Origin of the sequence: Sporosarcina sp. BI001-red (assembly GCF_003384035.1) — a bacterium.
Classification (GTDB): domain Bacteria; phylum Bacillota; class Bacilli; order Bacillales_A; family Planococcaceae; genus Sporosarcina.
Genome location: NZ_QQAK01000014.1, coordinates 1 through 57,671 on the forward strand (window position 1 = coordinate 1; position 57,671 = coordinate 57,671).

The 57,671-nt window shown below is 46.2% G+C and carries 56 protein-coding genes and 1 riboswitch; of the genes, 2 read left to right on the forward strand and 54 right to left on the reverse strand.

The features are described 5' to 3' along the window. Positions 1 to 465: 465 nt before the first annotated feature. From DVB69_RS13140 to DVB69_RS13300, 33 genes are all read right to left on the reverse strand, one after another. Entirely contained in the window at positions 466 to 1,125 is a 660-nt protein-coding gene (locus DVB69_RS13140; protein WP_116019569.1) for a M23 family metallopeptidase, read from the reverse strand. Positions 1,126 to 1,157: 32 nt separating this feature from the next. Then, the gene (spoIID, locus tag DVB69_RS13145; protein ID WP_116019570.1) at positions 1,158 to 2,105 is read right to left on the reverse strand and encodes a stage II sporulation protein D; all 948 of its coding nucleotides are present in this window, start codon (positions 2,103 to 2,105) and stop codon (positions 1,158 to 1,160) included. Between the two features lie 166 nt (positions 2,106 to 2,271). Continuing rightward, positions 2,272 to 3,573, reverse strand: a complete 1,302-nt coding sequence (gene murA, locus DVB69_RS13150) for a UDP-N-acetylglucosamine 1-carboxyvinyltransferase (RefSeq protein WP_116019571.1) — start codon at positions 3,571 to 3,573, stop codon at positions 2,272 to 2,274. A gap of 365 nt (positions 3,574 to 3,938) precedes the next feature. Then, positions 3,939 to 4,172 (reverse strand): DUF1146 family protein, encoded by a 234-nt coding sequence (locus DVB69_RS13155; RefSeq protein WP_370452983.1) that lies wholly within the window; start codon positions 4,170 to 4,172, stop codon positions 3,939 to 3,941. 106 nt (positions 4,173 to 4,278) lie between these two features. Continuing rightward, positions 4,279 to 4,677, reverse strand: coding sequence for a F0F1 ATP synthase subunit epsilon (locus tag DVB69_RS13160; RefSeq protein WP_116019573.1), 399 nt, complete (start codon positions 4,675 to 4,677; stop codon positions 4,279 to 4,281). A 21-nt stretch (positions 4,678 to 4,698) separates the two neighbouring features. Beyond that, entirely contained in the window at positions 4,699 to 6,114 is a 1,416-nt protein-coding gene (gene atpD / locus DVB69_RS13165; RefSeq protein WP_116019574.1) for a F0F1 ATP synthase subunit beta, read from the reverse strand. A 43-nt stretch (positions 6,115 to 6,157) separates the two neighbouring features. After that, entirely contained in the window at positions 6,158 to 7,015 is an 858-nt protein-coding gene (gene atpG / locus DVB69_RS13170; RefSeq protein ID WP_116019575.1) for an ATP synthase F1 subunit gamma, read from the reverse strand. 48 nt (positions 7,016 to 7,063) lie between these two features. Beyond that, the gene (gene atpA, locus DVB69_RS13175; protein ID WP_116019576.1) at positions 7,064 to 8,575 is read right to left on the reverse strand and encodes a F0F1 ATP synthase subunit alpha; all 1,512 of its coding nucleotides are present in this window, start codon (positions 8,573 to 8,575) and stop codon (positions 7,064 to 7,066) included. A 27-nt stretch (positions 8,576 to 8,602) separates the two neighbouring features. Further along, positions 8,603 to 9,139 (reverse strand): F0F1 ATP synthase subunit delta, encoded by a 537-nt coding sequence (locus tag DVB69_RS13180; protein WP_116019577.1) that lies wholly within the window; start codon positions 9,137 to 9,139, stop codon positions 8,603 to 8,605. Beyond that, complete coding sequence (gene atpF / locus DVB69_RS13185) at positions 9,136 to 9,687, reverse strand: F0F1 ATP synthase subunit B (protein ID WP_370452984.1); 552 nt, start codon at positions 9,685 to 9,687, stop codon at positions 9,136 to 9,138. The genes DVB69_RS13180 and atpF overlap by 4 nt, the downstream gene beginning before the upstream one ends. Positions 9,688 to 9,944: 257 nt before the next feature. Next, on the reverse strand, positions 9,945 to 10,169 hold the full coding sequence (atpE, locus tag DVB69_RS13190) for a F0F1 ATP synthase subunit C (protein WP_116019578.1): 225 nt from the start codon (positions 10,167 to 10,169) through the stop codon (positions 9,945 to 9,947). A 64-nt stretch (positions 10,170 to 10,233) separates the two neighbouring features. Then, the gene (gene atpB / locus DVB69_RS13195) at positions 10,234 to 10,944 is read right to left on the reverse strand and encodes a F0F1 ATP synthase subunit A (protein ID WP_116019579.1); all 711 of its coding nucleotides are present in this window, start codon (positions 10,942 to 10,944) and stop codon (positions 10,234 to 10,236) included. A gap of 29 nt (positions 10,945 to 10,973) precedes the next feature. After that, a complete protein-coding gene (locus DVB69_RS13200) occupies positions 10,974 to 11,345 on the reverse strand; it encodes an ATP synthase subunit I (RefSeq protein ID WP_116019580.1) in 372 nt (123 codons plus the stop codon). Positions 11,346 to 12,054: 709 nt separating this feature from the next. Further along, complete coding sequence (wecB, locus tag DVB69_RS13205) at positions 12,055 to 13,155, reverse strand: non-hydrolyzing UDP-N-acetylglucosamine 2-epimerase (protein WP_370452992.1); 1,101 nt, start codon at positions 13,153 to 13,155, stop codon at positions 12,055 to 12,057. A gap of 41 nt (positions 13,156 to 13,196) precedes the next feature. Continuing rightward, positions 13,197 to 13,826, reverse strand: a complete 630-nt coding sequence (upp, locus tag DVB69_RS13210; protein WP_116019582.1) for a uracil phosphoribosyltransferase — start codon at positions 13,824 to 13,826, stop codon at positions 13,197 to 13,199. Positions 13,827 to 14,415: 589 nt separating this feature from the next. Then, entirely contained in the window at positions 14,416 to 15,669 is a 1,254-nt protein-coding gene (gene glyA / locus DVB69_RS13215; protein ID WP_116019583.1) for a serine hydroxymethyltransferase, read from the reverse strand. Between the two features lie 57 nt (positions 15,670 to 15,726). Beyond that, complete coding sequence (locus DVB69_RS13220; RefSeq protein WP_116019584.1) at positions 15,727 to 16,272, reverse strand: TIGR01440 family protein; 546 nt, start codon at positions 16,270 to 16,272, stop codon at positions 15,727 to 15,729. Positions 16,273 to 16,289: 17 nt separating this feature from the next. Then, positions 16,290 to 16,730, reverse strand: coding sequence for a ribose 5-phosphate isomerase B (rpiB, locus tag DVB69_RS13225; RefSeq protein ID WP_116019585.1), 441 nt, complete (start codon positions 16,728 to 16,730; stop codon positions 16,290 to 16,292). A gap of 172 nt (positions 16,731 to 16,902) precedes the next feature. Continuing rightward, positions 16,903 to 18,195 carry a methyl-accepting chemotaxis protein gene (locus tag DVB69_RS13230; protein WP_116019586.1) on the reverse strand — a complete coding sequence of 431 codons (1,293 nt, stop codon included), beginning with the start codon at positions 18,193 to 18,195 and terminating at the stop codon, positions 16,903 to 16,905. Then, a complete protein-coding gene (locus DVB69_RS13235; RefSeq protein WP_116019587.1) occupies positions 18,192 to 18,635 on the reverse strand; it encodes a low molecular weight protein arginine phosphatase in 444 nt (147 codons plus the stop codon). The genes DVB69_RS13230 and DVB69_RS13235 overlap by 4 nt, the downstream gene beginning before the upstream one ends. Before the next feature lie 54 nt (positions 18,636 to 18,689). Then, the gene (locus DVB69_RS13240; RefSeq protein WP_158541093.1) at positions 18,690 to 19,190 is read right to left on the reverse strand and encodes a manganese efflux pump MntP; all 501 of its coding nucleotides are present in this window, start codon (positions 19,188 to 19,190) and stop codon (positions 18,690 to 18,692) included. A 111-nt stretch (positions 19,191 to 19,301) separates the two neighbouring features. Continuing rightward, complete coding sequence (locus DVB69_RS13245) at positions 19,302 to 20,330, reverse strand: L-threonylcarbamoyladenylate synthase (protein WP_116019589.1); 1,029 nt, start codon at positions 20,328 to 20,330, stop codon at positions 19,302 to 19,304. Positions 20,331 to 20,390: 60 nt separating this feature from the next. Next, positions 20,391 to 20,975 (reverse strand): stage II sporulation protein R, encoded by a 585-nt coding sequence (locus DVB69_RS13250; protein ID WP_116019590.1) that lies wholly within the window; start codon positions 20,973 to 20,975, stop codon positions 20,391 to 20,393. 47 nt (positions 20,976 to 21,022) lie between these two features. Continuing rightward, positions 21,023 to 21,874: a peptide chain release factor N(5)-glutamine methyltransferase gene (gene prmC, locus DVB69_RS13255; RefSeq protein ID WP_116019591.1), complete on the reverse strand. Its 852-nt coding sequence runs from the start codon at positions 21,872 to 21,874 to the stop codon at positions 21,023 to 21,025. Beyond that, on the reverse strand, positions 21,867 to 22,943 hold the full coding sequence (prfA, locus tag DVB69_RS13260; RefSeq protein ID WP_116019592.1) for a peptide chain release factor 1: 1,077 nt from the start codon (positions 22,941 to 22,943) through the stop codon (positions 21,867 to 21,869). The genes prmC and prfA overlap by 8 nt, the downstream gene beginning before the upstream one ends. A 161-nt stretch (positions 22,944 to 23,104) precedes the next feature. Continuing rightward, entirely contained in the window at positions 23,105 to 23,707 is a 603-nt protein-coding gene (locus DVB69_RS13265; RefSeq protein WP_116019593.1) for a thymidine kinase, read from the reverse strand. A gap of 102 nt (positions 23,708 to 23,809) precedes the next feature. Next, complete coding sequence (rpmE, locus tag DVB69_RS13270; RefSeq protein WP_116019594.1) at positions 23,810 to 24,022, reverse strand: 50S ribosomal protein L31; 213 nt, start codon at positions 24,020 to 24,022, stop codon at positions 23,810 to 23,812. Positions 24,023 to 24,964: 942 nt separating this feature from the next. Next, positions 24,965 to 26,248: a transcription termination factor Rho gene (gene rho / locus DVB69_RS13275; protein ID WP_116019595.1), complete on the reverse strand. Its 1,284-nt coding sequence runs from the start codon at positions 26,246 to 26,248 to the stop codon at positions 24,965 to 24,967. Between the two features lie 112 nt (positions 26,249 to 26,360). After that, positions 26,361 to 27,326 (reverse strand): class II fructose-bisphosphatase, encoded by a 966-nt coding sequence (gene glpX, locus DVB69_RS13280; protein ID WP_116019596.1) that lies wholly within the window; start codon positions 27,324 to 27,326, stop codon positions 26,361 to 26,363. 98 nt (positions 27,327 to 27,424) lie between these two features. Next, positions 27,425 to 28,708, reverse strand: a complete 1,284-nt coding sequence (locus DVB69_RS13285; RefSeq protein WP_116019597.1) for a UDP-N-acetylglucosamine 1-carboxyvinyltransferase — start codon at positions 28,706 to 28,708, stop codon at positions 27,425 to 27,427. A 19-nt stretch (positions 28,709 to 28,727) separates the two neighbouring features. Continuing rightward, positions 28,728 to 29,375, reverse strand: coding sequence for a fructose-6-phosphate aldolase (gene fsa / locus DVB69_RS13290; protein WP_116019598.1), 648 nt, complete (start codon positions 29,373 to 29,375; stop codon positions 28,728 to 28,730). A gap of 106 nt (positions 29,376 to 29,481) precedes the next feature. Beyond that, positions 29,482 to 30,339 (reverse strand): class II fructose-bisphosphate aldolase, encoded by an 858-nt coding sequence (locus DVB69_RS13295; protein WP_116019599.1) that lies wholly within the window; start codon positions 30,337 to 30,339, stop codon positions 29,482 to 29,484. Between the two features lie 109 nt (positions 30,340 to 30,448). Further along, on the reverse strand, positions 30,449 to 30,811 hold the full coding sequence (locus DVB69_RS13300; RefSeq protein ID WP_116019600.1) for a response regulator: 363 nt from the start codon (positions 30,809 to 30,811) through the stop codon (positions 30,449 to 30,451). Positions 30,812 to 30,961: 150 nt separating this feature from the next. Between DVB69_RS13300 and DVB69_RS13305 the strand changes: the two genes are divergently transcribed. Next, the gene (locus tag DVB69_RS13305) at positions 30,962 to 31,477 is read left to right on the forward strand and encodes a DUF2529 family protein (protein WP_116019601.1); all 516 of its coding nucleotides are present in this window, start codon (positions 30,962 to 30,964) and stop codon (positions 31,475 to 31,477) included. A 111-nt stretch (positions 31,478 to 31,588) separates the two neighbouring features. Here DVB69_RS13305 and DVB69_RS13310 read toward each other — a convergent pair whose 3' ends face one another. The 21 genes from DVB69_RS13310 to DVB69_RS13405 form a co-directional block, all read right to left on the reverse strand. Further along, positions 31,589 to 33,190 carry a CTP synthase gene (locus DVB69_RS13310; RefSeq protein WP_116019602.1) on the reverse strand — a complete coding sequence of 534 codons (1,602 nt, stop codon included), beginning with the start codon at positions 33,188 to 33,190 and terminating at the stop codon, positions 31,589 to 31,591. A 182-nt stretch (positions 33,191 to 33,372) separates the two neighbouring features. Continuing rightward, positions 33,373 to 33,927 carry a DNA-directed RNA polymerase subunit delta gene (rpoE, locus tag DVB69_RS13315; RefSeq protein WP_116019603.1) on the reverse strand — a complete coding sequence of 185 codons (555 nt, stop codon included), beginning with the start codon at positions 33,925 to 33,927 and terminating at the stop codon, positions 33,373 to 33,375. Between the two features lie 51 nt (positions 33,928 to 33,978). Further along, complete coding sequence (locus tag DVB69_RS17595) at positions 33,979 to 34,146, reverse strand: hypothetical protein (RefSeq protein WP_158541094.1); 168 nt, start codon at positions 34,144 to 34,146, stop codon at positions 33,979 to 33,981. A 443-nt stretch (positions 34,147 to 34,589) separates the two neighbouring features. Next, positions 34,590 to 37,859 (reverse strand): fused isobutyryl-CoA mutase/GTPase IcmF, encoded by a 3,270-nt coding sequence (icmF, locus tag DVB69_RS13320; RefSeq protein ID WP_116019604.1) that lies wholly within the window; start codon positions 37,857 to 37,859, stop codon positions 34,590 to 34,592. Between the two features lie 34 nt (positions 37,860 to 37,893). Beyond that, positions 37,894 to 38,526, reverse strand: a complete 633-nt coding sequence (locus DVB69_RS13325; protein WP_116019605.1) for a TetR/AcrR family transcriptional regulator — start codon at positions 38,524 to 38,526, stop codon at positions 37,894 to 37,896. A gap of 15 nt (positions 38,527 to 38,541) precedes the next feature. Next, positions 38,542 to 39,681 (reverse strand): acyl-CoA dehydrogenase, encoded by a 1,140-nt coding sequence (locus tag DVB69_RS13330; protein WP_116019606.1) that lies wholly within the window; start codon positions 39,679 to 39,681, stop codon positions 38,542 to 38,544. 561 nt (positions 39,682 to 40,242) lie between these two features. Continuing rightward, on the reverse strand, positions 40,243 to 41,379 hold the full coding sequence (locus tag DVB69_RS13335) for an acyl-CoA dehydrogenase (protein WP_116019607.1): 1,137 nt from the start codon (positions 41,377 to 41,379) through the stop codon (positions 40,243 to 40,245). A 14-nt stretch (positions 41,380 to 41,393) separates the two neighbouring features. Next, the gene (locus DVB69_RS13340; protein WP_116019608.1) at positions 41,394 to 42,245 is read right to left on the reverse strand and encodes a 3-hydroxybutyryl-CoA dehydrogenase; all 852 of its coding nucleotides are present in this window, start codon (positions 42,243 to 42,245) and stop codon (positions 41,394 to 41,396) included. 490 nt (positions 42,246 to 42,735) lie between these two features. Continuing rightward, a complete protein-coding gene (locus DVB69_RS13345) occupies positions 42,736 to 43,929 on the reverse strand; it encodes an acetyl-CoA C-acetyltransferase (protein ID WP_116019609.1) in 1,194 nt (397 codons plus the stop codon). 190 nt (positions 43,930 to 44,119) lie between these two features. Beyond that, the gene (locus DVB69_RS13350) at positions 44,120 to 46,270 is read right to left on the reverse strand and encodes a (Fe-S)-binding protein (protein WP_116019610.1); all 2,151 of its coding nucleotides are present in this window, start codon (positions 46,268 to 46,270) and stop codon (positions 44,120 to 44,122) included. Between the two features lie 504 nt (positions 46,271 to 46,774). After that, a complete protein-coding gene (locus tag DVB69_RS13355) occupies positions 46,775 to 47,455 on the reverse strand; it encodes an alpha-ribazole-5-phosphate synthase (protein WP_116019611.1) in 681 nt (226 codons plus the stop codon). Then, a complete protein-coding gene (locus DVB69_RS13360; RefSeq protein WP_116019612.1) occupies positions 47,452 to 48,048 on the reverse strand; it encodes a cob(I)yrinic acid a,c-diamide adenosyltransferase in 597 nt (198 codons plus the stop codon). The genes DVB69_RS13355 and DVB69_RS13360 overlap by 4 nt, the downstream gene beginning before the upstream one ends. 14 nt (positions 48,049 to 48,062) lie before the next feature. Then, positions 48,063 to 48,455 (reverse strand): bifunctional adenosylcobinamide kinase/adenosylcobinamide-phosphate guanylyltransferase, encoded by a 393-nt coding sequence (locus DVB69_RS13365; protein ID WP_233505407.1) that lies wholly within the window; start codon positions 48,453 to 48,455, stop codon positions 48,063 to 48,065. Then, the gene (locus tag DVB69_RS13370) at positions 48,398 to 48,994 is read right to left on the reverse strand and encodes a histidine phosphatase family protein (protein WP_116019614.1); all 597 of its coding nucleotides are present in this window, start codon (positions 48,992 to 48,994) and stop codon (positions 48,398 to 48,400) included. The genes DVB69_RS13365 and DVB69_RS13370 overlap by 58 nt, the downstream gene beginning before the upstream one ends. Next, the gene (gene cobS, locus DVB69_RS13375; RefSeq protein ID WP_116019615.1) at positions 48,967 to 49,728 is read right to left on the reverse strand and encodes an adenosylcobinamide-GDP ribazoletransferase; all 762 of its coding nucleotides are present in this window, start codon (positions 49,726 to 49,728) and stop codon (positions 48,967 to 48,969) included. Before cobS ends, DVB69_RS13370 begins: the two co-directional genes overlap by 28 nt. Further along, complete coding sequence (locus DVB69_RS13380) at positions 49,725 to 50,555, reverse strand: cobyric acid synthase (RefSeq protein WP_116019616.1); 831 nt, start codon at positions 50,553 to 50,555, stop codon at positions 49,725 to 49,727. Before DVB69_RS13380 ends, cobS begins: the two co-directional genes overlap by 4 nt. Further along, positions 50,555 to 52,210, reverse strand: a complete 1,656-nt coding sequence (gene cobD, locus DVB69_RS13385; RefSeq protein WP_116019617.1) for a threonine-phosphate decarboxylase CobD — start codon at positions 52,208 to 52,210, stop codon at positions 50,555 to 50,557. Before cobD ends, DVB69_RS13380 begins: the two co-directional genes overlap by 1 nt. Then, the gene (gene cbiB / locus DVB69_RS13390) at positions 52,197 to 53,165 is read right to left on the reverse strand and encodes an adenosylcobinamide-phosphate synthase CbiB (protein ID WP_233505409.1); all 969 of its coding nucleotides are present in this window, start codon (positions 53,163 to 53,165) and stop codon (positions 52,197 to 52,199) included. The genes cobD and cbiB overlap by 14 nt, the downstream gene beginning before the upstream one ends. Then, complete coding sequence (locus DVB69_RS13395; protein WP_116019618.1) at positions 53,153 to 54,622, reverse strand: adenosylcobinamide amidohydrolase; 1,470 nt, start codon at positions 54,620 to 54,622, stop codon at positions 53,153 to 53,155. Before DVB69_RS13395 ends, cbiB begins: the two co-directional genes overlap by 13 nt. After that, complete coding sequence (locus DVB69_RS13400; RefSeq protein ID WP_370452993.1) at positions 54,622 to 55,602, reverse strand: FecCD family ABC transporter permease; 981 nt, start codon at positions 55,600 to 55,602, stop codon at positions 54,622 to 54,624. Before DVB69_RS13400 ends, DVB69_RS13395 begins: the two co-directional genes overlap by 1 nt. An 11-nt stretch (positions 55,603 to 55,613) precedes the next feature. Then, the gene (locus DVB69_RS13405) at positions 55,614 to 56,621 is read right to left on the reverse strand and encodes an ABC transporter substrate-binding protein (RefSeq protein WP_116019620.1); all 1,008 of its coding nucleotides are present in this window, start codon (positions 56,619 to 56,621) and stop codon (positions 55,614 to 55,616) included. A 118-nt stretch (positions 56,622 to 56,739) separates the two neighbouring features. Next, positions 56,740 to 56,924, reverse strand: a riboswitch (cobalamin riboswitch). 91 nt (positions 56,925 to 57,015) lie between these two features. Between DVB69_RS13405 and DVB69_RS17965 the strand changes: the two genes are divergently transcribed. Continuing rightward, positions 57,016 to 57,339: a hypothetical protein gene (locus DVB69_RS17965; protein ID WP_370452994.1), complete on the forward strand. Its 324-nt coding sequence runs from the start codon at positions 57,016 to 57,018 to the stop codon at positions 57,337 to 57,339. Positions 57,340 to 57,671: the final 332 nt, after the last annotated feature.

The window sequence follows — 57,671 nt, forward strand, 5'->3', positions numbered from 1 at the left end:
TATCCATGTCTAAGGTAAAATTAAGTTGGGCCATTTTCCATTCCTCCAATGTTATCGTCGCTGAAAACATTTTATCACAGGAATGGAAAGGCCTTTTCCTATTTACACAATTATATGGACTTCACCGGATTATAAGCACTTTCACAGCTTTATGAGCACTTCTCAAGATTTATGATCACTTTCACAGCTTTATGAGCACTTCTCAAGATTTATGATCACTTTCATAGCTTTATGAGCACTTCTCGAGAGTTATGATCACTTTCACAGCTTTATGAGCACTTCTCAAGATTTATGATCACTTTCACAGCTTTATGAGCACTTCCCATGGTTTATGATCACTTTCACAAGTTTATGGGCACGACCCACGTATTATGAGCACATCACAAGTTTCCCAGTCAGCTTCCCCTCTGTTTATTCGCACAAAAAAACCTGCCGGGAGGATGGCAGGTTGGCTCAAAGAGTCATTTAAAAGGCCAAGAAGGAACGGGGATTCACAGCTACATCGTCTTTTTGTACTTCGAAGTGCAAGTGGACGCCCGCTTCTGGGTTCCATTCGTTTTCTGCAGTTTGCGCTAGAGCTTCACCCTGCTGAATCTCGTCACCCTCTTTTACGAGAATGCCAGTGACGGAACGGTAGATCGTTTTCAATCCATCTTTGTGAGAGAGCACGATTTCACTACCTTTGAATGGATCCGAGACGATTTGTTCTACTTTTCCACTCATTGCTGCCATTACTTCGAACGGTTTGCCGTCGACCGCAATCGTTACGCCTTCATTTGTAACATATGTCTGTTTAAATACGAGTAGTGCGTTCTCACGACTGGATGCATCGGCTTTTGCATCATAGAAGTCCTGAATAATGGCAACTTGGTCGAGAAGTTCTTCATCAAACGGGTATTTCAATGTTTCGTTTGATGCGTTTGTTTCCAATGTGACTTCTTCTTTCGCCTTTTCTTTGTCTACGGCTGCCTGCTCACCGGTATCTGGTTTCGTCAATGCATTATATCCCCATACCATTCCAACGAACAACAGGGCAAAGCTTGCATAGATTGATGGCCAGAACCAGTTGCTTTTCGTGCTCTTGTTTTTCTGAGAAGGGGCGTTCGGTTTTTTTTCTTCTCTCATTTATGATCACCTCACTCGCTATTCTCTGCAAGTTAAGGATTTTTTAAACATTCCTCTTTCGATTTTTCAAAAGTTTTTATTTCTGTGCCGGTATAGTAGTGTTTGACAATCTGTTCTGCGGTCCATCCCTTTTTCGCGTAAGCTTCTGCGCCGTTTTGACTCATGCCGACGCCGTGACCGTATCCTTTCGTCGTAATGTGGACGATTTTGTTTGTCACATCGAACCCTACATTGAAGTCAGTGGAAGGAAGCTTAAGCTTTTCACGCACTTCGCGACCGCTTGTTTCGAATGTGCCAGATAGTACGCTTTGAACGCGCCCCGTCTCATTTCTGACGAGCTGAAGTGCACGGAAATCGTCCTCTTTCCATGATGTCCCTAGTTTTTGATTCCATTCAGTCAGGGGCATATTGACTGTACGTTCCACTTCTTCAGATACAGTTTGTTCGTCGGGGCTGTCCACACTTTGTAGATAGGGAACTGAATTGCCTGTGAAGTTCTCAGCAGTTTCCGTCTGACCGTTTGAAGTAGAGAAGAACATGGCCGTAATCATTTGTTCGTCGTGTATGATGATGGAGCCTGCTGTTTCCTCAACGGCTTGCTGAATTTTTTGTTCGTTTTCTTTGAAGCTTTTTCCCCACCGTTCTTTCCGTTCTTTTTCGTTGGAGTAGACTTGTGATTTAACGTCCCGACCGATCGGTTTTGTGCCTTCTGCCGTTTCTTTGAGTGCGTAAGTGCGTGCTGCAATCGCTTGTGCTTTCAGGGCTTCTAGTGAGTAAGCGACTGGCATTTCAGATGCGACGACTCCGATAATGTACTCTTCAAGTGGCAGTGGCTTGTCCTCTCCTTCTACTGTAATTTCGGTCTCACAAGCTATTTCCTCGGATGGCTTAGCGTCTAGTGGTCTGTTGTACTTCAAGTTTAGAAGCACAGGTATAAAAAATAGGAAAATGATGAATACTACTAATAGTCTTTTGTCCATGTTGCATGGTATGTTTTCTTACCTCCAATTATGATGATGTTTTTGACTTTCACAGAACTGGAGTCTCTCGTGACCTGTCGACACCAAACGACAACAACTTTAAAACACGTTTAAATTTAGGCAAACAAAAAACTGCCCCTCTTAAAAGGGACAGCTTTACTTCATATTATGAATGCACGACTTCTGTATCTGCTGTTTCAGATTCGCTAGAAACACGGCTGATATCTGCGCCGAGTGCCTTCAGTTTCTGATGGAAGTTTACGTAGCCACGATCTAAGTGAATGAGTTCAGTGACTCTCGTAACACCTTCTGCGACAAGTCCAGCAAGGATGAGTGCAGCTGCAGCGCGAAGATCGGTTGCTGCTACTTCAGCGCCTTGTAGGTTTGAGGGTCCGTTCATGATAACTGAACGACCTTCGATTTTAATATCAGCATTCATACGGCGGAATTCTTCCACGTGCATGAAACGGTTTTCAAATACTGTTTCTGTTAGAACACCAGTACCTTCTGCTTTCAACATAAGTGCCATCATTTGTGACTGCATGTCTGTTGGGAAACCAGGGTGTGGCATTGTTTTCAAGTCAACCGACTTCAATGGATGCTGCGCAGTAATGCGAAGACCTTCATCAAGTTCAGTAATGACAACGCCCATTTCTTGGAGCTTAGAGATTAGCGCTGCATTGTGCTCAGGCAACGCGTTTTCAATCGTCACGTCTCCGCCTGTAATTGCTGCAGCGACCATGAATGTACCTGTTTCGATACGGTCAGGAATGATGTTGTGAACCGCACCGACTAATTTTTTCACGCCTTCGATACGGATAACGTCTGTTCCAGCACCGATAACTCTACCGCCCATTTCGTTGATAAAGTTCGCGAGGTCAACAATTTCAGGCTCTTTTGCCGCATTTTCAATCAATGTCGTTCCAGTAGCGAGTGCAGCTGCAGTCATGATGTTCTCAGTTGCGCCAACACTAGGGAAGTCGAGATAGATTTTTGCACCTTCAAGACCATTCTTTGCTCGTGCTTCAACAAATCCGTGGCCAAACGAAATATCTGCGCCCATTGCTTCGAATCCTTTTAAGTGCTGGTCAATCGGACGTGATCCAATTGCACAGCCACCCGGCATTGCCACACGTGCAAAGCCATTACGCGCTAGAAGTGGACCCATTACTAGAATGGATGCGCGCATTTTGCGTACGTATTCGAATTGTGCTTCACTTGTAAGTGTCTCCGTGGAATCAATGATTAGCTCGCCAATTTCAGGTTTATATTCTGTTTTTGCATATAAGCTTTTAAGCACTTCATTAATTGTGCGAACATCCGAAAGATTCGGTACTTCTCGGATGACATTGACGCCCTCAGTAGCAAGCAACGCAGCCGCGAGTATCGGCAACACTGCGTTCTTAGCTCCTTCTACCCGCACAGTACCGTGCAGTTGTCGCCCACCATTAATAATAATTTTATCCAAAACAAGCCCCTCCGACTCAAAGTTATAATTCGTTCTTAAACGTGACAAGTTTACATATCCAAAAACCCATTAGTTATACTAGTAAAAATCATCCAAACTCAGTCCATTGTACAACGTCACGCTCCACTTCACAAGCGCCATTGTGACCCTTTCCGACAAAACATAGCTATAATCTAAATTATGTACAGTTAGGATGTCCTGTGTGGGTATTTTACAATTTCTTTATGACTGACATATTACAAAGAGGTTACATTCAACTTTGTTCCCCAGTGCTGGTACAGGTAAACCTATCTCATCAAATTCTAATGAAGTAATTCGTCTCATTGCCCCAGAGGCACCAGTTGTCTTCGCGGCGATAAGACGGATCATCCAAAGATGAAAGGAAGTCTTCCCGACCAATAGGATATGTCTAAAAGGAAATTTGATACTGAAGAACCGATGGCAATACTCAACAAAATAAATAATAATTGTGTTTGAAATACACGATTTTTACGAATAATAGCTTGTGGTAATATCGCTTGCAAAGCAAAAAACGAAACCCCTATGAAAAAAATATGTGATCCGAGTGCTAATAATGGATTAACGCCAAGTGCATCCATAGTCATCTACTCCCGATGCGTACTTCTTATGACGAAGTACGTTTTTTGTATTCCTTAAAAAAATCGGACAGAAGATACTCCTCTGTCCGATTCGCTCGTCTCCGCTTTACATGCCGGAAACTCTAATGCGGTTAATGGCCCTACGTAAATTAAGTTCAGCCATTTGATGCTCCAACTTGTTCGTTATCTGCTGGAGTTCAACTTCTGCCTTACGTTTCGCAAGTTCAGCACGTGCTAAGTCGATGCCAGAAGCAAGTTCTGCACTTTGGGCAAGCACTGTGACAACATCCGGACGGACTTCCAAGAAGCCGCCGTTTACTGCCACATGTTCTGTTGAATTGCCGTTTTTCAGACGAAGTGCGCCGATGTCAAGTGGAGCTACCATTGCGATGTGTCCTGGTAAAATACCAAGCTCACCCGTTTCGGTAACAGCTATCACCATATCTGCTTCAGTTTCGCTGATAGGGCCGTCGGGAGTGACGATATTAACTTTTATCTTCATAATTTTCCCTCCTGGTCCCTTTTATTAGACTTCTACGCCCATTGCTTTTGCTTTAGCCACAACTTCTTCGATGCGTCCAACAAGTCGGAATGCATCTTCAGGAATGTGGTCGTATTTGCCTTCAAGGATACCCTTAAAGCCTTGTACAGTTTCAGCAACCGGAACGTACGAACCTTTTTGGCCCGTGAATTGCTCGGCAACGTGGAAGTTTTGTGATAGGAAGAACTGAACACGACGCGCGCGATCAACGATCTGCTTGTCATCTTCACTCAACTCATCCATCCCTAGGATTGCGATGATGTCTTGAAGTTCACGGTAACGTTGCAACGTACGTTGTACTTGAGTTGCGATGTCATAGTGTTCTTTACCAACGATATCTGTGCTAAGTGCACGTGAACTCGAAGCAAGTGGATCCACCGCTGGGTAGATACCCATCTCAGATAATTTACGCTCAAGGTTCGTCGTTGCATCAAGGTGAGCAAACGTCGTTGCAGGAGCTGGATCTGTATAGTCATCGGCTGGTACATAGATCGCTTGGATCGATGTAACTGAACCTTTGTTAGTTGAAGTAATACGCTCTTGAAGCTGACCCATTTCAGTTGCCAATGTCGGCTGGTAACCAACCGCTGATGGCATACGACCAAGTAGGGCAGAAACTTCAGAACCAGCTTGTGTGAAACGGTAGATGTTATCGATGAAGAGCAGAACGTCAGCGCCCTGTTCGTCACGGAAGTGCTCTGCCATTGTCAAACCAGTCAAAGCAACACGCATACGTGCACCAGGTGGCTCGTTCATTTGACCGAAGACCATCGCCGTTTTCTTAATAACGCCTGAATCCGTCATTTCGTAGTACAAGTCATTTCCTTCACGAGTACGCTCTCCAACACCAGCGAATACCGAGATACCGCCGTGCTCTTGTGCGATGTTGTTGATCAGTTCCTGGATTAGAACGGTTTTACCTACGCCCGCTCCGCCGAAGAGACCGATCTTACCACCCTTGATGTAAGGGGCAAGTAAGTCAACGACTTTAATACCTGTTTCAAGAATTTCTACTTTCGTAGAAAGGAATTCAAATGATGGTGCTTCACGGTGAATCGGATCGCGTTGGACGTCTGCCGCTAACGGCGCTCCAAGATCGATTTCCTCACCAAGAACATTGAATACTCGTCCGAGTGTAACGTCTCCAACAGGTACTGAGATTGGCGCGCCCATATCTGTTACTTCTTCGCCGCGTCTCAAACCATCTGTAGAGGACATTGCAATCGTACGTACAGAATCGTCTCCAAGGTGCAAGGCCACTTCAAGTGTGAGCGTTTCTGCTTCAGCACCTGGGCGATTGATTTGGACTTTCAGGGAGTTATAGATCTGTGGAAGTTGGCCATCCGCAAAGCGAACGTCAACAACTGGACCCATTACCTGAAGAATTTGTCCTTTACTCATGCTTTTCCCTCCTGTCGTACTGGTACGTTCGTTTTCGTTACGCCTATTCGAGCGCTGCAACGCCTGCAACGATTTCCGTAATTTCTTGGGTAATCGCAGCTTGACGGGCACGGTTGAATACAAGCGTCAAGTCATCTATCAAATCAGTTGCATTATCTGTAGCAGTTTTCATCGCAGTCATACTGGAAGCATGTTCGCTTGCTTTCCCATCAAGGACCGCTCCGAAAATGAGGCTCTCCGCATATTGCGGCAATAAGGATTCAAGAATCACTTCCGCAGAAGGTTCGAATTCATAAGATGAGCTCACTCCAGATGGTTCTAGATCAGTTAGCGGAAGCAATTTTCGTTCCGTCGCTTCGTTGGAGATGGCGGAGACGAAATGGTTGTAATAAAGGTACAACTCATCGTAATTGCCTTCCGTGAACATGCCAACAGCTTTATTCGCGATGTTTTTTATCTCTTCGAACGAAGGGTGATCAGACACACCTACAAGGCTCTCTTCAACTTGGAATCCGAGACGTCTAAAGAAATCAGTTCCTTTACTTCCGATTACGAAGAGCACGATTTCATCTTTAGATGCATGGCGTGCTTCGATTGCACGCTTCGCTTTACGTAGAATGTTGGCGTTGTACCCTCCAACAAGTCCACGGTCAGAAGTGACGATGATATATCCCGTCTTCTTGACTGGGCGAGTAACGAGCATCGGGTGTGCAGAGTTTTGAGACGCTGCAGCGATAGATCCGACCACTTCTTCAATCTTGTCCATGTACGGTACGAATTTCTTCGCGTTTGCTTCCGCACGGCTCAATTTTGAAGCAGAGACCATTTGCATCGCTTTTGTGATCTGCCGTGTACTCTTCGTCGATTTAATGCGCTGTTCTACCTCGCGTAATGAGGCCATTGGCTATTCACCACCTTTTAGTTTTAGTCCCGTAATCCGTTACTTAACTTATTGTCCAGAAACCGCAAAGTTCTTTTTGAACTCATTGATCGCTGCTGCAAATACGTCATCTGCAGGAAGACCTTTCGTAGTACGGATCGTTTCCAATACGTCAGTGTGGTTGCTTTCAAGCCAAATCGTGATTTCACTTTCAAAGCGAAGAATATCTTTAACTGGGATATCATCTAAGAATCCACGAGTTAGTGCGTAAAGAATTACGACTTGATGTTCAACCTTAACCGGCTTGTTCAAATCTTGCTTCAAGACTTCAACAGTACGGTGTCCACGGTCAAGTTTCGCTTTAGTAGCGGGGTCAAGATCTGATCCAAATGCAGAGAACGCTTCAAGTTCACGGAACGCAGCAAGGTCAAGACGCAGTGTTCCTGCAACCTTTTTCATTGCTTTGATCTGTGCAGATCCACCTACACGGGATACGGAAAGACCAGCATTGATTGCTGGGCGTACACCTGAGAAGAATAGATCGGACTGAAGGAAAATCTGACCATCTGTGATGGAGATTACGTTCGTCGGAATGTATGCAGAGATATCGCCTGCTTGTGTTTCAACAAATGGCAAGGCTGTAATTGAACCGCCACCAAGTGAGTCGTTCAATTTTGCAGCACGCTCGAGTAAACGAGAGTGCAAGTAGAATACATCTCCTGGGTATGCTTCGCGACCTGGAGGACGGCGTAGCAACAAAGAAAGCTCACGGTATGCAGCAGCTTGTTTAGAAAGATCATCATAGACGATCAAAACGTGCTTGCCTTGGAACATGAACTCTTCACCCATTGTAATACCTGCATAAGGAGCAAGGTAAAGAAGTGGTGATGGTTGTGATGCAGAAGCAGTTACAACGATTGTGTAGTCAAGCGCTCCGTTTTCACGAAGTGTTTCAACAACACCACGAACTGTAGATTCCTTCTGACCAATTGCTACATAGATACAGATCATATCCTGATCCGCTTGGTTAAGAATTGTATCGATCGCTACAGTAGTCTTACCTGTTTGGCGGTCACCGATGATCAATTCACGTTGTCCACGACCGATTGGAACAAGTGCGTCAATCGCCTTGATACCTGTCTGAAGTGGCTCATCAACCGATTTACGAGCCATAACGCCTTGCGCTGGGCTTTCGATCGGACGAGTTTTAGTAGTGTTAATCGGACCGAGTCCATCCACTGGTTGTCCAAGTGAATTGACGACGCGTCCAATCAATGCTTCTCCAACTGGAACTTCCATGATACGGCCTGTACGACGTACTTCATCGCCTTCTTTGATGTCTTTGTATGGTCCAAGGATAACGATACCTACGTTGTTCGCTTCCAAGTTTTGCGCCATACCAAGTACACCAGTGGAGAACTCTAGGAGTTCGCCGGCCATGACATTGTCGAGACCATGAGCACGGGCGATACCGTCACCTACTGCGAGAACAGTACCTACTTCGCTAACTTCCATCTCAGACTGATAGCCTGCAATCTGCTGCTTAATCAGTGTGCTGATTTCTTCAGCTTTAATGCCCATGTATGTCACCCCTCATCTTTTAAGATTTTAACCAATCAACGCACGTTGCAGTTTAGCAAGCTTGCTGCTGATGCTGCTGTCGAAGATTCGGTTTCCGATCTGAAGGCGAATGCCTCCGATCAATTTTGGTTCAATAATTGTTTGAATACGAAGCGATTGTTTGCCAACTTTATGGGCAAACGCGCTGGAAATTGCTGTTTCTTCCTGTTCAGTAAGTGGACGGATTGCATAGACTGTCGCTTCCGCAACACCGGATGCATCATTCGCTAACTGGTGGAATTCTTCAAGAACGTCGCTAAGTTCATCCATACGATCCGCATCGAGCATCACGTATAGTGCATTAAGCAATAACTCTTGTGCACCTGGCAGGATGTTAGCAATCAATTCCCTTTTTTTGACCAATGACAGTTGTGGTAAGCTCATAAGCTCCTCGAAGTCTTTGTTGCCGCTGAGTGCTACTTGAAGCTCTCGAACGTCAGTGTGGACTGCGAGCAAGACGCCTTGTTCCTGAGCTGCTTTGAACAACCCAGTTGCATAACGTTCCGCTACGATAGAACGGCTCATCGGCCTTCCCCTGCCTTCACAATCGTTTCTTCGATCAATGCGCGGTTATCCTCCTCGGATACTTCTTTACCGAGTACTTTAGACGCTGCCATGATCGAAAGAGATACGAATTCTTCGCGGACAGCCGCGATTGCTTTTTCTCTTTCTGTTGCGATTTCGAGCGCTGCGCTCTCTTTCAAACGACCCACTTCTGCGCGTGTCGTGTGAAGGAGTTCCTCACGCTGTGCTTCGCCTTGCTTTTTCGCGTTTTCAACGATTGATTGCGCGTTTGTATGTGCTTCTTTTAAAAGAGCGCGTTGCTCTTCTAACAATTTCTGCGAGTCTAGACGACTTTGTTCAGCCGCTTCGATTTCGTTAGCAATCATTTCAGCACGCTGATCCATAATCCCCATCAATGGTCCCCATGCGAATTTCTTCAAAAGAAGCATGAGAATTGTGAAGAAGACCACTGTTGCAATGATATCACCTAAGTTCAGCCGTTGGTTCAGGCTGGATAAGAATCCTGAGTCAGCATTGCTTGACAAAAGGACGAAGGTATCCAAAAACACGATTGTTTCACTCCCTTCAAAAACTTACGTCTGATGTACAAACGTTTTGGTTAGAATGATTGGTTCGAGCACATGATTGGCCCGATATCCCCTGACATAAACGAATGGCGAAGGATAAATCTTTTTCCATTCTTCGCCATTGTTTAACGTTCTTATAAAGTGGTTAGATAATAGAAGGAGTCATACAGGCTGGCAAGACCGCTTAGCAGCCCAGGCCCTATCCGTTTCATTAACTACCTTAGTTGGATCTGTGTAAATTACTTGTTCATAACGATGAAAGCGATAACTGTAGCGATGATTGGCAAAGCCTCAACCAATGCAACACCGATGAACATTGTTGTTTGAAGAACGCCACGTGCTTCTGGTTGACGAGCAATCCCCTCAACTGTCTTTGAAACGATTAAACCGTTACCGATACCAGCGCCGAGTGCGCCAAGACCAACTGCGATAGCTGCTGCTAATAGACCTAATGAACCTGTCATAGTGTTATTTCCTCCTAGTATTGTTTAGTTTGGTAGTGCGTGTTCCCGCATGCGGGATTTATGTTTAGTGATCCGTCGACACTTTGTGCGACATATAAACCATCGTCAACATAACAAAAATGAATGCCTGGATTGCTCCGATGAAAATCGAGAACCCTTGCCAAGCGAGTGCAGGAACGATTGCTCCGACGAATCCACCGAAGCTGCCGGCTGCAAGTGTCGCGAGAAGTCCAATCAGGATCTCACCCGCAAAGATGTTACCGTAAAGACGAAGACCGAGTGTCAACGTATTTGCGAATTCTTCAATGATCTTCAGTGGCGCCAAAAACGGCATCGGCTGAAGGTAAGTTTTGAAGTATCCTTTAGCACCGAGCATCTTTACACCATAGAAGTGCGTCAAGATAATAACAGTTGCTGCCAACGTCATCGCAATGACTGGATCGGCTGTCGGTGATTTCCACCAAAGGTACCCATCCCATTGAATAGAAAATGGTAACCCTAGCATATTGGCAACAAACACGAACATGATAAGCGTGATGCCGAGTACGTGGAAACGGCCGCCTGTTTTCCAGTCCATGTTGTTTTTAATAATGCCCTTCACGAAGTCCATAATCCATTCCATGAAGTTCTGCATGCCCGTCGGTTTCATCTGCATCTTCCGTGTAGCAAGAACAGCAATGATGAACACGATGAGACACGTAACAAATAGCATCAAAATGTTAGCCGGGTTGAAGCTTATACCGAAGAGATCAAGATTCGGATTTTTATGTTCCACGTTTCGTTCACCTCCCTTTTGTGATCAGCTTAAGAATGATGCTTCATATGATAAAAAATCCTATCGAACAGCAATAGAGCATATGGAATCATCAAACCAATCACAGTACTGATCAGATTGAAGTATTCTGGCATCGACATCGCGATGGCGGCCGCAGCCACTCCGGAAGCGAAACGCAATCCCGAACCGAGCGAAACCTTTTTGCCCTGATCCAGTTTCTTGTCGAATTGTTCCATTCTACGGATAAGTATCCAGAAATTATACAACCCGAAGATTAATCCTAGCAAAAGACCAGCAAAAATCTCCTTCGCTCCCGTAAAGGCCCAGCCTAAAATCAGCAATGCGAGCAAAAAAAATAGAGCTCTCTTTTGCCTTGCGAAAATTTCCTGCATTGTCTGCATGGTAGGTGAGTCTCCTATTACGATAAGTTTAGTTAGAAACTGAAACGTTCGACGTTTGGTTGAAAAGTCGAACAACGAGCGGGTTCGCAGGTTAGTACGCGTTGGCTTATCCCTAGTTTTACGGCAACCACTTACTGATCAGATGTCTCGGGAAGTACCGGGACTAAGAATGGTAAGAAAAGTGCCGCCTGCTTGGCGCTCACCAGGACACGTTGTCCAACGTACCGCACAGATGCCCATAAATTCAAGTGCGATAGGCTACGAGTGATGATAGAACTTAGCCAAAAAATCAAGCGGTTTCAGCTGATTCATCTATGTATAAACCCTATCATTATTACCCTCTGTAAGCATACAATAGCAGTATTTTGATGTCAATTGATTCCCGTGAAATTCTTCACATACTCTAAGGACTGTCAAACAATCGACACACTTCCTGAGTAAATAGTTGTATTTCTTTAAATCTGTGAATTATCGATTGTTTGACGTGCGAATTTTCACAACAATTTGTGCGTGTTTATGCACACGAAGAGATAGGATTCAGGATTCAGGCTTGCACATAGCCAGGTCCTCTCTCCCTTAGACTAGCAATAATCCGGTAAGTTGTTTAATTGGGCATTCTATTTCAAATCAAAAGAGATAGGTTGCCATAAATAGAAATACAAAAAGCAGAGGGTTGTTAGCCTCTGCTTTTTCTCTAACTTTTATACAATTAATTTTGTTCGTTTAAGTATTTTTTTAGCGCTTCTACGATTCGTTCGGATGCGTGACCGTCTCCGTATGGATTGGACGCTTTTGCCATGGATTCGTATGCGGTTTGGTCTGATAGAAGTTCGTCTGCCATGTTAAAGATCGTATCTTCGTCAGTACCCGCTAATTTGAGTGTTCCTGCGTCGATTCCTTCTGGTCGTTCTGTTGTGTCGCGAAGGACGATAACGGGTTTCCCAAGTGAAGGGGCTTCTTCTTGGATGCCGCCAGAATCGGTCAAGATGATATGTGACCGTGCTGCAAAGTTATGGAAGTCCACAACTTCGAGTGGCTCGATTAAGTGAATTCGATCGTTATTGCCGAGCAATTCATCTGCAACTTCACGGACTGCAGGGTTCATGTGCACGGGATAAATCACTTGAATGTCTCCGTGTTTTTCAAGTAGGCGGTTAATCGCGCGGAACATGTTACGCATTGGATCCCCTAAGTTTTCGCGACGGTGTGCGGTCAACAGGACAAGTCGGTCATTCCCGAGTTTCTCAAAAATCGGATGCGTGTACGTGTCATCGACAGTTGTATGTAGCGCATCGATCGCCGTATTCCCCGTGATGTAGATCCGGTTTTCCGGCTTTCCTTCATTAATCAGGTTTTGCGCCGACTTTTCTGTTGGTGAGAAATGAAGGTCTGCAATGACGCCCGTTAGCTGACGATTCATCTCTTCCGGATATGGTGAGTATTTGTCCCATGTACGAAGACCCGCTTCGACGTGTCCAACTGCAATTTTGTTATAAAATGCTGCGAGACTGCCGACAAATGTGGTTGCTGTGTCCCCGTGAACGAGGACGATATCCGGTTGTGCTTCTTTCATGATTCCATCAAGCCCTTCAAGACCACGTGTTGCCACGTCGATAAGGGTTTGACGATCTTTCATAATGTTGAGATCGAAATCTGGTGTGATACCGAACGTTTTCAGCACTTGGTCCAACATTTCGCGGTGCTGCGCAGTTACAGTTACAATCGATTCAATTTCGTCTTCATGCTTTTGCAGTTCGAGAACGAGTGGTGCCATTTTGATGGCCTCCGGTCGCGTTCCGAAAATAGTCATTACTTTCCATTTACGTTTCAAACTGTTCACGCCTTCCCCAATTATTTGGTTCCGAACAAACGGTCCCCAGCGTCGCCGAGGCCTGGTACGATGTAGCCATGATCGTTCAGTTTTTCATCAAGTGCTGCGATGTATACGTCTACGTCAGGGTGTGCATCTGTAAATACTTTCACGCCTTCAGGAGCTGCGATAAGACACATAAACTTAATTTGTTTCGCTCCACGTTTTTTCAATGAGTTGACCGCTTCTACTGCCGTTCCACCTGTAGCAAGCATCGGGTCAACGACGATCAATTCACGTTCAGAAACGTCAGACGGCAACTTCACGAAATATTCATGGGGTTGAAGCGTTTCCGGATCGCGGAATAAACCAACATGTCCCACTCTTGCTGCTGGGATAAGCTTTAGGATGCCATCTACCATTCCAATACCCGCACGTAAAATCGGTACGATTCCGAGTTTTTTCCCTGCAAGTACGTTCGATTTCGCCATGCAAACCGGCGTTTCAACGTCTACTTCCTGGAGGGGGAGCTCTCGTGTAATTTCAAAAGCCATCAATGTTGCAACTTCGTCTACGAGTTCGCGGAATTCTTTTGTTCCGGTGTTTACGTCGCGGATGAATGTAAGTTTGTGCTGAATGAGCGGGTGATCGAATACGTGTACTTTAGCCATTAGAATCGCTCCTTTTACTTTGTCCAATACAGTATACCAGAATGACGGCGCTAGTGGTTGGTTGGCGCGGCGTTTAGAATTCGCGGAACATTTACGCGGTTGAGAAGTGTTATTTTTGCGTTGTTACTCATTTGAATCAGATTGTCCGACACCCATCGTAGGTTCTCGATCACTTAGTGCCCTTTACCAATCAAGTCTTTGCATTTCTCCATCACTTAGCAGGATTTCTCCGACACTTAGCGAATTTTCTCGATAACAGTAAGCAATTCAACCGCTTTAAGGGATTAATTGGGTGCGCTTCGCTTGTTTAGGGATGGGCTATTTCATAGTAAGAGGACGTTTCTGGTTAGACTATGCTTTCGATCAGTTATGGGGAAATGTCCGACACTAAGGAGAGGTTGTTCATCACTCAAAGTAATTTCTCCATCACTTAGCAGAATTTCTCCGACACCTAGCGAAGTTTCTCGATAACAGTAAGCAATTCAACCAATTTTAGGGATTAATTAGCATCGCTTCGCTTGCACAAGTGGTCCACTCAATTTTATCCACCAAAAAACCGCCATCACAAGGATGGCGGCTTTGCTAACATTTATGCATACAGCGCGTGTTGATCAGTAAGTGCTTTGACGCGTTGTTTTGCTTCTTCTTTCACAGCATCATCTTCGTGGTTTTTCAAGAGTTTCGCGATGATCGCGCCGACTTCTTTCATGTCGTCTTCTTTGAAACCACGTGATGTCACGGCTGGTGTACCGATTCGGATACCTGAAGTAACGAATGGGCTTTCTTTATCGAATGGAACCGTGTTTTTGTTAACAGTGATTCCGCATTCATCCAATACATGCTCTGCAACTTTCCCTGTTAAGCCAAGGCTTGTCAAGTTCAATAGAAGCAAGTGATTGTCTGTTCCGCCTGAAACGATGCCGATGCCTTCAGCAACAAGAGTTTCGCCGAGAGCGACCGCATTCTTTTTCACTTGCTGTATATATGTCTTGAAATCAGGTCGTAACGCTTCGCCAAATGCGACTGCTTTAGCAGCGATGACGTGCATCAATGGACCACCTTGCACACCCGGGAAGATTGTTTTGTCGACTTTTTTGCCGTATTGCTCTGCGAACTCTTCGTTGATCAAAATGAGTCCACCACGTGGTCCACGCAATGTTTTGTGTGTTGTAGACGTTACGAAATGTGCATGTGGGACTGGGCTGTTGTGTTCGCCGACTGCAACGAGTCCAGCGATATGCGCCATATCCACCATTAAGAATGCGCCGACTTCATCTGCAATTTCACGGAATTTCTTGAAATCGATTTCGCGTGGGTATGCACTTGCGCCCGCTACGATCATCTTCGGCTTGTGCTCGAGTGCTTTTTGCCGGACGTCTTCGTAGTCGATGCGCTCGTCCTGCTCGCTTACACCATACTCAACAAAGTTGTACAACTTCCCGGAGAAGTTTACCGGGCTTCCGTGTGTTAAGTGTCCGCCGTGTGAGAGGTTCATCCCAAGGACGGTATCGCCTGGCTCAAGTACTGTGAAGTAGACTGCCATGTTCGCTTGTGCTCCTGAGTGTGCTTGAACGTTTGCATACGCTGCACCGAATAGCTCTTTCACTCGGTCACGAGCAATGTTTTCAACGACATCGACGTGTTCGCAGCCGCCATAATAGCGCTTGCCTGGATAGCCTTCAGCGTATTTGTTCGTCAAGTAGGAGCCTTGTGCTTCCATGACCGCTTCAGAGACAAAGTTTTCTGATGCAATCAATTCGATATTAGCGTTCTGTCGATTCTTTTCCGCCATTATTGCTTCAAAAACAGCACTATCTTCGCGTTTCACATTGCTCAAATCCATGTTCATTTCCCCTTTAGCGTCTATTATTTTCATTCTCTCAAAGCATGATGCCTTGAGTTATTCGTACTGCGCTCGAACTCCACCGATTAGTTTCGGTCGAGTGGTCGCACAGGTAACGATGGCTTCACCAATCTGTTTAACGGATGTGCGGATCGGGATTGCAACCGGTTTTAATTGCATGCCGATCAACGTTTGTCCAATGTCAATCCCGGCATTTGCACGGATGGATTCGACGACGACCGCATCATCTAAATGCTCGTATGCATAAGCAGACATTGAACCGCCTGCAGTCTGAACGGGCACAACAGAAACCGGTTCAAGTGCATACTTTTCAGCTGCTTTTCGCTCGATTGTAAGGGCACGGTTAATATGTTCGCACCCTTGGAAAGCGAGATGTAGCTGATGCTTCGTTGCAAATTGAGAGAGGGGTTCATAGAGCGCTTGAGCTACTTCGAGCGCGCCGGCCGTCCCAATTCGTTTACCTGCCACTTCAGAAGTGGAACAGCCTACGACAAAAAGAGTGCCAGGTACTGGCGGAGCGAGTTCCGCAAGTTCTGCGAGTGCTTGTTCCAGCTGCAGTCTCCATAAGATATATGCATCCATGTCTCTCCCCCGCTTTCTTAGTTGTTTTCGAGTTTCATCAACTTTTCGATGCGGCGTTCGTGTCTGCCACCTTCGAAAGGTGTTTCCAACCATGTTTGAACGATTTCACGTGCTAATCCTGGGCCGATAACGCGTTCACCCATTGCCAAAACGTTAGAATCGTTATGACCTCTTGTTGCTTTGGCGCTGAATACGTCGTGAACGAGTGCACAACGGATGCCATTTACTTTATTGGCCGCGATCGACATGCCGATACCAGTACCACAGATGAGGATACCTTTATCGAATTCCCCTGATACAACGCCTTTTGTGACGGGTGCGGCGTAGTCTGGGTAGTCAACGGACTGACCGGATTCCGGACCGAAGTCTTCGAATTCAATGTTTAGTTCTGTCAGTAGTTGTTTAATTTCATGGCGCAAGTTGTTCCCGCCGTGATCTGAAGAAATCGCAAGTTTCATGTGCGTCCCTCTTTTCATAATATACTTACAACTAATTCTATCATTGTTCCTAAAAAAAACACAGTACGAAGTAATGTGAGAGATTCTTCTGGTTTTTGGATGATTTGTGACTATGAAGGTCACGCCTAAAAAGATTTTTTCCATACAAAAAGCCGGCACATGGCCGACTTTCTTATTGAGACGTATCGAATTGGCGGATCACATCATAAAGAGCTTCAGACTGCCCTTTGAGTTCACTTGCCAAGATACTTGTTTGTTCGATTGAGTGCGCTTGTTCTTCAGTTGCGGCTTGTACTTCTTCAGCACCTGCAGAGGTTTCTTCTGCAATCGCTGCAACTTCTTGAGATTGATGAGCGGTTTGCTCAATTTTGCTGAGCTGATGTTCCACTAGCTCCGTTATTCCAGTGATGGACCCTGCCATATCAGTGACAGTTGTCGCCATCGCGATAATACTTTTGTTGGTTTCATCTGCTCGACCAGCTTCTTTGGCAGCGGTTTTCACTTGTGCTTCCATTTCTTTCACGACTTTCGTGACGTCTGCTTGAATAGTGCTCACGAGGCCGCCTATCATATGGACGGATTTCGCACTTTCATCCGCAAGGACGCGGACTTCTTCTGCAACCACGGCGAAGCCTTTTCCGTGTTCTCCTGCACGCGCAGCTTCAATGGAAGCATTCAGCGCTAGTAAATTGGTCTGATCTGCAATGTTGCCAACGAGTTGCACGATTTCACCAATCTTTTGTGCATTTCTATCGAGGTCCCGGATTGTTGTAAGGGACTCTTCGCTTTGTGTGGACATTTCACGGATACCGCCGACAAGTGTTCGGTATGCATCCGTTGTCCGTTTCAATTCAGCGAGCATATCGTTCGATTGCTTGGACGATTGGTCTGCGCGATTATTGACATCTGAAGCGAGTGTGCGAATGTCTTCCATCGCTTCTGCCGTTTCTTGGATTGCAACGGCTGACGCTTCTGCCCCAGATGAAATTTCAATTATTGTTGAAGCAATTGCATCCGCCTGGTTGGAAGCGGATCCTGTTTCGTTATGCAAAGTATCTACGGAGCGTGATGTTTTTTCAAAGTTGGTTTCAATCTGCCCTACGATTCCTCTTAAGTTGACAACGACTTGTTGGAACGCTTCTGCAACGGATCGGATTTCATCTGATGAGTTTGGCAATTCTATGTCTGTACCAATTTTCCCGTCGGCAATCCGCATCGCTTCTGATTCAAGTTTTTGGAGAGGTTTCGTTAAAATGGTACTGAAAAGTGCCGCGAGTACTGCAGACCAAAAAATCCCCATTCCATATGTCATAATTCCAAACCACATCGGGTTAGCATTCGGGAAAAATTGAGGTTGTAAAATGTTAATGAACACCGCACTTGTTGAATATGTCACCATCGCAAGAACCGTCACGAATATGACGAGTTTCCATTTCAGTCCGAACTTTTTCTTTGTCTCAGTCATTTCTGTTCCCCCATTAACTTGCGCGCTAGCACATCAATCTGATCGGACAACTCCTCAAACGTCTGTTGGTAGACTTCGGGATTTCCGCCATAAGGATCTTGAACATCGTATTCGGCTGCTCCTACGTACTCTTTCAATGTTAAGATCTTGTTGGATTCGTTCGGAACGGCAATTCGGAGCATATCTCGATGGGCTACTGTCATTGTAAGAATGAGATCAGCCCACGCTAAATCTCGATCTTTAAAGCGACGTGAGGTTGGCGTTACCGGCATTCCGTGTTTCTCTAATAAATAACGGGAATGATTGGAAATAAGAACACCATCTGTTGCATAAAGACCCGCCGAGCGAACTGAAACACCTTCAAGTTGCTTCGATTTCAATATTCCTTCTGCTAGCGGACTTCTACATGTATTTCCGGTACAAATAAAGCAAATATTCATTACGATCACCCATCTTCATCATAACCTATATATCCCAAAATCGAAACAGTTATTTTAAGAAATCCATGCCAATATCCCCATTCCGATTAAGACAATTCCGGCAAAACGTCGTAAATTTTTTCTAGAATGTGGTGTTATTGTTAAGTTCGTCCTCAATGCAAAGTAAGAAAGAACTAATGACATAACCCCAGTTGATACAATGAAAAGCCATTTATCCAAATGCATTAATCCAAAAGACATACTTACTGAAAAACCATCCAAACTAACTGCGATCGCAATTAGCAAAGGGCCCGTTACTTTGGATGCACCCGGGTCTTCTTCTTGCAACAGCATATGCAATCCAATTAGTCCCAGTAATACACCCGAAAGCATTCCGCTCCATTCTGAAAACAGTTGAGCTGAAAGTTCCCCCGCCATAAATCCTAGTAGAGGAAACGCGACATTTAAGAACGCTGTCCACAGGGCAATCAACCATTTCCGCTTTCGAACATGCAGTAATGTATAGATGACGAGGATATCGATTGTCGTCACTCCAGCTGCAATGATTTCTACCAATAGAAGAACCTCCCCTAAGTTTACGCCAGTCCATCTTATGCGGCGCCAAGGGAGGCCATTCATGAAAGTTATTTAATTTTTCTTCGCATGGTAACTAGAGGATTTAATCACTTACATTGAAAATCGTTTTCCGTCTGCCGCCTTTTTCAAACGGTTCATGACGGCAATCCCCATGCCTTCAGGAGGGGCTTCGACTGCGAGTATTACGTCTGCTTCAGTTTCATCACATTTACGAAGCACATCATATAGATTCGATGCTAACTGACTCGGATCTGCATATGCGCCTGTTGCAAAATACCAGGAAGACTTGTCCGTTTTCAACTCGTCAGGTCCGATAACAGCCACTTTCTTACCTTCATCCTTTAGCACCTTTACTGCTTGTTCAATCTGGGTCCGATCCGGTTCAATCAACCACACGGGTGCATCCGGGGAATAATGCATGTATTTCATGCCAGGAGCACGCGGGGCATCCGATTCTTCTACACGGGTCTCTGAACGAACAGGGCCAATGACTGCTTCGATCATGTCAACAGTTATCCCGCCTGGTCTCAAAATCGCAGGGGGATTCGATGTCATATCGATGACTGTCGACTCCACTCCTACACCTGTTGCACCGCCATCTAAAATGAATGGAATCCTTCCATCTAAGTCACGTGCGACATGACTTGCTCTTGTCGGACTCGGTTTACCACTTCGATTTGCGCTTGGCGCAGCTAGAGGCCCCCCTAGAAGTCGTAACAACTTCAGCGCAACTGGATGATCAGGCATCCTCAATCCGACTGTCCCTAATCCAACGGTGACACTTTCTGCTATGACGCCAGGCTTTTCGTTGAAAATCAACGTTAGTGGCCCCGGCCAAAATGCTTCCATTAAGAGGAGCGCACTTTCAGGAATTTCTGCCGCATACGTGTTCACTTCTTCTTTAGTTCCTATATGTACGATCAGTGGATTGTCAGATGGGCGACCTTTTGCTTCAAATATCCGCTTTGTCGCATTTGGATCAGTAGCGAGTGCACCGAGTCCATACACCGTTTCGGTTGGAAATGCTACAAGGCCTCCATTTCGTAAACAATCCACAGTTTGTTGATAACTATGATGGTTATCAACACCTTTATCCACTTTTAACGTCTGGGTGTTCATAATCTCATCTCCCTTTTCACAGCTTTCAATAAAGTTATCCACATTTTCCAGTGGATATCCTCATTCGAACCAAGAAGTTATCCACTCCCAGACGAAGAATTTTACTTCTTCTTCACTCTCTACAGTCTCTTCTTCTGGGTAACATACTTTCGGAAAAATGGAACACCACCAGTTCGCTCCACGCCCACTTCCGATCGTCAAGACGTATGCTTCATACACGTCTTGAGGATAAATTTCGAAGCCTACTCGCTTTGCTGGAAACAGCGCATTTTTCCGTTCAAGAGTAACGATGCGATCCGGTGAATACAAGTTTGCAGCAGCGAGCATATCCGCTTCCAGTCCCTCAAGTTCAATGAGCAGTTCTTCTTCAGTAGTTGTTCGTGCAATCGCACCTGCAATCATTGGCTCTATTGATTGTTGAATACGGACTTTGATGGCTTGATCTGCAGGAGCATCCGAGTGTGCAAGAATACGATAGCGAATCGGCTCTTCACTTGTATGTTCTTGAAAGAGTGTGAGAACTGCCTGAATCATAACAAGTATTAGAATGAATTCTATAAGAGCAATCGCTTTTTTTCTCCATTTATAGTTCGTTTCAGTTGTCAATATCGGTTGTTGTGCGAGCTGTGGATAATCTGGTAACATGTCATCCCCTCCTGTCCTTCATTGTTGACAGGTTAAGAGAGGTTTATTCACTGAATCTCACAAAATATCATTCGATCTTTTCCATTCAAGTCTTGAACGACTTCAATCTTGCTTTTCGGAAAGGCATTCTGAAAGAGTTGTTGCACGGCTGTTCCTTGCAGATAGCCAATTTCCAGACCAATCAACGCGGGTTTGTTCATAATCTCAGGGAGTGTTTCCGCAAGCTTTCGATAGAGTACGAGACCATTTTCTTCGGCAAAGAGTGCTCCGTGTGGTTCGTAATCCAATACAGTAGACGACATGGATGACGCTTCGTCCGCACCTATATATGGTGGATTAGACAAAATGATATCCCACTTTTCGGTTTGTAGCGGTTGCGCTAAGTCCCCTTGCAAAAATGTGATGTTCGCATCATTCCGCTCTGCATTCCTACGGGCAATCGAAAGAGCCGCTCCACTGATATCCGTTGCGGTCACTTGTGCATTCGGGTATTCCAGCTTGAAGGTCACCGCGATTGCACCACTGCCCGTTCCTATATCGGATACATGTATCGTCCCATTTCCAAAAAGTTTGGTGGCGCGATGCAAAGCACCCTGAACGAGTTCTTCCGTTTCAGGTCTCGGGATAAGTACGTCTTTAGAGACGGTAAACGGTCGTCCGTAAAACCACTCTTCCCCGATTATGTGTTGGATCGGCTTGCCTGTCAGGAGTTCCGCTGAAAGATGTTCGAATTGCAGTGCCTGTTGCTCAGTGAGCGGTTCACGTAAATCCGCGAGAATGGAGGCTCGGGACTTTTGTGTTACGTGCTCTAGGAGTAGAAATGCCGTGTTGACGTCGAGTCCTTTCTTACCAAGGTCAGTTTCTAACCTTTTTATTACCTGATGGATCGTCTCAGTCATTGGATTCCAAGCTTTCTAAGCGCCGCGCCTGGTCTTCGAGCGTGAGCGCTTCCATCAGTTCATCCATTTTCCCTTCGATAATCTGATCCAATTTTTGAATAGTGAAGCCGATCCGGTGATCCGTGACACGGTTTTGTGGGAAGTTGTACGTGCGAATGCGTTCAGAGCGGTCTCCTGTACCGACTGCTGATTTCCGTTTTTCATCATACTCCGCTTGCGCTTCGGATTGAAATTTATCATAAACACGAGCACGTAAGACTTTCATCGCTTTCTCTTTGTTTTTGATTTGCGATTTTTCATCCTGAATTGAAACTGTAATGCCTGTCGGTAAGTGTGTGAGTCGGACCGCAGACATCGTCGTGTTGACGGATTGACCGCCAGGACCTGATGATGCAAACGTGTCAGTTCTGATGTCTTTGTCATGTAGTTCAATTTCGACTTCTTCCGCTTCTGGTAGGACCGCTACAGTCGCTGTAGATGTGTGGATACGGCCGCCCGATTCTGTTTCCGGAACGCGTTGTACCCTATGAGCACCATTTTCAAATTTCAGTTTGGAGAATGCACCATTTCCGCTGACCATGAAAATGATTTCCTTAAACCCGCCCAGTTCAGTAGGTGCGGAGTCCATCACTTCGATTTTCCAATGGTTGAGTTCTGCAAATCGACTATACATCCGGTACAGTTTCGCAGCAAATAATGCAGCTTCATCTCCCCCAGCAGCACCTCGGATTTCCATAATGACGTTCTTGCCGTCATTCGGGTCTTTCGGTACGAGCAACAGCTTAAGACGCTCTTCCAGTGTTTCAATAATTACCGCAAGCTCTGAGAGTTCAGCTTTGATCAGCTCTTCCATATCGGCGTCTGTCGATTCTTCAAGCATTTCTTTGGCGTCCATCTTCGCTCCTGTAGCTTGTTTATATTCCCGATAGGCATCCACGGTTTCCTGAAGGTCCGATTGTTCCTTTGAATAGGTACGGAGTTTGTTCAGGTCACTGACGACATCGGGATCGCTCAGCAGTTCGTTCAGTTTATCGTATCGGTCTTCGACGGCTTGGAGTCTATCATACATGATCGATTCACCTCTAATTAGTTTGGTCTTAGTGTTATTGTACGGTATTGGGGAGTGTAAATATACAGTGCACGCACCGTTAGCGAGCCGAGCGGAGATTTTTTCTTAGATAAAGCAACAAAGAGACAATCTGCCAGGCAGCTTGTCTCTTCGGCGTGTTGTTATTCTGCGTGCATTTGTATGGAAACGCCTTTTGGTACATCGTGGTGCATGCGGCATCTTGGTTCGTACGCTTCGGATGCACCCACTAGAATAATGGGGTCATCGACGCCTGCGGGTTTTCCATTAATGAGACGTTGCGTTCGGCTTGAAGGGGAACCACAAACTGTGCAGACAGCTTGCAGCTTCGTTACGATTTCTGCAATCGCCATCAATCTAGGCATAGGACCGAATGGCTCTCCGCGGAAGTCCTGATCGAGACCTGCCACAATCACACGGAAGCCGTGGTTCGCAAGTTCCATAACGGCATCAACAATTCCATCGTCAAAGAATTGGGCTTCGTCGATTGCGATGACGTCACAGTCGTCGGTCACTTGGGCCATAATATCAGCAGAACATGCGACGGGTAATGCAATCACAGTTGTCCCATTATGGCTGACTACTGCTTCTTCACTATACCGATTGTCGAGTTCCGGTTTAAAGACAGCGATTTTTTGTTTGGCAAATTGGGAGCGGCGGATTCTGCGAATAAGTTCTTCCGATTTCCCGGAGAACATACTTCCACAAATGACTTCAATCCATCCGCCTTGCATGGAAACGTACATGGTAAATCCCCTTTCGTCTATCTGAAAAATAAGGATAAGTTGCTCGTTAAACCAAAATTCCCGTCCGGCGCAATGCACCGGACGGGAACTGGAAAGCCGTTCTTACTTGCCTTCTTCTTTGAGGCCATATTTCTTGTTGAAGCGGTCGACGCGGCCGTCCGCTGCAGCAAATTTCTGGCGTCCAGTGTAGAATGGGTGGCATTCTGAACAAACTTCGATTTTAATGTCTTCTTTGACAGAACCTGTTTCGAATGTGTTACCACATGAACATGAAACAGTTGATAGTTTGTAATCTGGGTGAATTCCTACTTTCATCGGTCTCTCTCCTCTCGCCCTGAACCATCTGGTACAGAGTTTTTATTCTGGTCAGCTTGCGCCTTCCCAGTAAAAGACAGATGCCTTACACGACCCGTGTATGTCAGTCGTATATGAATCATATGAGTTAATTTTATCAAATTGTGTAGATGTATGCAAGGTTTTTGTTTGAGAAGTTTTGTGAGTAGACTGCGTTGACTTTCGTTTCATGTGGACACTTTCCGGGGCTTGATTTCAGCCTCCTCGGTCGCTTCGCTCTCTGCGCGGTAATCTGCGCTGATCCCCAGGAGTCGCCACCTTTCACTACAATCAACTGATATTGTATGCGCTCGTCTATCGCTAAATCAAGGAGTACATATCGGTTGTGTCATTTGAGCAGGAATTTCTCATAACACTCGGCTTTTATGCGCAAAAGTCATGCTGTGAGCTACTTTCCGCTTCAGGGTAGTCTTTGTTAAAGAGAAAAACCCTTATTCACGGAGACTTCGCTCATAAATCACGGAATGTGATCATAAAAGCGGTATTCTGCTCATAAAATCCAGAAAGTGATCATAAGTCACGGATTCCGCTCATAACTCCAGAAAAGTGATCATAAAACCAAAATAATGATCATAAATCATGAAAAGTGATCATAAACTTACGGACAACTATTCGTGCCTACGAATTCCATGCTCATTTCCCTGTTGCGCAGATAAAAACAGGCAGCCATCTATTGGCTGCCTGCTTTTGGGGTCGTTTCGGTCTTTCAGTAAAGGCAAAGTACGCCTTTTTGGGTTGTCTTCCAACGCCTGTCGGGACTCCCAAGCTGACTGCGCTTTTGGGTTCATCCAGCTCCGTCAGCTAGTCCCTCGGGGTCGTTTCGGTCTTTCAGTAAAGGCATAGTGCGCCTTTTCTTCAAGCCCTCCAACGCCTGTCGGGACTTCCAAGCTGACTGCGCTTTTGTTAGAGTAGTCCTTTTCCGTTACGTTGGTTTTTCATATCGCCGTTTAGTTTCTCGAAGAATTCGGCGTTGGATTTGGATTGTCGGAGTTTCTTTAGGAAGCGTTCTCCAAAGTCGTGTGCGTCGGAAAATGTTTTTCGAATTGCCCATAGTTTTTCCAGTTGGTTGGCCGGAACGAGAAGTTCTTCTTTCCGGGTTCCTGAGCGACGGATGTCGATGGCTGGGAAGATTCTGCGTTCAGCGAGTGTTCGATCCAAGTGCAGTTCCAAGTTACCGGTTCCTTTGAATTCCTCGTAGATGACTTCGTCCATTCGTGAGCCTGTGTCGATGAGGGCTGTGGCTAGAATGGTCAAGCTACCGCCTTCTTCCAAGTTTCGTGCCGCTCCGAAAAATCGTTTCGGACGGTGGAAAGCAGCTGGGTCAATCCCTCCGGATAACGTACGACCGCTCGGTGGGATGATCAGATTATAGGCCCGTGCCAGTCGTGTAATGGAGTCCATAAGAATGACGACATCGCGTTTATGTTCGACCAGTCGCATTGCTCGCTCCAGCACTAATTCCGCCACTTTCACATGATTTTCAGGGACTTCGTCGAATGTGGAACTGACGACGTCTGCATCTACGGAACGTTCGATGTCCGTCACTTCTTCGGGACGTTCGTCAATAAGTAAAACGATCAGTTCCGTGTCAGGATGATTTGTCGTAATCGCATTTGCGATCTCTTTCAATAGCATCGTTTTACCTGCTTTTGGTGGCGCGACGATCAAACCACGTTGACCAAAACCGACTGGTGATACTAAGTCCATAATTCTTGTGGATAGATTACTCGAATCTGTTTCCAGCTTAATGTGACGCGTCGGATAGAGTGGCGTCAATGCTGGGAAGTGGACGCGTTCACGCGCGACTTCAGGGTTTTGTCCGTTGACCGCTTCAACTTGAAGGAGGCCATAATAGCGTTCGTTCTCTTTTGGTGGACGTACTTTTCCAGTGACCTTGTCCCCGTTCCGTAAGTCGAATCGACGGATCTGAGATGCTGAAATGTAGATATCTTCGGAACTCGATGAGTAGTTGATCGGCCGTAAGAAGCCATACCCTTCGGATTGAATGATTTCTAGTACGCCTTCCATGAAGAAGAAGCCTTCTTGTTCAGCACGTGATTTCAGTATGGAAAAGATTAGTTCTTTTTTAGTCAGTTTGCTGTAATAGCTAATTTTATATTCCTTGGCCAATGCATAAAGCTCTTTGAGCGTCATGTTCTCCAAGTCAGCTAGGGTTATCATTGTCATTATTGGCACCACTCTTTTAAAGTTTAGGGTAAGTATTTTTGGGGGTGCAGCGGTCGGCTGCTGGGGTACAAAATAATTGCCCGGCTTGATGTGCCGGGCAGTTTGAGGTCTTTCAGTCTTTCATCACAAGATGAGGTTTTTTGTCCATACTATGGCGTCCTTCTACAAAACGGATTGTGCCAGACTTTGAGCGCATGACGAGTGAATGCGTTTTGGTATAGCCACCTGTGAATTGTACGCCGCGAAGGAGTTCGCCATCTGTTACACCTGTTGCTGCAAAGATTGCGTCGTCCCCTTTCACGAGGTCGTCCATGTAAAGAACTTTGTCCACATCGATGCCCATTTTCACGCAACGCTCACGTTCAGCATCATTCATAGGAATGAGTTTACCTTGGATTTCTCCACCAAGACATTTCAATCCTACTGCTGCAATAACACCTTCAGGAGCTCCACCGAGTCCGAAAAGAATGTCAACGCCTGTACCTTCGAACGCTGTGTTGATAGCACCCGCTACGTCTCCATCGTTAATGAGCTTGATACGAGCACCCGCAGCACGGATTTCAGCGATGATATCTGCATGACGTTCTCGATTTAGAACCGTTGCTGTGATTTCATTCAATTTCATGTTTTTTGCTTTTGCAACAGCCTTTAAGTTGTCTGTAACTGACGCATTGATGTCAACTTTACCGACACACTCTGGACCCACTGCAATTTTGTCCATATACATATCAGGAGCATTCAAGAGATTTCCTTTATCTGCGATAGCGAGAACCGCAAGTGCGTTCCAACCGCCTGAAGCTACGATGTTTGTCCCTTCAAGTGGATCGACCGCGACGTCAACGAAAGGTCCAGTGCCTGTTCCAAGCTCTTCCCCAATGTATAACATCGGTGCTTCGTCCATTTCACCTTCACCAATCACAACCACGCCTTGCATCGGAATTGTATCAAATACCGTGCGCATTGCTGTTGTTGCTGCGTCATCCGCTTCGTTTTTCAAACCTCGTCCCATCCAGTGCGATGCGGCAACTGCCGCCGCCTCTGTCACACGTACAAGTTCCATCGATAAACTGCGTTCCATCTCTAGAATTCCTCCCGTTTTCTGCTAGTTGCAGATTGTGTAACTGTCTCAATCTTTCACTCTATTATAGCACACGTTTGAATGAGCACTAAACTGTTTTATGAGTTACTCTCTGCGTCATCTTCATCAGGAATTTCCACTTTTTGAATGGAAGCGCCGAGCCCACGTAGTTTTTCGATTAACCCGCCATAGCCACGTTCGATGTGAGAGATTCCTTGAATTTCAGTTTCTCCTTCAGCAATCAGGCCTGCGATGACAAGCGAAGCACCAGCACGTAGATCGCTCGCTTTCACTTTTGCCGCATGAAGCGGTGTCGGTCCATGAATGATTGCAGAGCGGCCTTCGACTTTGCTGCTTGCATTCATTCTACGAAGTTCATCAATTTGTTTAAATCGCGCGGAATAGATTGTATCCGTCAGCATCGATGCTCCGTCAGCCTGTGTGGATAGTACGCAAAATGGCTGTTGCAAGTCTGTTGGAAATCCGGGATACACAAGCGTTTTCACATCCACCGCTTTGAGTGCTTTCGTTTTTGGGATGAAGATCTTTTCTTCATCCTCTTCCACAATAACGCCCATTTCACGAAGTTTTGCAGTTACCGCTTCAACGTGTAAGGGAATGACGTTATCAACGGTAACACCATCTCCCGCCACTGCTGCCATTATCATGAATGTCCCTGCTTCAATCCGATCCGGAATAATGGTGTGTCGTGTTCCGCTTAAGCTCTCGACACCCTCTATACGGATAACATTGGTACCCGCGCCTTTAATGTTGGCACCCATATTGGATAGCAAGGTTGCAACGTCAATGATTTCAGGCTCTTTCGCAGCGTTTTCGATGATGGTTTTCCCTTTTGCGAGAACCGCAGCAAGCATGATGTTGATGGTTGCGCCCACACTGACAATATCCAGGTAGATTTTAGCGCCTATCAGTTCATCAGCACGCAAGTAGATTGCGCCATGTTCGTTTGTGACTTTAGCTCCAAGCGCTTCAAATCCTTTAATGTGCTGATCAATCGGGCGTGGTCCCAAATGACAGCCACCGGGTAATCCGATGACCGCTTTTTTGAACTTCCCGAGCATCGCTCCCATTAAGTAATATGAGGCACGTAACTTTTTGACATTTCCATTCGGCAGTGGCATGGAAATCATTTCGGAAGGGTCAATCGTCATCGTTCCATCTTGAAAGTCTACGTTGCCTCCGATATCTTCGAGCAAGTTCTGCAACGTATGGACATCGGAAATTTCGGGCAGTCCTTCTATCGTGACAGGGGAATTGGCTAAAATGGATGCGGGAATGAGTGCAACTGCACTGTTTTTCGCTCCACTAACTTTAATGCTTCCCTTTAGAGGGGTGCCGCCTTGTATTTTATATACTTCCATTTCAATCTCCTTTACACAATCACTTGTTGTCGCGGGCTTCCCAATCCTTCAAGAATTGTTCAATCCCTTTGTCTGTCAGTGGATGGCTGAACAGCTGCTGTAATACTTTGAATGGCACTGTTGAAATATGAGCACCAGCAAGTGCCCCATTCGTAATTTGCTGAGGGCTGCGGATTGATGCCGCAATAATTTCAGTGTCGATGTTGTGAATCGTAAAGATATCCGCGATTGTTTCGATCAATGCTAATCCATCTTGACCGATATCGTCGAGTCTGCCGAGGAATGGAGACACATATGTAGCTCCAGCACGAGCTGCCATCAATGCCTGGTTCGCACTGAAGATCAACGTTACATTCGTCTTAATACCTTCTGCTGAGAAAACCGAACAAGCTTTCAAGCCTTCAGGAGTCATTGGCAGTTTCACCGTAATGTTCGGTGCGAGCGCTGCAAGTTCACGACCTTCTTTGATCATTCCTTCAGCATCAAGTGCAATAACTTCTGCGCTGACCGATCCTGGAACAAGCGCCGTAATTTCTTTTAACCGGTCGTGGAATGAGATATTCTCTTTCGCTACAAGTGAAGGGTTTGTCGTTACGCCAGACAAAATCCCCCAGCTGTGGGCTTCTTTAATTTCTTCAAAATTTGCTGTGTCAATGAAAAATTTCATAGTCCGTGTTCCTCCTCAAAATTGAAAAGGAGGAGATTCATCCGATTACGGGATGTCTCCCCCTATAGGTGTTGTCTTAACGTTCATGCAAGAAAAACTCCGCAAGTTATGCTTTTTGCGAGCTACCAAATTCGCGCATTTTCCCAACAACTGTTGCCTGAATTGCTTCACGCATAGGTGTAAGGAATTTACGTGGATCGTAAACTTCAGAGTCTACCGCAAGTACTTCACGTACTTTCTTCGTTCCTTGAATCTGGTTTTCTGTATTGACGTTGATTTTTGAAGTTCCAAGTGAAATGGAACGTTGGATATCTTTTGTTGGAATTCCAGTTCCGCCGTGTAAGACAAGTGGAAGGTCCGATTGTTTTGAGATTGCTTCCATTTCCTTGAATCCAAGATTCGGTTCACCTTTATAAGGACCATGTACGGATCCAAGTGCTGGTGCGAGGCAATCGATATTCGTTTCATCGACAAGACGCTTACATTCTGCAGGATCTGCGTACATGACGCCTTCTGCGATTGTGTCGTCTTCCTGACCACCGACTAATCCGAGTTCAGCTTCAACGGAAACGTTTTTAGGATGTGCATATTCCACAACTTGCTTTGTAATTGCAATATTTTCTTCGATAGGCTTTGCAGAAGCGTCAATCATGACGGATGTAAATCCAGCATCAATTGCTTCCTTACACTTTTCAAGACTCGAACCATGATCTAGATGAATCGCTACTGGTACTGTGATTTTATAATCATGAATAAGTCCTTTCACCATGTGAACGACCGTTGTAAAACCACCCATGTAACGTGCTGCGCCTTCGGATACTCCTAGGATAACTGGGGAGTTTTCGCTTTGAGCTGCTTTCAAGATCGCTTGTGTGTACTCCAAGTTGTTCAAATTGAATTGCCCGATTGCATATCCTTCACGCTTACCTTTAATCATCATTTCTTTCATTGATACGAGTGCCATGTGCAGTTCCTCCTTCGAATATGGAAACGGATCGTCTTCGTTTTTTTAGATGTATTCCAATCCCATCATATCAAAAAAATCGATCCACTTCCACTTAGGGGAACAGGGACTATCGTTCTCGCAACAACTTATCGATTGTCTGTCGTACTTCATGGATATCAAATGGTTTCGTAAAATAGTGATCTGCACGATATTGGGCTTCAGGATGGGCAGATTCGATTTCATCGTATGCTGTCATCATAACGATCGGAGTCTTAGGTCTGTTACTTTTCACCTGTCGAAGTACCTCAGCCCCATCCATTCCCGGCATTTTCATGTCTAACAGGATACAATCAGGTTCGTCGTTTTCGACACGAAGCAACGCCTCTTTACCGTTTGAGGCGAGGATAGTTTCATAACCTTCTTTTTTAAAGACCTCATCCAGCAACAAACGTATACCAGCCTGATCATCTACAATCAACAACTTCTTCAAACTGCCCACTCCTTTTAGATATAATCAATACTTTAGTCCGAATACAAAAAGTTTGAATATTAATAGTAATTAGACAAAAAAGGAATAGTTCCTGCTTTTATCGCGAAATGATTTCAGATTCACTATACTACTAGTTACGGAGGTGGAGTTATGAAAATGTTAACGACGCAAATTGCTGGTCTATTGCAACGAATTGCGACGAACCATGAAGAAGCAATCGAAGACACTGCACGACTTTTGGCACAGGCAGCTGTTGGTGACGGACGCGTGGTGATGGTGGGAATGAACGAACTGAATGGCTTGGTGATGAATGCCATTGAAGGAGCTGAACCTTTTGCGAACGTGATTCGGTATTCTGCAGATCTTGAATTAGGGTCCATGGATCGCGTTTGGCTCTTTACTCGAAGTTCAGGGAATGCAGATGCACTTGAAATAGGCAAAGTTTTGTCGAAACAGGGTGTTGCTTTCGCGGTTGTAGGGTCCGAAAAATCATCTGGGCAGAACGAACTATCCGAACTCGCAGATGTATACATCTCAACGGGTATTTCTAAAGGGTTGTTACCAAACGATGAAGGGGATCGCGTCGTGGAACCCCACTTACTCGCGTCGTTGTTTGTTTACGAAGCAGTGAAGCTTTCTTATGATGAAATGTTAATGGATTTGTAATGGAATGAGCGGATGCGGCGGCGCTTAAGCGGATTTCCTGTTTACTTGCTTATTCAAATGAAAAAACCCCCATTTCTGCATCAAGCAGAAGTGGGGGTTTTTTCATTTTTATTACTTTTGGTGTGCGAGTGATGCTTCCACAAAGCTTTTGATAAGCGGTTGTGGACGTGTTGGGCGTGATACGAATTCAGGGTGGAACTGACATCCGATGAAGAATGGATGACTTGGCACTTCGATAATTTCAACAAGACGCTCGTCCGGGCTAATTCCAGAAATCACCATGCCTGCTTCCTCAAACTGCTTTTGATAAGCTGTGTTGAACTCGTAACGATGACGGTGACGTTCTTCTACAAGGTCTAAGCCATATGCTGCGTGTGCTTTCGAACCTTTCTTCACTTCACATGGATAGCATCCTAGGCGTAATGTACTTTCGTCTTCACGACCATTGCGGTAGTCCGGATGCAATAAGAAGATCGGATCCTTCGTATGTGCATCGAATTCAACAGAATGTGCATGTCCAAGTCCCATAACATCGCGAGCATATTCAACTGCTGAGAGTTGCATACCAAGGCCTGTTCCGAGGAACGGAAGATCATTTTTACGTGCATAAGCAATTGCGTGGATCATGCCATCTACGCCGCGCTCTCCGAAACCAGCCGGCACAAGCAAGCCGTCGACGTCTGCTAGCAATTCCGCTACGTTTTCTGCAGTGACCTCTTCGGAGTCAATCCACTTAATGTCAATATCAGCATCAAATGCATATCCTGCATGGTACATTGCTTCAACGAGTGAAATGTATGCATCTTGTAATTCCACGTATTTTCCAACGAGTGCCACACGAACTGTTTTCGATAGGTTTTTCACAAGACTGACGAGTTCTTTCACTTCGTCCATTTCAGGTTGCTTCACATCTAAACCAAGGAAATCGACGACAATATCGTCCATCTTTTGTTCATGTAGGCGAAGTGGGACTTCGTATAACGTTTCTGCGTCTCTTGCTTCGATTACTTCTTCGGGCTTAATGTTACAGAACAACGAAATCTTGTCTTTCATTTCCTGTGGAACCGGATATTCGCTGCGTAAAACGATCATGTTTGGCTGGATGCCGAGGCTGCGAAGTTCTTTTACACTGTGTTGTGTAGGTTTTGTCTTCAATTCGCCTGCAGCTTTCAAATAAGGGACGAGTGTATTGTGAATGTACATCACATCGTTTTTCCCTAAATCCGTTTTCATTTGACGGATTGCTTCAAGGTACGGCAATGATTCGAAGTCCCCTACACTACCACCGATTTCTGTAATAACGACGTCTGCATGCATTTCTTGTCCAGCGCGTTTGATGAGTGTTTTAATTTCGTTTGTGATGTGTGGAATGACTTGAACAGTCGCTCCGTTATACTCTCCGTTACGCTCTTTTTGAAGAACAAGTGAGTACACTTTACCCATTGTAATATTAGAATATTGGTTTAAATCGATGTCGATGAAGCGCTCGTAGTGACCAATGTCAAGATCCGTCTCTGCACCGTCTTGAGTGACGAATACTTCACCATGCTGAAGTGGACTCATCATCGTTGGGTCAATATTGATATATGGATCGAACTTTTGCATCGTCACTTGTAAGCCACGATTTTTAAGAAGTCTTCCTAGGGATGCTGCATTTATGCCTTTTCCGAGTGAGGAAACGACACCGCCTGTAATGAATATATATTTCGTCATGAATGATTCCTCCTATGTGTATTGTATTCGGGAAAAGCTGATTTCCAACCGGTTTAATAACGAAAAAACGCCCCTGCTGCAGTATTCTCTGCAGAAGGAGCGCTTAAACATCCGTTCGTTTGTCCTTTAAAAAGGAGCCCAATTAGATTGTATAGCGGAGGACTTTATAAGTCAAGAAAAGATTATAATTCTTCTTCTTCTTCCTCTTCATCGTCCTCTTCGTCCTCATCTTCTTCGTCTAATTCAATATCTTCATCCGGAATGATTTCAAGACCTTCTGCAGGATCTTCGACTTCGTCTTCATCGGTATCTACATCATCATCATCATCATCCACGTCTTTTTCATCACCGAGTTCTTCATAGTCTTCTTCGAAGATTTCATCCTCGTCCAAGTCATCCAGATCTTCGTAATCATCATCGTCTGAAGCTTTTTTCTTTTTCTTACGAGTTTTAACGACTGGCGCAGTTTCCTCTTCGATCTGGTCGACTGGGTACCACTCACGAAGTGCCCATCCGCCATCGTTCATTGCCATGAAACGACCATCGATGTTGAGGTCTGTGTAGAATTGGGGAAGGCGTCCGTCCATTTCTTTTTTGCTGACACTTGTAAGACTACGGATTTCATCCATTAGTTTTTGAAATGTAATAGGTTCGCGACGATCTTCAAAAATTGCAAAGGTAATATCGATCATTGATTCCTCTTGTAGTTGTTCTTTTGTCATGTTTTTATAATCCATGAGATGCACGCCCTTTCTGAAGCCTTTATCATGTAATCGACTGGTTCTTTGTTACTGGGTTTTTCTAGTTCTACGGAATCGTCTGAATTCTTTCCAGCTGATCACGAATAAGTACACGGCCGCGAGCAGGAAGGGAACTGCACCGAATCCTTCTCCGTAGAGGAGATATGTCAGTACGATTAGTATGATTATGATAACAAGATGAAGTGCCATCTTCAACTTCCGCACCCCTTTTCGGCCATTATTTATAGTATACTCGGGTTTTGGGTTTAAAATCCACTGAAATTCATTTTGTTTGTGAATAAATTCGGACGGGGTAATGGACAGTGTTGATCTCCACTTCAGGCGGACGCTTTCCGGGGGGCTTGAATTCAGCCTCCTCAGTTCGCTTCGCTTCTTGCGGGGTCTTCATTCTTCGCTTATCCCCCAGGAGTCGCCGCCTTTCGTTTCGATCAACGGATAATCTAGCTATACTGATTATTCTTTGGGACTTTTGAGTCGAAGGAGATTTCTTTGAAAATATTGATAAACATAGAAACCACTTATAGCACGTAGCTTTCACGGTACGCGGATGGATAATAGAAAAATTTCAATTCGCAAGTTACATAAGAAAAAGCACCAAATAGAGCGTGGGGCTCCCGCGCTCTTTTTTGGTGTGTTTGTTACATGTTGCGGCGATATTGGCCGCCTACTTCGTATAGGGCGTTGGTGATTTGTCCGAGGCTTGCGACTTTTACAGTGTCCATGAGGGCCTCGAAGATGTTGCCTCCTGAGATGGCGAGTATTTTTAAGTCTGCGAGTGCTTGTTCCGCCTCGTTGCTATGAGTAGATTGGAACGTGCGCAGGTTTTTGATTTGTGTTTCTTTTTCGTCTTGTGTGGCGCGCGCGAGTTCCATGCTGTCGATGTCTTCTTCAGATGGCGGGTTCGGGTTTAAATAGGTGTTTACTCCGATGATTGGGAGCTCGCCTGAGTGTTTTTTCATCTCATACAGCATGGATTCTTCTTGGATTTTCCCGCGTTGGTACTGCGTTTCCATTGATCCCAGGACGCCGCCACGGTCGTTAAGTTTGTCGAATTCTTGAAGCACTGCTTCTTCGACAAGATCTGTCAGTTCTTCTGCGATGAATGACCCTTGGAGCGGGTTTTCATTTTTCGAAAGTCCGTGCTCTTTTGTGATAATCATCTGGATTGCCATTGCGCGACGAACGGATTCTTCTGTCGGTGTTGTGATCGCTTCATCATACGCGTTTGTATGAAGTGAGTTACAGTTATCCTGCAATGCCATGAGTGCTTGCAATGTTGTCCGGATGTCGTTGAAGTCAATTTCTTGCGCGTGGAGCGAGCGACCGGATGTCTGAACGTGATACTTCAGCTTTTGACTGCGATCATTTGCACCGTATTTCTCACGCATTGCGACAGCCCAGATGCGACGTGCCACGCGACCAATGACTGTGTACTCCGGATCGAGACCGTTCGAGAAGAAGAACGATAAGTTCGGTGCGAAGTCATTGATGTTCATGCCACGGCTCAAATAATATTCGACATACGTAAAGCCGTTTGCAAGTGTGAAAGCGAGCTGCGAAATGGGATTCGCTCCGGCTTCGGCGATATGATAGCCCGAAATGGAGACAGAATAATAGTTTCGAACCTTTTTGTTGATGAAATACTGCTGGATATCCCCCATCATCCGAAGCGCAAATTCTGTCGAGAAGATACATGTATTTTGCCCTTGGTCTTCTTTTAGAATATCGGCTTGCACGGTTCCTCGAACGACTTTCAACGTTGCTTCCCGGACTTCCGTGAATTCATCTACGGATAATGTGCGGCCTAGCTCTTCTTCCTGTTTCTTCACCTGCTGATCGACTGCCGTGTTCATGAACATTGCTAAGATAATCGGCGCTGGACCGTTGATGGTCATCGAAACGGATGTTGCTGGTGCACATAAGTCAAATCCATCATAGAGTTTCTTCATATCTTCTAATGTACAGATGTTGACGCCAGACTCTCCTACTTTTCCGTAAATGTCCGGACGCTCATCCGGATCTTCCCCGTATAAAGTGACCGAGTCGAATGCTGTGGACAGACGTTTTGCATCGTCATCTTTCGACAAGTAATGGAACCGGCGATTGGTACGTTCCGGAGTTCCTTCTCCAGCAAACTGACGCTTCGGATCTTCCCCTTCGCGCTTGAACGGGAATACGCCTGCTGTGTACGGGTAGGATCCAGGAACGTTTTCTTTATAGACCCAACGAATGATTTCTCCGTAGTCTTTAAACTTCGGCAACGCTACTTTCGGGATTTTTAATCCGGATAAACTCTTAGTCGTAAGTGCTGTGCGGAGTTCTTTATCCCGAACTTTCGTTACGAATTCGTCTTGTGCATACGAATCTTTCAACGTGTTCCAATTATCAAGAATACGACGGGATTCAGCAGTCATCTCGTCGCGCACATTGTCGTGCAACGTTTCAAGTGATTTCACGAGTGCATCGTCAGGCGTTTTCTCACGTACTTCTGCGAGAGCTCCTTCTAACTGATACAACCGCGTAGCAAGGTGTGCTTGTTGTTCTGCATGTTTATGGTAGCCGCGAACAGTGTTAGCAATTTCACGTAAGTATTGCAGGCGATCATTAGGAATGATGACATTTTGTTTCTGTGTTTTTACGAATTCTGTGTAAGACGTCGTCCAGTCACTGCCACACTTTTTGTTGAGCGTACCCACAATTGCAGCAAATAATGTATTCGTTCCTTTGTCATTGAACTGACTTGCGATTGTGCCATAGACTGGCATGGAATCTAGTGGCTCATTAAACAGAAGACGACTGCGCTGGTACTGTTTTTGGACTTGGTTCAATGCATCTTCTGAGCCTTTACGCTCGAATTTATTGATGGCAATCAAATCTGCAAAGTCGATCATGTCAATTTTCTCAAGTTGAGAAGGCGCACCGAATTCGCTTGTCATGACATACATCGAAACGTCTGAAACTTCATCGATTTCTGCGTCTCCTTGACCAATTCCACTCGTTTCTACAATGATCAGATCATAACCAGCCACTTTGACGATATCGAGCACGTCTTTTAACGCGCCTGACAGCTCTGTACGAGACCCACGAGTTGCGAGACTGCGCATAAATACGCGTTTGTTGAAGATTGCATTCATCCGGATCCGGTCACCAAGAAGCGCGCCGCCCGTTTTTTGTTTCGTTGGGTCAATGGATAAAATCGCAACTTTCCGATCCGGCAGTTCATGAAGGAATCTGCGAATTAATTCATCCGTCAATGAGCTTTTTCCGGCTCCGCCTGTTCCGGTAATCCCGAGAACTGGTGTCCCTTTGGATAGTTCGCGTGCACGATTCAAAAGCATTGAGGCTTTCTCGTCTTGATCGGCATAATGCTCTTCAGCATACGTAATGAGGTTCGCAAGCAGCTCGGGCTTTGTCGTTTCGACTTGCTCCAGGTAAGCCATTTCGTCCTTCACTTCCGTCGCGTAGTCACACTCTTCGACCATACGATTAATCATCCCTTGAAGGCCTAGTTTACGACCGTCTTCAGGGGAAAAAATCCAAGCGATGCCGTATTGATGAAGCTCTTTGATTTCTTTCGGGATAATGACTCCGCCCCCGCCGCCATAGATTTTAATATGACTAGCGCCGCGTTCTTTCAATAGGTCGTACATGTATTTAAAGTACTCTACGTGCCCGCCTTGGTAGGATGAAATCGCGATTCCTTGGACGTCTTCCTGGATTGCCGCGTTCACGACTTCTTCTACAGAGCGGTTGTGTCCGAGATGGATTACTTCTGCACCCGTCGACTGTAAAATGCGCCGCATGATGTTAATGCTCGCATCGTGCCCGTCAAATAGACTCGATGCTGTTACAAATCGCACGTGATGTGTCGGTTTATAAATTTCCTGTTGCGTTTCAGCTGTTGCCATATTCGTGCACCCCTTTTGCGTTGTTTTCCATTCTTTACTTGCTAGCAGGTTTCACTAATCCGTTCAGAAGCTGATCTGTTTGAAATTCAATATAGCCATCTAGCTGATACATTTGCTGCAGTTCCCATCTGCGAAATGCCCACATTTGCCCTTGAATGACGATATGGTGGGCAGCGAGCTTAACGCTGCTTTTTGCTATGCGGAGCTCCCCAGCTTCAGCACATGCTCCGAGTAGCGTTTCAAATAATCCCGTCATCGCGCGTTCTTTTTTCAGCACATAATCGAGTGCGTTTTTCGGCAATGATTTCGATTCTTGATACATGACAACGAATTCATCCGATAAATCATCTACTAACCGATAGTAGACATCGATTGCCCGGGTCAGTCCGCCAATCGTTGCTTCTTCATCGGCAATCCCTGAAAGTCGATGCTGCACTTCGTCGTAAATCGTGTCACAAACGAGATACAACACGTCTTCTTTCGTGCGGATGTATTCGTAAAGTGTTCCGATACTAAAGCCTGCTTCTTTTGCGATTTCACGTGTCGTTGACCGGTGGAATCCTTTTTGCTTGAACAATCGTACAGCGCCTTGGATGATTTGTTCGCGCCGTTTTTCGATTAACTCGCCATCTTTTACAGACGACTTTACTTGGTGTTTCAGTTCCATCATCTGACCCCCTTTTTACTTCGTCAGCATACGGGAGATGACGAGGCGCTGCACTTCTTGCGTGCCTTCATAGATTTGCGTGATTTTCGCGTCGCGCATGAAGCGCTCGACTGGATAATCTTTCGTATATCCGTATCCACCATAGACTTGAACCGCTTCTGTTGTAACTTTCATCGCTGTATCGCCCGCCATGAGTTTCGCCATTGCAGATGCTTTTCCGTATGGGAGATTGTTAGACTCAAGCCATGCAGCTTGGTATGTCAAAAGACGTGAAGCTTCTGTCGTTGTCGCCATATCTGCAAGTTTGAAGCCGATTCCTTGGTTCGCAGCAATTGGCTTTCCGAATTGCACGCGCTCTTTTGCGTAACCCACTGCAGCGTCAAGTGCACCTTGAGCAATCCCAACTGCTTGTGCAGCGATTCCGTTACGTCCACCATCCAAAGTTTTCATCGCGATGATGAAGCCTTGACCTTCTTCACCAAGCATATTTTCTTTAGGCACACGGCAGTTGTCAAAGATGATTTCTGTTGTTGGAGATGAACGAATGCCGAGCTTTTTCTCTTTTTTGCCGACAGAGAAGCCTGGATAATCTGCTTCTACGATGAATGCAGTCGTCCCTTTATGTTTCGAGTCAGCGTCTGTGACAGCAAAGACGATGTAGATGTCCGCGATGCCACCGTTTGTGATGAAGATTTTCGATCCGTTTAGGATGTAATCGTCACCATCGAGTTTCGCCGTTGTTTTCATGCCGCCTGCATCAGATCCCGATTGAGGTTCTGTCAGTCCATACGCACCGATTTTTGATCCTTCAGCCATTGGACGGAGATACTTCTGCTTCTGTTCTTCCGTTCCGTATTTGAACACAGGCCATCCAGCGAGAGATGTGTGCGCAGAAAGTGTAACGCCCGTTGATGCACACACGCGTGACAATTCTTCGACTGCGATAACGTATGCGAGGTAGTCGCCGCCGATACCGCCGTATTCTTCAGGCCAAGGAATCCCCGTGAGTCCGAGTTCTGCCATCTTTTTGAAAATGTCCATGTCAAAGCGTTCTTCTTCGTCACGTTCAGCTGCTGTCGGCGCGACATCTTTTTCTGCAAAGTCGCGGACCATTTTGCGGATCATTTCGTGTTCTTCAGAGAGTGTAAAGTTCATGGTGAATTCCTCTTTTCTATTGGATTCGTTGCTTGTTTGAGCGGATTGGTGACTTGCTTGATCGGGTTCGCGATTCGCTTGATCACTTTTACGCTGGCTTGAGCGAATTCGCGGCCTGCTTGATCACTTTTCCTCTTGCTTGAGCGGATTCACGACTTGCTTGATCACTTTTACGCTGGCTTGAGCGGATCTGCGACTTGCTTGATCACTTTTCGCTTGCTTGAGCGGATTCGCGACTTGCTTGATCACTTTTCTGCTTGCTTGGGCGGATTCGCAGCCTGCTTGATCACTTTTCCTCTTGCTTGAGCGGATTCACGACTTGCTTGATCACTTTTCCGTTTGCTTGAGCGGATTCGCGGCTTGCTTGATCACTTTTACGCTGGCTTGAGCGGATTCGCAGCCTGCTTGATCACTTTTACGCTTGCTTGATCGGATCTGCGACTTGCTTGATCACTTTTCTGCTGGCTTGAGCGGATTCACGGCTCACTTGATCAAGTTTTTTTATTTGAAGGAGATAGCCTGCCAGATTTGATTGCCACCTTACTTCTCCTAAATTACTAATTACTTCGTTAGATGCTTGGAAATTACGATGCGTTGGATTTCGCTCGTGCCTTCGTAGATTTGAGTAACTTTGGCGTCACGGAAGTAGCGCTCGACGGGGTAGTCTTTCGTGTACCCATAGCCGCCGAAAACTTGGACGGCTTCGATCGCGTTATCCATTGCCGTTTGGGAGGCGAATAACTTTGCCATTGAAGCTTCTTGTGCGCATGGTTTCCCTTCAGCTCGCAGTTGAGCTGCTCGGTAGACGAGTAAGCGCGCCGCTTCTGCAGCGGTTGCCATGTCAGCAATCTTGAATCCAATTCCTTGGTTCGCAGCGATTGGTTTTCCGAATTGAACACGTTCTTTCGCATAGTCCGTAGCTGCTTCAAGCGCAGCTTCTGCAATGCCAAGTGCTTGCGCGGCAATACCGATTCGCCCGACGTCGAGGTTGGCCATCGCGATTTTGAAACCGGCGTTTTCTTCACCTAGCAAGTTGGATTCAGGTACAAACATATCTTCGAAAGTGAGCTGGACGGTACGGGAACCATGCATGCCCATCTTCTCTTCGTTTTTCCCGATAATTAATCCAGGGGTATCCCCATCAACGATAAATGCAGATAAACCATAGGAGCCTTTCGAAGGATCCGTCGCAGCGAAGACGATGTACACGTCTGCTTCCCCACCATTGGTGATGAACACTTTCGAGCCGTTCAACACATAACCGCCGTCTTTTTTCACAGCGCGCGTTTTAAGGGATCCTGCGTCTGAGCCCGATGCAGGCTCCGTCAGACAGAAGGCACCAAGTAATTCACCAGCTGCCATTCTCTTCAAATAGCGTTCTTTCTGCTCATCTGTTCCAAAGTAAAGAATCGGATTGGTACCGACGGATGTATGTACGGAAAGAATGACTCCGACCGTTGCGTGCACTTTCGAAAGTTCATGGATTGCGCTAATGTACGATACGAAATCCATACCCGCGCCCCCGTACTCTTCAGGAACGGTGATCCCCATAAGCCCGAGTTCACCCATTTTCTTGACGATCTCTGTCGGGAATTCATCCGCCTCCAAATTAGGAATAAATGGTTCGATTTCCGCTTTGGCAAAGTCCTTGACTAGTTTGCGCATCATCTGTTGTTCTTCGGTGAAATGGAAATCCATAGGTTAGTCCCCTTTTATGAGTACGAGTAGAAGCCCCGCCCTGATTTTTTGCCGAGCCAGCCAGCGTTTACGTATTTACGAAGCAATGCACATGGGCGGTATTTCGGATCCCCATAACCGTCTTGCAGCGTTTCTAAAATGTAAAGGCATGTGTCGAGTCCGATGAAATCTGCCAGTTGAAGTGGTCCCATTGGGTGGTTCATCCCGAGTTTCATCACCTGGTCGATCGCTTCTTTAGTTGCGACACCTTCTTGCAATGTGAAAATTGCTTCGTTGATCATTGGCATAAGGATGCGGTTTGCGACAAATCCCGGGTAGTCATTCACTTCCACTGGCACTTTACCAAGTTTGTTGGTCATGTCCTCAACCGCTTCATACACTTCGTCTGATGTGGATAAACCACGAATGATTTCGACGAGTTTCATCACTGGCACCGGGTTCATATAGTGCATGCCGATGACTTGTTCTGGACGTTTCGTTGCCGCTGCGATTTCCGTGATTGGCAACGACGACGTATTTGTCGCGAGAATCGTATGAGACGGTGCAATTTCGTCCAGTTGTTTAAAGATGGATTTTTTAATGTCCATGTTTTCCACTGCTGCTTCGATGACGATATCGACGTGTTTAGCATCATTGATGTCGAGTGATTTCGTGATGCGCGAAAGGACAGCTTGTTTTTCATCCTCTGTCATGCGCTGTTTTTCAACGTTGCGCGCTAAGTTCTTTTCGATGACTGCGATGCCTTTTGCATACGATTCTTCTTTAACGTCATTGAGAGTCACGTTGAATCCAGCCTGTGCGCAAACCTGTGCAATGCCGCCGCCCATTTGACCAGCGCCAATTACCATTACGTTTTGAATGTTCATGTCTATTCATCCTTTCCGTGTCGTGTTAATGGATGTTTCCAATCTTATAGTCTAGAAATGATCATAAACTTATGATTGTGATCATAAAACTTGAATTGTGCTCATAAACTTGCGATTCCGCTCATAAAACTCGGAATGTGCTCATAAACTCAGAATCCCGCTCATAAGTCCCAAAATGTGATCATAAACTCGTGAATCGCGCTCATAACCCTTCGCACGCGGCAGAATCCAAACTCCCACTAATCTCCAACTACCGCACCACGTGCAATTTACCAATCAAAACCAAGATTTAATTGGTGTGCTTCGCATACGCGAAGCATTTTCTGCAGAGAGTCGTGGGCACTTGGCTCCTTCACTGAGAACATCTCTTGCCTTCCTCTCAGATTGTGATCATAAATCTAGGATTCTGCTCATAAAACCTGAAAAGTGATCATAATCTCCGAATTCCGCTCATAAATTTCCCGCACGGCAGGTTTGCTCGCTAGTCTATTTATTGTTTAGCCACTTCAATCATAATTGCATCACCTTGGCCCCCACCGGAGCAGATTGCCGCAACACCGATTCCGCCTCCACGGCGTTTGAGTTCATACGCAAGTGTCAAAATGATACGTGCACCGCTCGCACCGATTGGGTGACCGAGTGCGACTGCTCCGCCATTGACGTTTACTTTTTCTGGATCAATTTTCGCAATATCTGAACTCGCAAGTGCAACGACTGCGAATGCTTCATTAATTTCGAACAGGTCGATCTCTTCAATCGATTTCCCTGTTTTCTTAAGGATTTCATTGATCACCAGTCCTGGAGTTTGCGGGAATTTTTCAGGCTCTACTGCGACTTCTGCGTGACCAACCACCGTTGCGAGAACGTCTTTACCTTCGCGTTCTGCTCGCTCATCACTCATCAATACGAGTGCACATGCACCGTCGTTCACACCAGGTGCGTTCCCCGCAGTGACAGATCCATCTTTACCGAATGCAGGGCGAAGTTTCGCCAACACTGCAAGTGATGTATCTTTGCGCGGTGCTTCGTCTGTGTCAACGACAATTGGATCCCCTTTACGCTGAGGAATTTCAACGGGTGTAATTTCTTCTGCAAAAAGACCTTTTTCCATTGCAGTTACAGCAAGTTGATGACTGCGCAACGCCCATTCGTCTTGACGTTCACGTGTTACGTTGAACGCTTCTGCTGTTGAGTTTCCGAACGTCCCCATGTGGACATTCCCTGGTGAAAATGAATCAGAAAGTCCATCGTAGATCATGCCATCGACGAGTGTTGCGTCACCCATGCGTAATCCGAAACGGCCTTTTGGCAAATAGTACGGAGCGTTTGACATCGATTCCATGCCGCCCGCAACGATAACTTCTTCATCCCCCAATCGGATCAGCTGATCACCGAGTGTCACGCTGCGCATACCGGATGCACAAACTTTGTTAATGGTTTCTGTTTTCACTTTCCATGGAAGTCCTGCTTTTGTCGCCGCTTGTCTCGATGGAATCTGTCCTTGACCTGCTTGTAGCACGGTTCCGAAAATCACTTCGTCGACGTCAGCCGCATCTACCCCCGAGCGTTCTAGAGCGGATTTAATCGCCGCTCCACCTAAATCACTTGCAGTGAGGGTTTGCAGTGAGCCACCCATTTTTCCAAAAGCAGTTCGTGCGCCGTCAATCAATACTGTTTTAACCATTTTCATCATCCTCCAGTTTTTTGATAGCGTTTACATTTCGGTGTGCAAGGAGCGACTGAACGCTCGCTCGGTAAGGTTTCATCAGAAAGGGGAAGCACTGGTGCTCCCCCCTCGGATAATTTAATCTAACATTCTGTTCTGTTCAACTGTCTTAATTGTAGGATAAATCTGGCAGTCTGGCAAACTTTTTTTACTGAAGTACTGGTTCTAACTCAGCCTCAGATCCGTCTGCGATTCCTTCTCCGAATACAGAACGTTCGAGTAGCTCGGCGATGTCGTACGTTCCGACCGTCTCTTCCACTTCCATTGCTTTCGTTCCGTCTGACAGCATCGTTAAACAATACGGACATCCAGAAGAAATAATTCCAGGAGTGACTTCCATCGCTTGCTCTGTTCGAGCGACGTTGATGCGGTGTCCTGCGTCTTCTTCCATCCACATGAGACCACCACCAGCACCACAGCACATGCCGTCTTGGCGGTTTCGTTTCATCTCCACCAAGTTGACACCTGGGATAGATTTCAAAATCTCGCGTGGTGCATCGTAAACATCGTTGTAGCGTCCGAGATAACAAGAGTCGTGGAACGTAATCGTTTCTTCGATAGCGTGTTGTGGCTTCAAACGACCTTGCTCGACAAGTTCATGGAGCAACTCAGTATGGTGGTAAACTTCAGCAGTGAAGCCAAAGTCCGGATATTCGTTTTTGAATATGTTGAATGCGTGCGGGTCAATCGTGACAATCTTTTTCACTTCCGCTTTTTCAAACTCAGCAATGTTTGCTGTCGCAAGCTCTTGGAATAAGAATTCGTTACCGAGACGACGTGGCGTGTCACCAGAGTTCTTTTCTTTATTTCCTAGAATTGCGAATGAAACCCCTGCTTCGTTCAGCAAGTGAGCGAAGGACAACGCGATTTTTTGTGAACGGTTGTCGAATGCACCCATTGAGCCGACCCATAGCAAGTATTCGAAGGATTCGTCTGCCTTTTTCAGTTCTTTCACCGTTGGAATCTTGAGATCCGGACGTCCATCACGCCAGTTCTCCTTCTCTTTACGGTTCAATCCCCACGGATTTCCTTGGCGTTCGATGTTTGTCATCGCGCGCTGTGCATCCGCGTCCATTTTACCTTCCGTCATGACGAGATAACGGCGAAGGTCGATGATTTTATCAACATGCTCGTTCATAACTGGACATTGGTCTTCACAGTTTCGGCACGTTGTACATGCCCAAATTTCTTCTTCAGTGATGATGTCACCTATCAAGGATGGATTGTAAATATCGTCCATTGTTGCGCCTTCAAGACCAGCTGCAAGTGCAATCTGGTTCCCTTTTGTGTGACCAAACATGAAACTTGGCACCCAAGGTTTTTGTTTCGTTGTCAATGCACCTGTGTTCGTCAAGTTGTCGCGAAGTTTTGTGATTAAATCCATCGGTGACAGCATTTTCCCTGTTCCCGTAGCTGGACACATATTCGTACAGCGACCACATTCCACACACGCATACAAGTCAATCATCTGCAGCTGAGTGAAGTCTGTGATTTTGCCGACGCCAAGTGTTGGCATTTCATCTTCATCTTCAATTTCTTCAAGTGCTTCAAAATCGATTGGCGCAAGTTTCCCGCGACGGTCAAAACGCATCATGTACGTATTGACGGGTCCTGCGATTAAGTGAGCGTGCTTTGATTGCGGCACATACACAAGGAATGTGAGCAATGTGAGCAAGTGAACCCACCATGCTACGAAGAAAATCGCTGCTGCAGCTGTTGGGGGCAGGAAACTGAAAACGCTTGCAATTCCTGACGCCATAGGCTCCGTCCACGCTGTTTCGTGGCCATGCCAGATCATGTTCATACCGTTTGCAACGAGAGTTGAAATCATAAGGGATCCGATGAAGATAAGGACTAGCCCTGACTTCCAACCGCGCTTCAAGCGCACGAGTTTTTCCATGTAACGACGGTAGAATGCCCAAACGACCGCTACGAGGATGACTGCAACAACAATCTCCTGGAAGAATGTGAAGAATGGATAGACCGGTCCGAATGGTAAGTGTGAATCCGGTTTTAATCCTTTCCAAATGAGATCGATTGCACCAAATTGAACGAGTAGGAATCCATAGAAAAACATTACGTGAATGGAACCACTCTTTTTATCTTTCAATAGTTTCTTTTGTCCAAATACGTTTACCCATACTTCTTTTAAGCGTTTTTGAATGTTATTATCAAAGTCTTCTTTTTGCCCGAGTCGGATGAATTGCGTGCGTGTTTTGATTAAATATGTAAACAACGCCAGCCCATATGCGACGATACCTAGGAATAAAACCCAGTTGGCGATTAATAAAGGTGTCATGTTGTCCTCCCCTTTTTTGTATGTAGTGAATGTTCTTACAAGTCTAGATGAATTGAGGCAATTTGTCGATGCGTTACTTACTAGTTTAAGATATGAATGAGCATTCAGTCAATGAAAATTTTGAAATAGCGGTGAATTCTGATGAATTTCGAATTGGAAGCGAATCGGATGGGTGTTTGCTAGTGGATTGCACCGTGTGCGCTTGACGAGGATGAAGTTTATGAGCACTTTTCAGAAATTATGATCACTTTTCTAAGTTTATGAGCACATTCCATGATTTATGAGCGCTTTCCCATGTTTATGAGCACATTCCCAGCTTTATGATCACTTTCTAGGGTTTATGAGCATAATTCGCGATTTATGATCACAATCCTCTATTTTTGATCACACATTAAGTTTTCAACGCCTAGTGAATCTACTCATTTACATACAAATCCTTACTAGACAAGCGAAGCGCTACCAATCAATCCCTTGAACTCCAGAATTGCAATAGCGCTCACAGTATCATTCCAAAGTATGCAACAACGGGCCAAAATGAAGCTTTGCGTCTGCTAGTTTGCGCGATTCGATTTGCAGCAGCACAACAGTCGAGGGCCCAGCAGAGCAAGTTACGTCGAGGGGACTTGTAATTCCGCGAGTCGGATCCACTGTAGCTGTCCGCCATTCTGCCAAAATCCCGCTCGAACCGACTGGCCAGATTCGCTGGAAAAGACCGTTACGACGCGCTTCGTTTAGGATAGCTAGCGACGCGATTTCAGTCTCCCTTGTGAGTACCTCTTCACCTACGAGGGGCGTTCCATATGTATACCACTTTCCGTTAGATACACTAGATTTATGAATGTGCTTCCCCATCAGCGTTACCGCCACAGCTGATTGACGAAGCGACATATTCGTTTCGCTGCTGCCGCTGATCGGTGGCACGTCTACACCGATTTCATCGAACACGTCATTAATTCCTTCGCAATATCGATCCCAACTCGCGTCTCCACTGAAATTATGAAGCAACACAGCTTCCGGTTCCGCTCCCGCCGCCCACTGTTCGAGCAAGGCGACGCGGGTTGCGAAACGCGCGGTGATACGATCAGGAACAGCAACGAGGTCATCCGTCTTTTCCCCGATGCCGCCAGAATTATCTGTCGTGACAATAAAGTCACCGAGCTGAATCGCATTGCGGTATGCGGTCATTCGCTTGCGTTATCCTTTTTGTCTTTCGCCCCCGTACGGAACACTTTCGCACTACGGACGTATTCATTATCCATCACATTTGCCCGTTTGTTGACGATACGCGCTGCAACAAATAAGTAATCCGAGAGTCGGTTCAAGTAACGCTGAACTGTACCTGGAACGTCTGCTTCATTCTTCATTAACGTTACTGTAATGCGCTCTGCACGGCGGGTGACCGTTCTACAAATATGAAGCGACGCAGCTGCATGAGTTCCTCCAGGTAGGATGAATTTCTCGAGTGGCGGCGCTTCTTCCATCAGCTCATCAATACGGTGTTCCAAGACTTCTATCGGCTCATCTGATAATTTGTAATGGCGCTCCTTCATGACGTTCGCGAGATCTCCACCACCATCGAACAATTCGTTCTGAACGGCTTCGAGGTCGTCAAAAATATCACGACACGTTTCTAAATCCAGTTCTGCCATAGCTTTTCCGATGAAAGAATTCAGTTCATCGATCGTGCCATAGGCTTCAACGCGCAAGCTATCTTTGTCGACACGTCCCCCGATTAAACTTGTTTGTCCTTTGTCCCCTGTTTTTGTATAGATTTTCATGTAAACTATCCCCTTTACTTCAATTTTTGTGGAATGCCGTACCAGATTCGTGTGACTTCTGCTGCCTCTTTCATTAAATGCTGATTCAGCCTGCCGCATGCATCGCGGAGTGCCCGTTCACGTGCCTCCATCGGTACGATTCCCCTACCGATGTCCGTAATGATGAGCGTTATGTTTTTTCTTGCTATGGAGGTAAGGAAATTATGAATGGATCTCTCTTCATCGTCGAGGTGACTAGCCATCCACTCTTCGACGTTACAAACGACCGTTGGTTGATCCGCAGGTAGCTCGTTCAACTGCACCAATTCAAACGGTGTTTCATCCCCAAACCATCTAGCTTCTGCAGGCATCAGTTCTCGGACGAATCTCCGTTTTCCGTTAGCCGCTCCACCGATAACGACGTGCATCGCTGTCCCTCCTTCCACTGTTCCTCTGAATCCCAGTGAAACCGATAGATTGCACCGTGCGGGAGGTCCCATGACCAAAAATCACGTTGTTCAGGGGCAAATCGTGCTAATAACAATCGGATTGGGCCCCCGTGCGTAATCAGTCTAGCACCAGACGGCAATTGTTGAAACGCCTCAAGGACACGCGCTTCTACTTGTAACAACGATTCCCCTCCAGGAGGTGCAATCCCAATCGGATCATCTACCCAACTTCGGTAATGTGAATACTTTTCAAGTTGTGCATACGTTTTCCCTTCAAATTCACCAAAATTACATTCTCGAAAACGTCTGTCCGCTACATAGGTCGCATTCGGAAATTGCAATTCCGCGGTTTGTCTCGTTCGCAATAAATCACTACCGTAAACTGTAGAACAATCAACATCGTACGGATCCACTGTAACAGCAACAATCGGTTCATCCGTCCACCCAACGTATTGTCGTTTGCCATTACCTACTGTTGGCAAATGACGGATTACAACACTATCAACACCGCGAGCCATAGCACGACCTCCAATCCTTCTATGAATGCCCCACTTAAATCACCTGTGACACCTCCAAAATTACGAATGGTCCACGATTTATACAGTAATAGTGAAAGAACAATCACACCCTCAATAACTACCGGCAGAACTACAGTTTCCAAAACGATTCCGATGGCTATCAACCCTGCCACTATGCACACGATCGTCCAACTAACGAGGGGACCCCGATTCAGTTTCTCAAGAAAGAAAACCGCCATGCCGCTTGCTTTCGCAGGTTTCGTTGAGACAAAGTAGAGAACCATTGCGCTTCGTGCGAAAAACGGGACTGCGATGAGGACGTAAATATTTGCTTGATTCGTTGCAATTAATTCCTGGAGTAGTGCGAACTTTAAGAGGATGCATACGATTAGCCCAAGCGTTCCGAATGCGCCAATTCGGGGGTCACTCAAAATTTCATGACGCCGATTCTGATCACGATAAGAAAAATAGGCATCACTTGTGTCCGCCACTCCGTCCAAATGTAAACCGCCCGTAAGAGCAATCCCGACAATCAGCGTTAGAACTGCCGTAATAATTGACCCGAATCCAATCCAGTCACTCAGCAGAATACTCGCAGTCATCGCCAGACCAATCAATATTCCGACAAACGGTAGCGCACCATACATCGCCATGACATGTCGCTTTTCCATCGACAACTCTTTTCGAATTGGAATGCTTGTGAAAAACTGCAACGCTAGTAACATTCCATTCATCGGATTGCGACTCCCATAATCTCTTTCAGCAATGGCCAGTTGAGATGCTTTCGCACGTGTTCCGACCACGCTTCATACGGATCCACCCCGTTTGGCGCGTGTGTTTCCGGTCGTTCAGTATCTTCCTCCGCGATTCCGTGATCATTTTTGAATGGCAGCACTCCAACTATTGGAATTCCTGTGTAGGATTCGATGAATTCAACACCTTCTTGGAATCCAGCGGGATCGCCTTTGAATTTATTGATAACAATCGCTTTGACTCGGTTTCGCTCGGATGGCTGCAGCAATTCAAGCGTTCCGACAATCGAAGCAAATACACCGCCACGATCGATGTCCGCTACGAGTACAACGGGAACGTCTGCTAGTTCAGCAACTCGCATGTTCACGATGTCGCGTGCGCGTAAATTCATCTCCACTGGACTTCCCGCCCCTTCGATGACAATGGCTTCGAACGACTTACCGAGTGATTCGAGTGAACGTTCAATTGCTTGAATTGCCTGTTCGAAATACACATCCCGATACGCCATGCCATTAACAGGTTTAAGTGGCTCACCACAAAACGTCCCTGTCAGTGTTCCATCTGCTCCAGGCTGCAAGATGATTGGGTTCATGTCCGCAGTCGGCTGAGTTCGCGCAGCTTCTGCTTGGATGAATTGCGCGCGGCTGATGGGTGTCCCGTCGATTGCGAGTTCAGTATATGGGGATAAATTCTGGGATTTGAACGGCGCCACGCGGATGCCGTCATTCGCAAGCAATCGGCAAAGCGCCGTACAGACAAGGCTTTTCCCTACGTCTGAAGCAGTTCCCATGACCATGATTCCTTTCATCACTTCAACTCCCTTTGTTTATGAACAATCGGCAAACCACTATCCATTTCGATTGCGGTATCCGCTTTCCCAACGATTGCTTGGTGCAACCTTCCAAGTATATGTGTGTATGTACGTGTGACCTCTTCCGTTTTCAGTGGTTCATCAAACACTTCGTTGGAAACGATGACAAGTTGGTTCGTGCGATTTTGAATCTGCTCGATCGTATCTAGCAACGTGCTCACTTTTTGCTCCATGCACTCCGGCTTCAAAATACAAGGCGTCCCGGACTCCCAACCTTCAAACGCTTCGTTTCCAAGCCACGTCGTTACGCAGTCCCAGAGGACATGGTCGGAAGCTTGCAATTTAGGCAACACATCTTCTAGATGAGTCGGCTGCTCAATCGTTGTCCAGCCGTCGTTCGCTCGATCTAATCGATGGCGCGCAATCCGCTCTGCCATCTCATCGTCAGTTGCCGTACCAGAAGCGATGTATACGAGACGACCGCCTGTCTGGTTTGCTCCTGTTCGGACAAGTTGTTCTGCGTAGACACTTTTTCCGCTCCTCACCCCTCCACTAATGAATGTCAGGGTGCCCTGGGTTTTATTCAGAAGTAGACCTAATGCTTTGCGTAGTATCCCCATATCGTCAGCAGATTTCATGCCGATTCTGAGCCAGTGTCCGTTAAGTCCTTTGAAGTTTTCGGTATGGCGGACGACGATACCTTGTGTAAGCAAACTTTTGAATACGTTTTGTGCCGCAATATGTACAGGTGGCTTGAATAGGATGAAGTTCGCGACAGAGTCGATGACTGTGCAACCGTGTTCTGTTAGAAATGTTGTCATTTTCAAGCGTTCTTCTGTTGCTTGACGAATCGCACGCTGGCGGTAGTCCGCTTGCTTCAGACAAATCGTACCGAGCTGTGCGGCAATCGCGTTGATGTTCCAATGTGGGGCACTTTGCTTAAGTGTGTCGATTCGATCAGGATGTGAGACCGCGTATCCGAGTCGGATGCCTGGAATCGCGTACAATTTCGTCATCGAACGGACGACAATCACATTCGGATAATTCTTGACTTGTGAAATGAACGTCAAGGTTTCATCGACCCAATCAATGAACGCTTCGTCCAAAATGACGTCGCAGGAAATTGTATTCGCATGTTGAATGAGCGTGTGCAATTCAGTTCTGCTGGGCAAAACGCCCGTCGGATTGTTCGGTGTACATATGTATAGGACGTCTGCCGTTTCCATGGCGTTTTTGAGTTCTTCGATTGGTAACGTGAATCCATTTTCTTCGCTCGCTTGGACGTGAGTTATGAGCGCGCCAGCCGCTGTCAACGTCGCTTCATATTCCGAGAATGTCGGGTGAACGAGTAGTGCTCGTTTTCCCCGATATCGATTGGCAATGAGTGAGAGGATTTCAGCCGCTCCATTGCCGAGAATGAGTTGTGAGACGTCAATCCCATGGAACTCAGCGACTTCTGTGCGGAATGGTTCTCCGTTCGGATCTGGATAGCGTGCAATCTTTGGAAGTAGTTCGTTCCATTCTTTTTGAATTGCTTCAGGCGGTCCTGCAGGATTGCAGTTTTCGCTGAAATCGAGCACCGTTGACGGTTGCTCGAGATTCAGTGTTTCATATAACTGGTGCGGGTTTGCACCGTGGTTAGGCAATGGCATAGATGATCCCTCCGATGATGATGCCGAGCGCCCAAACGCCAAATGCTGCGCGTTTTAGTTGGGCGAGTGTCTGATCGATATGGACGGCGGTGAGTTTCTGCAAGTTCGGACCAAACTTTGGCCGGCGGGACGCGACCCCTTTATAGACATTCGTACCACCTAACTGAACGCCGAGTTGCCAGGCTGTCGCGGCTTCCAGATAGCCACTATTCGGACTCGGGTGCTTCTTAGCATCCGTTCGCCAGCCTTCGAATCGCACGCGAAACGGGATGCCTCCTTCATTCAAGGAAAGAAGGAGGATGAGAGCACCTGTTATTCTGGACGGAAAAAAGTTCAGAACGTCGTCGGCACGTGCAGATGCCGTTCCGAATTCACGATAGCGATCGTTCTTGTAGCCGACCATGGAGTCCAATGTATTCACCGCTTTGTAGACCCACAATCCTGGAGCTCCAAGAAAAAATGAGAAAAAAAGTGGTGCGGTGACGCCATCTGAGATGTTTTCAGATACCGTTTCTACAACGCCTCTTGTGATTTCAGATTCATTCAAATCGTAGGTATCTCTTCCGACGATCCACGATAACTTTTTGCGTGCTTCTTTCATATCACCTGATTCGAGCGGCTTCGATACGTCTAGCGCTGCAGTGCGCAAACTTTTTTGCGCAAGTCCGACGGCAATCAAGACCGTTTCGACCGCAATTCCAGCTACTGGATTCCACCAATAAGCCATGACTGTTAGGAGCGCCGCCAACAGGAACGTTGGAAGGACAACTAAGAGTAATAACAGAACTCCTTTGGCAGTGCGCTTACTTCCTTTATTCAAACCATTTGTAAGTTTTGAGATAGTCGTTCCAATCCATCGGACAGGATGCGGCCAATTTGGCGGATCCCCGATAAGCTGGTCGAGGAAAAACCCGAGTGTAACAGCTAGCAGATGAGAACCTATCAAGACTCCCATCCTTTCGCCTCCTTATACGTCCGAATCGCGCGGATCGTGCATTCATAGACGCCTGTTCCAATCAGTTTTCCGAGTGGTGTGATGGGCCCTGCGTACGGCAGTTCTTGTCCTATTTGCGTTGCTGCCACAAGTAAACTATCTGTGGACGTTCCTGTTGCTTGAGTCCCAGTTAGTGGGTCCATTACGTTTTCCGTCTGAAGTGCTCGTGTTTTTGCTTCGGTTGCGGTGATCATCGCTTGGATGAATGCTTCATCGGAAAGCCGTCCGTTGGCGATCATCCATGTGTTAATGGTGCCGACATGTACTTCTCTTTCAATGGCTTTTGAGACGTCAACTGCATTACCAACACCCGCTGTGACAGCGATAACGATTGAAATGTCTTCATCTGCATACGTCGCAATTTCAGCGTGTAGCGTTTGTACAGCGGTCATCATACCGACTGTATCGGTTAGATGATGACCTGCCTTTTCAAGGTACTCTTCCATTTCCTTTTTCACATCGTCACAGTTATACGCTGCATCCACATGACGATTGACGAATGTTGTGTACCAACCTGTTCCTGGATTATGGACGGCGGATGAAACCGTTTTGAGTGAGTATGGTGCGTGAAATTGAACGCTGCCGGCGGTGACGGTGAACTGGGTTTCATCCACAACGAAAGGCTCTGCTCCACTCCCATTCATGGACGGCAGTAGCGTCATTTGCGGTTTCGGCAATTCTGGATGGGCTTGTGTTTTGACCGCTGCTTTGTAGACAGAATGGATGATTGGTTCCCGCACGACGTCTTGCGGCAAGCCAATTTTTGCGATTTCACCATTTTCCATGAGCAGTAACCGATCGCAATAAAGTGCTGCCAAATTAATGTCATGGAAGACGGATACGACTGTTTTGCCTTCGTCTACTGCGAGACTTCTGACGGTGTCGAGCAATTGTTGTTGGTACGCGATGTCCAGATGGTTCGTGGGTTCATCCAACAACAAAAGTGGGGCTTGCTGAGCTAAGGCTTGCGCGACAAAGACTCGCTGCTGTTCTCCGCCTGACAATGATTCGATGAGGGTATTTTCATAGCGTGTAACACCTGTCCGTTCCATTGCGTGAGTTACGGCTGCTTCGTCTTCAGCAGACCACGAAGAGAAAAGGCCAGTCTGATACGGGTAGCGCCCGAGTTCAACGGTTGCTCTGACGGTATGTGAAAATGCGTGTGTGTGCATTTGAGGTAGAACAGCGACGTTACGCGCGAACTCTTTCGGTGAGTACCTATCTGCATTTCTGTTTGCGATTTCAACGGTTCCTGCTTGTTTCGGCAGGATGCCTGAAATCATTTTGAGAAGCGTCGATTTCCCACTACCGTTTGGTCCGAGAATGCCCAAAATCTCTCCAGGCTGTACGTGGAACGATACGTTTTTAACGATTGGCTCTTTTCCATACCCACCTGTTAACCCTTGTACATGCAACATCACGCAGCCCTCCCTTTCCGTTGTCGATAAAAGATGAATGCAAACACGGGCGCTCCTATGAAGGCAGTGATGACACCTACAGGCAGTTCCGTTGGCGAAATAATTGTGCGTGCAAGAAGATCACAAATGATGAGTAACGTTGCCCCATTCATGAACGAAAGTGTCAGTAGATGACGATGGTCAGATCCCCAAAGGAGGCGTGTCATATGGGGTACGACGAGTCCGACGAAACCGATTGTGCCGGAAACGGATACCGCTGCACCGGTTAAGATGGAGCCCCCGATTAAGATGACGAGCTTTCGTCGTTTGACGTCGACGCCTAAGTGCTTTGCCCGATCTTCTCCGAAGAGCATTGCGTTCAGTTCTCTGCGGTTCATCCACAATAAAAATGATCCAATGATGGTGAATGGGAGAATCATGTTGATGTAATTCCAGCCGCGCATCGAGACGCTTCCGAGAAGCCAGCCAATGATTTGACGCAGCTCTTCACCTGTAAGCGCGATCATCAGTGACAGGACGGAGCCGAGGAATGAACCGAAAATGATTCCAGTTAAAATGATCGTTTCCATGTTGAGGCCGCGATCGACGAGTTTGGCGAAGCCGAGGACGACAAACATCGTGATGGCAGCACCCGCCATACTAAAAACAGGGAGTGTGTAAAGACCAAGGAATGGAATGCTAATGCCAAAAAAGAGTGTCATCACAGCACCTACAGAGGCGCCGGATGACACTCCGAGGGTGTATGGATCTGCAAGCGGGTTTTTGAGTAACCCTTGGAATGCAGCACCAGCAATGGCAAGAGACGCACCGACGAGTCCAGCTAGGATGACGCGCGGCATTCTGATTTTCCATAAAATATTGGTCGCCGTCGTATCTGCTTCTTGGTTCCATAACGTGCTTATCGGCACGTGGACAGATCCGATAGATACACCGAGACCCACTGCCGTCAAAAGAACGGCAGCTGAAACGATGTAGGCGATCAGTGGTTTTCTCACTTAAATGCCTCAGGATAGACTGCTCTTGCGACTTCTTCAAGTCCTTCAGCAAGACGTGGACCTGTTCGGCTAGTTAAGTTCGAGTCGACTTGTACGACTTGGTCTTCCTTGACTGCAGTGATGTCAGCGAACCCGTCACGTTTTTTTACGCTGTTGATAACATCAGGTGTGTAGTCGTGCATGATGACCATGACGTCCGGATTTTGTTTAACGATTTCTTCAGGGCTGATCATGATCCATCCTTCTTCAGTCACGACGTTTTCAGCGCCGATTTTGTCGAGGATTTCTTGCATGAATGTATTTTTACCAGGCACATAAATTTCAGGTACGTCAGATGTTTCTACGATGACACGTTTCGGAGTTTCGATGCCGTCCGTTTTTGCAACGACTTCTTCCACTTTCGCTTTCATGTCTTCAACGATTTTTGCTGCTTCTTCTGTTTTACCGGTTGCTTCACCAATCGCTTCAATCGTGCTGTATGTTTCGTCGAAGTTCATCGCATTCTTCACGATGTAGACGGGAATTCCAGCGTCACGGATTTGTTGGTAGCCTGCTTCAGAACCAGGAAGTGACATTTCGTGTCCGAATACCATTTCTGGATTCATGGAAATGATTTTTTCGATGTTCAAATTCATGTCACCGATTTTTTCTTTTTTAGTTGCGTCTTCCGGGAAGTCGGAATAGTCATCGACTGCAACGATTTCGTCGTCGAGTCCAAGTGCAAAGAGTATTTCCGTGTTACTTGGAAGTGTAGAAATAATTGTTTCTGGTGCTTTTTCAAGTGTAATTTCTACGCCAGTTGCATCTTTTATTGTCATTGGGTAGGTCGCGGCGTCGGCATCTTCACTTGCTGCTGAATCGGATCCGTTATCTTTGTCGGATTGCTCCGTTGTTGCTGCGTTGTTATCTGTTCCTTTGTCTTTGTTGTCATCTGCTCCGCCACAAGCGGTTAGAAGCAGGACAGCAAGTACGGCTGTTAGCCACAGTTGCCACATTTTTTTCATGGGAAGTTCCTCCTGTTTTGTCCAAACAAAAATCCCCCGTTATGTTTTCGGAGGATGAGCGCATTGGAAATGAGGCGGACTTCGCCAAATTTCACCATGTCTATCCTCGTAGATCTCGGGTGATTATCGAAAATAGGCAGGTCTCCTGGCTTGTGCATCGATGCTTATTTCGCGCCTTTAGCGGAGGTTATCCGGCGGCAGTAGCGAGTAAGCTAGCACGTACAGTGGCGGGACCGCGCCGGACTCTAACCGACTTCCCTTTTAACCTCGATCGCTCAAGGCACCTTTTTTCGCGTTTGTTATGTAATTTGATACATTCCTATTATACAGAAGTGTCTGGAAATGTCGAGAGGATTCTGGTTAATATTGTCATGGTGGATGGATGGTGGAAGATATGGGTTGTCCGACACTTGGGGGGATTTGTCCGACTCTCGGGGGAGTTTCTCCGACACTTAGGCTAGTTTCTCCGACACCTATGGGCATTTCTCCATCACTTAGCAAAGTTTCTCGATATCGGGACACAATTCAACCCCGTTTAAGGGATTATAATGCCGAGTCTGCGTTGGCAAATGTAGTCACTATGTGTGGATTGGAGGATATGGGTTGTCCGACACTTGGGGGGATTTGTCCGACTCTCGCGGGAATTTCTCCGACACTTAGGCTAGTTTCTCCGACACTCACAGAAATTTCTCCATCACTTAGCGAAGTTTCTCGATAACGGGACACAATTTAACCCCGGTTTAAGGGAGTAAAATGCCGAGTATGTGTTGGAAAATATAGTCACTATGTGTAGATGGTGGAGGATATGGGTTGTCCGACACTTGGGGTGATTTGTCCGACTCTCGCGGGAATTTCTCCGACACTTAGGCTAGTTTCTCCGACACTCACAGAAATGTCTCCATCACTTAGCGAAGTTTCTCGATATCGGGACACAATTCAACTTAGTTTAAGGGATTAATTGGTAGCGCTTCGCTTATTTCAAGATGGAATCTGGCCGGCTCAAAGGAATCTGACAGATTGGAATGGGAATCGAACAAATGACCTCGAGAA

What these genes read in the sequence shown, in the direction of transcription:
- DVB69_RS13140 (WP_116019569.1), bottom strand. Translation starts at nt 1,125, where the DNA reads ATGAGAGAAGAAAAAAAACCGAACGCCCCTTCTCAGAAAAACAAGAGC.
- spoIID (WP_116019570.1), bottom strand. Translation starts at nt 2,105, where the DNA reads ATGGACAAAAGACTATTAGTAGTATTCATCATTTTCCTATTTTTTATA.
- DVB69_RS13155 (WP_370452983.1), bottom strand. Translation starts at nt 4,172, where the DNA reads ATGGATGCACTTGGCGTTAATCCATTATTAGCACTCGGATCACATATT.
- atpD (WP_116019574.1), bottom strand. Translation starts at nt 6,114, where the DNA reads ATGAGTAAAGGACAAATTCTTCAGGTAATGGGTCCAGTTGTTGACGTT.
- atpG (WP_116019575.1), bottom strand. Translation starts at nt 7,015, where the DNA reads ATGGCCTCATTACGCGAGGTAGAACAGCGCATTAAATCGACGAAGAGT.
- atpA (WP_116019576.1), bottom strand. Translation starts at nt 8,575, where the DNA reads ATGGGCATTAAAGCTGAAGAAATCAGCACACTGATTAAGCAGCAGATT.
- DVB69_RS13180 (WP_116019577.1), bottom strand. Translation starts at nt 9,139, where the DNA reads ATGAGCCGTTCTATCGTAGCGGAACGTTATGCAACTGGGTTGTTCAAA.
- atpE (WP_116019578.1), bottom strand. Translation starts at nt 10,169, where the DNA reads ATGACAGGTTCATTAGGTCTATTAGCAGCAGCTATCGCAGTTGGTCTT.
- DVB69_RS13200 (WP_116019580.1), bottom strand. Translation starts at nt 11,345, where the DNA reads ATGCAGACAATGCAGGAAATTTTCGCAAGGCAAAAGAGAGCTCTATTT.
- wecB (WP_370452992.1), bottom strand. Translation starts at nt 13,155, where the DNA reads ATGACTATTTTCGGAACGCGACCGGAGGCCATCAAAATGGCACCACTC.
- upp (WP_116019582.1), bottom strand. Translation starts at nt 13,826, where the DNA reads ATGGCTAAAGTACACGTATTCGATCACCCGCTCATTCAGCACAAACTT.
- glyA (WP_116019583.1), bottom strand. Translation starts at nt 15,669, where the DNA reads ATGGATTTGAGCAATGTGAAACGCGAAGATAGTGCTGTTTTTGAAGCA.
- DVB69_RS13220 (WP_116019584.1), bottom strand. Translation starts at nt 16,272, where the DNA reads ATGGATGCATATATCTTATGGAGACTGCAGCTGGAACAAGCACTCGCA.
- rpiB (WP_116019585.1), bottom strand. Translation starts at nt 16,730, where the DNA reads ATGAAACTTGCGATTTCTTCAGATCACGGCGGGAACAACTTGCGCCAT.
- DVB69_RS13230 (WP_116019586.1), bottom strand. Translation starts at nt 18,195, where the DNA reads ATGACTGAGACAAAGAAAAAGTTCGGACTGAAATGGAAACTCGTCATA.
- DVB69_RS13235 (WP_116019587.1), bottom strand. Translation starts at nt 18,635, where the DNA reads ATGAATATTTGCTTTATTTGTACCGGAAATACATGTAGAAGTCCGCTA.
- DVB69_RS13245 (WP_116019589.1), bottom strand. Translation starts at nt 20,330, where the DNA reads ATGAACACCCAGACGTTAAAAGTGGATAAAGGTGTTGATAACCATCAT.
- DVB69_RS13250 (WP_116019590.1), bottom strand. Translation starts at nt 20,975, where the DNA reads ATGTTACCAGATTATCCACAGCTCGCACAACAACCGATATTGACAACT.
- prmC (WP_116019591.1), bottom strand. Translation starts at nt 21,874, where the DNA reads ATGACTGAGACGATCCATCAGGTAATAAAAAGGTTAGAAACTGACCTT.
- prfA (WP_116019592.1), bottom strand. Translation starts at nt 22,943, where the DNA reads ATGTATGATAGACTCCAAGCCGTCGAAGACCGATACGATAAACTGAAC.
- DVB69_RS13265 (WP_116019593.1), bottom strand. Translation starts at nt 23,707, where the DNA reads ATGTACGTTTCCATGCAAGGCGGATGGATTGAAGTCATTTGTGGAAGT.
- rpmE (WP_116019594.1), bottom strand. Translation starts at nt 24,022, where the DNA reads ATGAAAGTAGGAATTCACCCAGATTACAAACTATCAACTGTTTCATGT.
- rho (WP_116019595.1), bottom strand. Translation starts at nt 26,248, where the DNA reads ATGACAATGATAACCCTAGCTGACTTGGAGAACATGACGCTCAAAGAG.
- glpX (WP_116019596.1), bottom strand. Translation starts at nt 27,326, where the DNA reads ATGGAACGCAGTTTATCGATGGAACTTGTACGTGTGACAGAGGCGGCG.
- DVB69_RS13285 (WP_116019597.1), bottom strand. Translation starts at nt 28,708, where the DNA reads ATGGAAGTATATAAAATACAAGGCGGCACCCCTCTAAAGGGAAGCATT.
- fsa (WP_116019598.1), bottom strand. Translation starts at nt 29,375, where the DNA reads ATGAAATTTTTCATTGACACAGCAAATTTTGAAGAAATTAAAGAAGCC.
- DVB69_RS13295 (WP_116019599.1), bottom strand. Translation starts at nt 30,339, where the DNA reads ATGGCACTCGTATCAATGAAAGAAATGATGATTAAAGGTAAGCGTGAA.
- DVB69_RS13305 (WP_116019601.1), top strand. Translation starts at nt 30,962, where the DNA reads ATGAAAATGTTAACGACGCAAATTGCTGGTCTATTGCAACGAATTGCG.
- DVB69_RS13310 (WP_116019602.1), bottom strand. Translation starts at nt 33,190, where the DNA reads ATGACGAAATATATATTCATTACAGGCGGTGTCGTTTCCTCACTCGGA.
- rpoE (WP_116019603.1), bottom strand. Translation starts at nt 33,927, where the DNA reads ATGGATTATAAAAACATGACAAAAGAACAACTACAAGAGGAATCAATG.
- icmF (WP_116019604.1), bottom strand. Translation starts at nt 37,859, where the DNA reads ATGGCAACAGCTGAAACGCAACAGGAAATTTATAAACCGACACATCAC.
- DVB69_RS13325 (WP_116019605.1), bottom strand. Translation starts at nt 38,526, where the DNA reads ATGGAACTGAAACACCAAGTAAAGTCGTCTGTAAAAGATGGCGAGTTA.
- DVB69_RS13330 (WP_116019606.1), bottom strand. Translation starts at nt 39,681, where the DNA reads ATGAACTTTACACTCTCTGAAGAACACGAAATGATCCGCAAAATGGTC.
- DVB69_RS13335 (WP_116019607.1), bottom strand. Translation starts at nt 41,379, where the DNA reads ATGGATTTCCATTTCACCGAAGAACAACAGATGATGCGCAAACTAGTC.
- DVB69_RS13340 (WP_116019608.1), bottom strand. Translation starts at nt 42,245, where the DNA reads ATGAACATTCAAAACGTAATGGTAATTGGCGCTGGTCAAATGGGCGGC.
- DVB69_RS13345 (WP_116019609.1), bottom strand. Translation starts at nt 43,929, where the DNA reads ATGGTTAAAACAGTATTGATTGACGGCGCACGAACTGCTTTTGGAAAA.
- DVB69_RS13350 (WP_116019610.1), bottom strand. Translation starts at nt 46,270, where the DNA reads ATGACACCTTTATTAATCGCCAACTGGGTTTTATTCCTAGGTATCGTC.
- DVB69_RS13355 (WP_116019611.1), bottom strand. Translation starts at nt 47,455, where the DNA reads ATGACCGCATACCGCAATGCGATTCAGCTCGGTGACTTTATTGTCACG.
- DVB69_RS13360 (WP_116019612.1), bottom strand. Translation starts at nt 48,048, where the DNA reads ATGAAAATCTATACAAAAACAGGGGACAAAGGACAAACAAGTTTAATC.
- DVB69_RS13365 (WP_233505407.1), bottom strand. Translation starts at nt 48,455, where the DNA reads ATGCACGTCGTTATCGGTGGAGCGGCTAACGGAAAACGGAGATTCGTC.
- DVB69_RS13370 (WP_116019614.1), bottom strand. Translation starts at nt 48,994, where the DNA reads ATGGCTCGCGGTGTTGATAGTGTTGTAATCCGTCATTTGCCAACAGTA.
- cobS (WP_116019615.1), bottom strand. Translation starts at nt 49,728, where the DNA reads ATGAATGGAATGTTACTAGCGTTGCAGTTTTTCACAAGCATTCCAATT.
- DVB69_RS13380 (WP_116019616.1), bottom strand. Translation starts at nt 50,555, where the DNA reads ATGAAAGGAATCATGGTCATGGGAACTGCTTCAGACGTAGGGAAAAGC.
- cobD (WP_116019617.1), bottom strand. Translation starts at nt 52,210, where the DNA reads ATGCCATTGCCTAACCACGGTGCAAACCCGCACCAGTTATATGAAACA.
- cbiB (WP_233505409.1), bottom strand. Translation starts at nt 53,165, where the DNA reads ATGGGAGTCTTGATAGGTTCTCATCTGCTAGCTGTTACACTCGGGTTT.
- DVB69_RS13395 (WP_116019618.1), bottom strand. Translation starts at nt 54,622, where the DNA reads ATGTTGCATGTACAAGGGTTAACAGGTGGGTATGGAAAAGAGCCAATC.
- DVB69_RS13405 (WP_116019620.1), bottom strand. Translation starts at nt 56,621, where the DNA reads ATGAAAAAAATGTGGCAACTGTGGCTAACAGCCGTACTTGCTGTCCTG.
- DVB69_RS17965 (WP_370452994.1), top strand. Translation starts at nt 57,016, where the DNA reads ATGGGTTGTCCGACACTTGGGGGGATTTGTCCGACTCTCGGGGGAGTT.